General features: G+C 36.0%; 49 protein-coding genes and 2 rRNA genes (1 of these 51 running past the window's edge). 25 read left to right on the top strand and 26 right to left on the bottom strand.

Features of this window, described 5'->3' with window-relative positions; translation table 11 throughout:
• The 5 genes from CLU97_RS22870 to CLU97_RS22850 all read left to right on the top strand — a co-directional run.
• Positions 1-441, top strand: partial view of a sensor histidine kinase gene (locus CLU97_RS22870; protein ID WP_228437921.1) — the 3' portion only. Its footprint begins 291 nt before the window's first position; only the last 441 of its 732 coding nucleotides appear in the window; its start codon lies off the left edge, out of view; it ends in the stop codon at positions 439-441.
• Positions 438-1,079 carry a response regulator transcription factor gene (locus CLU97_RS22865; RefSeq protein ID WP_121490161.1) on the top strand — a complete coding sequence of 214 codons (642 nt, stop codon included), beginning with the start codon at positions 438-440 and terminating at the stop codon, positions 1,077-1,079. The genes CLU97_RS22870 and CLU97_RS22865 overlap by 4 nt, the downstream gene beginning before the upstream one ends.
• Positions 1,080-1,324: 245 nt before the next feature.
• Positions 1,325-2,338 carry a zinc metalloprotease gene (locus CLU97_RS22860; protein WP_121490160.1) on the top strand — a complete coding sequence of 338 codons (1,014 nt, stop codon included), beginning with the start codon at positions 1,325-1,327 and terminating at the stop codon, positions 2,336-2,338.
• A 351-nt stretch (positions 2,339-2,689) separates the two neighbouring features.
• The gene (locus CLU97_RS22855) at positions 2,690-3,703 is read left to right on the top strand and encodes a zinc metalloprotease (RefSeq protein WP_121490159.1); all 1,014 of its coding nucleotides are present in this window, start codon (positions 2,690-2,692) and stop codon (positions 3,701-3,703) included.
• Between the two features lie 109 nt (positions 3,704-3,812).
• Positions 3,813-5,225, top strand: coding sequence for a phosphatase PAP2 family protein (locus tag CLU97_RS22850; RefSeq protein ID WP_121490158.1), 1,413 nt, complete (start codon positions 3,813-3,815; stop codon positions 5,223-5,225).
• 37 nt (positions 5,226-5,262) lie between these two features.
• Here the strand turns inward: CLU97_RS22850 and CLU97_RS22845 are convergent, their stop codons facing one another.
• Both CLU97_RS22845 and CLU97_RS22840 read right to left on the bottom strand, forming a co-directional pair.
• Positions 5,263-7,128, bottom strand: coding sequence for a M1 family metallopeptidase (locus CLU97_RS22845; RefSeq protein ID WP_121490157.1), 1,866 nt, complete (start codon positions 7,126-7,128; stop codon positions 5,263-5,265).
• 106 nt (positions 7,129-7,234) lie between these two features.
• Entirely contained in the window at positions 7,235-9,604 is a 2,370-nt protein-coding gene (locus CLU97_RS22840) for an outer membrane beta-barrel family protein (protein WP_121490219.1), read from the bottom strand.
• Positions 9,605-9,837: 233 nt separating this feature from the next.
• Between CLU97_RS22840 and CLU97_RS22835 the strand changes: the two genes are divergently transcribed.
• On the top strand, positions 9,838-11,160 hold the full coding sequence (locus CLU97_RS22835; protein WP_121490156.1) for a sensor histidine kinase: 1,323 nt from the start codon (positions 9,838-9,840) through the stop codon (positions 11,158-11,160).
• Positions 11,150-11,836 (top strand): response regulator transcription factor, encoded by a 687-nt coding sequence (locus CLU97_RS22830; protein ID WP_121490155.1) that lies wholly within the window; start codon positions 11,150-11,152, stop codon positions 11,834-11,836. Before CLU97_RS22835 ends, CLU97_RS22830 begins: the two co-directional genes overlap by 11 nt.
• Positions 11,837-11,840: 4 nt before the next feature.
• Here the strand turns inward: CLU97_RS22830 and CLU97_RS22825 are convergent, their stop codons facing one another.
• The 9 genes from CLU97_RS22825 to CLU97_RS22785 form a co-directional block, all read right to left on the bottom strand.
• Complete coding sequence (locus CLU97_RS22825) at positions 11,841-12,668, bottom strand: endonuclease/exonuclease/phosphatase family protein (protein ID WP_183084667.1); 828 nt, start codon at positions 12,666-12,668, stop codon at positions 11,841-11,843.
• A 66-nt stretch (positions 12,669-12,734) separates the two neighbouring features.
• The gene (locus CLU97_RS22820) at positions 12,735-12,938 is read right to left on the bottom strand and encodes a hypothetical protein (protein ID WP_121490154.1); all 204 of its coding nucleotides are present in this window, start codon (positions 12,936-12,938) and stop codon (positions 12,735-12,737) included.
• Positions 12,935-14,197 carry a S8 family peptidase gene (locus CLU97_RS22815; protein ID WP_121490153.1) on the bottom strand — a complete coding sequence of 421 codons (1,263 nt, stop codon included), beginning with the start codon at positions 14,195-14,197 and terminating at the stop codon, positions 12,935-12,937. Before CLU97_RS22815 ends, CLU97_RS22820 begins: the two co-directional genes overlap by 4 nt.
• 11 nt (positions 14,198-14,208) lie before the next feature.
• On the bottom strand, positions 14,209-14,787 hold the full coding sequence (locus CLU97_RS22810) for a hypothetical protein (RefSeq protein WP_121490152.1): 579 nt from the start codon (positions 14,785-14,787) through the stop codon (positions 14,209-14,211).
• Positions 14,787-15,485, bottom strand: coding sequence for a hypothetical protein (locus CLU97_RS22805; protein WP_121490151.1), 699 nt, complete (start codon positions 15,483-15,485; stop codon positions 14,787-14,789). The genes CLU97_RS22810 and CLU97_RS22805 overlap by 1 nt, the downstream gene beginning before the upstream one ends.
• Positions 15,486-15,501: 16 nt before the next feature.
• Positions 15,502-16,389, bottom strand: coding sequence for a DUF2589 domain-containing protein (locus CLU97_RS22800; protein ID WP_121490150.1), 888 nt, complete (start codon positions 16,387-16,389; stop codon positions 15,502-15,504).
• Positions 16,390-16,748: 359 nt separating this feature from the next.
• Complete coding sequence (locus CLU97_RS22795) at positions 16,749-18,689, bottom strand: M1 family metallopeptidase (RefSeq protein ID WP_121490149.1); 1,941 nt, start codon at positions 18,687-18,689, stop codon at positions 16,749-16,751.
• 81 nt (positions 18,690-18,770) lie between these two features.
• Positions 18,771-19,652 (bottom strand): SDR family oxidoreductase, encoded by an 882-nt coding sequence (locus CLU97_RS22790; RefSeq protein WP_121490148.1) that lies wholly within the window; start codon positions 19,650-19,652, stop codon positions 18,771-18,773.
• Positions 19,653-19,829: 177 nt separating this feature from the next.
• Positions 19,830-20,240 (bottom strand): DUF1573 domain-containing protein, encoded by a 411-nt coding sequence (locus tag CLU97_RS22785; protein WP_121490147.1) that lies wholly within the window; start codon positions 20,238-20,240, stop codon positions 19,830-19,832.
• A gap of 148 nt (positions 20,241-20,388) precedes the next feature.
• Here CLU97_RS22785 and CLU97_RS22780 point away from each other — a divergent pair, with 148 nt between their 5' ends.
• The 3 genes from CLU97_RS22780 (at position 20,389) to CLU97_RS22770 (ending at position 24,712) form a co-directional block, all read left to right on the top strand.
• Positions 20,389-21,642, top strand: a complete 1,254-nt coding sequence (locus CLU97_RS22780) for a sensor histidine kinase (protein WP_121490146.1) — start codon at positions 20,389-20,391, stop codon at positions 21,640-21,642.
• 12 nt (positions 21,643-21,654) lie between these two features.
• On the top strand, positions 21,655-22,338 hold the full coding sequence (locus CLU97_RS22775; RefSeq protein WP_121490145.1) for a response regulator transcription factor: 684 nt from the start codon (positions 21,655-21,657) through the stop codon (positions 22,336-22,338).
• A gap of 76 nt (positions 22,339-22,414) precedes the next feature.
• Positions 22,415-24,712: a GH92 family glycosyl hydrolase gene (locus CLU97_RS22770; RefSeq protein ID WP_121490144.1), complete on the top strand. Its 2,298-nt coding sequence runs from the start codon at positions 22,415-22,417 to the stop codon at positions 24,710-24,712.
• Between the two features lie 92 nt (positions 24,713-24,804).
• On the opposite strand, the gene CLU97_RS22765 is transcribed toward CLU97_RS22770, so the two are convergent.
• From CLU97_RS22765 to CLU97_RS22755, 3 genes are all read right to left on the bottom strand, one after another.
• Positions 24,805-26,022 carry an IS4 family transposase gene (locus CLU97_RS22765; RefSeq protein ID WP_121486166.1) on the bottom strand — a complete coding sequence of 406 codons (1,218 nt, stop codon included), beginning with the start codon at positions 26,020-26,022 and terminating at the stop codon, positions 24,805-24,807.
• Positions 26,023-26,188: 166 nt separating this feature from the next.
• Positions 26,189-27,244, bottom strand: coding sequence for a tetratricopeptide repeat protein (locus CLU97_RS22760; RefSeq protein WP_147436539.1), 1,056 nt, complete (start codon positions 27,242-27,244; stop codon positions 26,189-26,191).
• Positions 27,245-27,558: 314 nt separating this feature from the next.
• Positions 27,559-28,896, bottom strand: coding sequence for a dihydroorotase (locus CLU97_RS22755; RefSeq protein WP_121490142.1), 1,338 nt, complete (start codon positions 28,894-28,896; stop codon positions 27,559-27,561).
• A 100-nt stretch (positions 28,897-28,996) separates the two neighbouring features.
• On the opposite strand from CLU97_RS22755, the gene CLU97_RS22750 reads away from it, so the two are divergent.
• The 8 genes from CLU97_RS22750 (at position 28,997) to ribA (ending at position 36,052) form a co-directional block, all read left to right on the top strand.
• Positions 28,997-30,424 (top strand): oligosaccharide flippase family protein, encoded by a 1,428-nt coding sequence (locus CLU97_RS22750; protein WP_121490141.1) that lies wholly within the window; start codon positions 28,997-28,999, stop codon positions 30,422-30,424.
• A 150-nt stretch (positions 30,425-30,574) separates the two neighbouring features.
• On the top strand, positions 30,575-31,591 hold the full coding sequence (locus CLU97_RS22745; protein ID WP_121490140.1) for a sugar phosphate nucleotidyltransferase: 1,017 nt from the start codon (positions 30,575-30,577) through the stop codon (positions 31,589-31,591).
• 106 nt (positions 31,592-31,697) lie between these two features.
• On the top strand, positions 31,698-32,549 hold the full coding sequence (locus CLU97_RS22740) for a DUF4292 domain-containing protein (protein WP_121490139.1): 852 nt from the start codon (positions 31,698-31,700) through the stop codon (positions 32,547-32,549).
• Complete coding sequence (locus tag CLU97_RS22735; protein WP_121490138.1) at positions 32,546-34,108, top strand: M23 family metallopeptidase; 1,563 nt, start codon at positions 32,546-32,548, stop codon at positions 34,106-34,108. Before CLU97_RS22740 ends, CLU97_RS22735 begins: the two co-directional genes overlap by 4 nt.
• Positions 34,109-34,139: 31 nt before the next feature.
• Positions 34,140-34,352, top strand: a complete 213-nt coding sequence (gene tatA, locus CLU97_RS22730) for a twin-arginine translocase TatA/TatE family subunit (RefSeq protein WP_121490137.1) — start codon at positions 34,140-34,142, stop codon at positions 34,350-34,352.
• Between the two features lie 15 nt (positions 34,353-34,367).
• Positions 34,368-34,982 (top strand): DUF4254 domain-containing protein, encoded by a 615-nt coding sequence (locus CLU97_RS22725; RefSeq protein WP_121490136.1) that lies wholly within the window; start codon positions 34,368-34,370, stop codon positions 34,980-34,982.
• On the top strand, positions 34,979-35,437 hold the full coding sequence (locus CLU97_RS22720; RefSeq protein ID WP_121490135.1) for a hypothetical protein: 459 nt from the start codon (positions 34,979-34,981) through the stop codon (positions 35,435-35,437). Before CLU97_RS22725 ends, CLU97_RS22720 begins: the two co-directional genes overlap by 4 nt.
• An 18-nt stretch (positions 35,438-35,455) precedes the next feature.
• A complete protein-coding gene (ribA, locus tag CLU97_RS22715; RefSeq protein WP_105704305.1) occupies positions 35,456-36,052 on the top strand; it encodes a GTP cyclohydrolase II in 597 nt (198 codons plus the stop codon).
• 240 nt (positions 36,053-36,292) lie between these two features.
• Here the strand turns inward: ribA and CLU97_RS22710 are convergent, their stop codons facing one another.
• Complete coding sequence (locus CLU97_RS22710; protein ID WP_121490134.1) at positions 36,293-36,844, bottom strand: hypothetical protein; 552 nt, start codon at positions 36,842-36,844, stop codon at positions 36,293-36,295.
• Between the two features lie 116 nt (positions 36,845-36,960).
• Between CLU97_RS22710 and CLU97_RS22705 the strand changes: the two genes are divergently transcribed.
• From CLU97_RS22705 to CLU97_RS22695, 3 genes are read left to right on the top strand one after another with little or no spacing between them, the layout of a single operon-like run.
• The gene (locus tag CLU97_RS22705) at positions 36,961-38,664 is read left to right on the top strand and encodes a glycoside hydrolase family 3 protein (protein ID WP_121490133.1); all 1,704 of its coding nucleotides are present in this window, start codon (positions 36,961-36,963) and stop codon (positions 38,662-38,664) included.
• Between the two features lie 27 nt (positions 38,665-38,691).
• Complete coding sequence (gene bshA / locus CLU97_RS22700) at positions 38,692-39,840, top strand: N-acetyl-alpha-D-glucosaminyl L-malate synthase BshA (RefSeq protein ID WP_121490132.1); 1,149 nt, start codon at positions 38,692-38,694, stop codon at positions 39,838-39,840.
• A 28-nt stretch (positions 39,841-39,868) separates the two neighbouring features.
• The gene (locus CLU97_RS22695) at positions 39,869-40,510 is read left to right on the top strand and encodes a DUF2851 family protein (RefSeq protein WP_228437915.1); all 642 of its coding nucleotides are present in this window, start codon (positions 39,869-39,871) and stop codon (positions 40,508-40,510) included.
• Here CLU97_RS22695 and CLU97_RS22690 read toward each other — a convergent pair.
• A complete protein-coding gene (locus CLU97_RS22690; RefSeq protein WP_121489610.1) occupies positions 40,497-41,393 on the bottom strand; it encodes an IS982 family transposase in 897 nt (298 codons plus the stop codon). The genes CLU97_RS22695 and CLU97_RS22690 overlap by 14 nt on opposite strands.
• Before the next feature lie 83 nt (positions 41,394-41,476).
• Here CLU97_RS22690 and CLU97_RS22685 point away from each other — a divergent pair, with 83 nt between their 5' ends.
• The 3 genes from CLU97_RS22685 (at position 41,477) to CLU97_RS22675 (ending at position 42,977) form a co-directional block, all read left to right on the top strand.
• Positions 41,477-42,145: a DUF2851 family protein gene (locus CLU97_RS22685; protein ID WP_228437920.1), complete on the top strand. Its 669-nt coding sequence runs from the start codon at positions 41,477-41,479 to the stop codon at positions 42,143-42,145.
• A 94-nt stretch (positions 42,146-42,239) separates the two neighbouring features.
• On the top strand, positions 42,240-42,461 hold the full coding sequence (locus CLU97_RS22680; protein ID WP_121490131.1) for a PspC family transcriptional regulator: 222 nt from the start codon (positions 42,240-42,242) through the stop codon (positions 42,459-42,461).
• 3 nt (positions 42,462-42,464) lie between these two features.
• A complete protein-coding gene (locus tag CLU97_RS22675; RefSeq protein WP_121490130.1) occupies positions 42,465-42,977 on the top strand; it encodes a GNAT family N-acetyltransferase in 513 nt (170 codons plus the stop codon).
• Positions 42,978-43,026: 49 nt separating this feature from the next.
• Here CLU97_RS22675 and CLU97_RS22670 read toward each other — a convergent pair whose 3' ends face one another.
• The 3 genes from CLU97_RS22670 to CLU97_RS22660 form a co-directional block, all read right to left on the bottom strand.
• Positions 43,027-43,761 carry an SIMPL domain-containing protein gene (locus tag CLU97_RS22670; RefSeq protein ID WP_121490129.1) on the bottom strand — a complete coding sequence of 245 codons (735 nt, stop codon included), beginning with the start codon at positions 43,759-43,761 and terminating at the stop codon, positions 43,027-43,029.
• Positions 43,762-43,866: 105 nt separating this feature from the next.
• A complete protein-coding gene (locus CLU97_RS22665) occupies positions 43,867-44,619 on the bottom strand; it encodes a carboxypeptidase-like regulatory domain-containing protein (protein ID WP_121490128.1) in 753 nt (250 codons plus the stop codon).
• Positions 44,620-44,761: 142 nt separating this feature from the next.
• Entirely contained in the window at positions 44,762-45,508 is a 747-nt protein-coding gene (locus CLU97_RS22660; protein WP_121490127.1) for a hypothetical protein, read from the bottom strand.
• A gap of 182 nt (positions 45,509-45,690) precedes the next feature.
• Here CLU97_RS22660 and CLU97_RS22655 point away from each other — a divergent pair, with 182 nt between their 5' ends.
• Positions 45,691-48,831: a UvrD-helicase domain-containing protein gene (locus CLU97_RS22655; RefSeq protein ID WP_121490126.1), complete on the top strand. Its 3,141-nt coding sequence runs from the start codon at positions 45,691-45,693 to the stop codon at positions 48,829-48,831.
• Positions 48,832-49,371: 540 nt separating this feature from the next.
• Here CLU97_RS22655 and CLU97_RS22650 read toward each other — a convergent pair.
• From CLU97_RS22650 to CLU97_RS22620, 7 genes are all read right to left on the bottom strand, one after another.
• Positions 49,372-49,881, bottom strand: coding sequence for a ferritin (locus tag CLU97_RS22650; RefSeq protein WP_121490125.1), 510 nt, complete (start codon positions 49,879-49,881; stop codon positions 49,372-49,374).
• A gap of 127 nt (positions 49,882-50,008) precedes the next feature.
• Entirely contained in the window at positions 50,009-50,461 is a 453-nt protein-coding gene (locus CLU97_RS22645) for a hypothetical protein (RefSeq protein WP_121490124.1), read from the bottom strand.
• A 201-nt stretch (positions 50,462-50,662) separates the two neighbouring features.
• Positions 50,663-51,676 carry a hypothetical protein gene (locus tag CLU97_RS22640; RefSeq protein ID WP_121490123.1) on the bottom strand — a complete coding sequence of 338 codons (1,014 nt, stop codon included), beginning with the start codon at positions 51,674-51,676 and terminating at the stop codon, positions 50,663-50,665.
• A gap of 139 nt (positions 51,677-51,815) precedes the next feature.
• The gene (locus tag CLU97_RS22635; RefSeq protein WP_121490122.1) at positions 51,816-54,467 is read right to left on the bottom strand and encodes a 4-alpha-glucanotransferase; all 2,652 of its coding nucleotides are present in this window, start codon (positions 54,465-54,467) and stop codon (positions 51,816-51,818) included.
• A gap of 126 nt (positions 54,468-54,593) precedes the next feature.
• Positions 54,594-55,757, bottom strand: coding sequence for a T9SS type A sorting domain-containing protein (locus CLU97_RS22630; RefSeq protein ID WP_121490121.1), 1,164 nt, complete (start codon positions 55,755-55,757; stop codon positions 54,594-54,596).
• Positions 55,758-56,122: 365 nt separating this feature from the next.
• Positions 56,123-56,230 (bottom strand): 5S ribosomal RNA (rrf, locus tag CLU97_RS22625).
• Between the two features lie 172 nt (positions 56,231-56,402).
• Positions 56,403-57,671 (bottom strand): 23S ribosomal RNA (locus tag CLU97_RS22620); the annotation flags it as partial.

The following is a 57,671-nucleotide window of genomic DNA, read 5'->3' as shown; positions in this document are numbered from 1 at the left end:
GATCTCAGGAGTCTGTCTAAAACATTAACGGATGACAATATCAATCAAAAGGAAATTGTAACATTAATACAGGAGGAGGCAGACAATACCAATTCCTTTAAAAAGTGTAATGTTAATTTTAAACATAATTTCAAGCAGCTGGATTTAGGATTTGTTCATAAAAATATGCTGCTCAGAATCACACAGGAGTTCATTCAGAACAGCATAAAACATTCCCACTGCAAAAACATCTTCATCAGCCTGAACACTTCTGAAGACATCCTTTGGGAGCTTGATATTCGTGATGATGGAATTGGGTTTGATACTTCACAGATCAAATCCAACGGAATAGGCCTCACCAATATGAAAAACAGAGCCGAAATCATAGGCGCAAGCTTTCTTATGGAAAGCCATGAAAATGCAGGAACCCACCTCAATATTATCTTAAAAAAACAGTCATGAAAAAATCTATTGTAATTGTTGATGACCATATCCTTATTGCCAAGGCACTGGAAGGCATTATTGGTAATTTTAACGAATTTGAAGTAATCTATGTATGCGAGAATGGTAAAGATCTCATCCAAAAACTTGAGGAAGGTAATACAGTTCCCGATATTATTCTTTTAGATATCAGTATGCCCATTATGGACGGTTTTGAAACCGCAGCATGGCTCTCAAAAAACCATCCGGACATTAAGATCATGGCTCTAAGCATGCAGGGAGACGACAACAGCGTAATTAAAATGATTAAAAGCGGAGCAAAGGGCTACCTCCTGAAAAACACCCATCCTAGAGATCTGGAAACAGCACTTACCAGACTGAACAGTGATGGTTTCTTTTATCCGGACTGGGCTTCAAAAATTATTTTTTCTAACCTTAACAAGGAAACAGAATCTGAAATTGCAGTAAGAATTTCCGACAGGGAAAAAGAATTCCTGAAATATACAGTTACAGAACTCAGCTATAAAGAAATAGCAGACAGAATGTGCTGCAGCCCAAGAACTGTAGAAAGCTACCGTGATCAGCTTTGTGAAAAACTGGATTTAAAGACCCGGGTTGGGCTGGCAGTTTTTGCTATTAAAAATGGTTTCGCAAATTAAACCAAATGAAAATAAAATTCATTTAAAAATAAATTCAAACAAAATACATTCGTTAAAAAGAATCTAATAACAAAACACATCATTATATTTTTAACAATTGATTAAAATTTAAAACAAATCTAAAAATATTAAATTAAAATCAATCAAAAGCCAAAACCTATAGTAATTCCGTAATTAATTACGGAATTATTTGCATATTAATTTAAAATAATATAATTTCACATCCTCAACCAAATTACAACAATATGAAAAAACTATTATTCGGAGCTCTTATGCTCGGGTCACTTACGGCATGTAACAATGACAACATTTCTAACCAAAATGAAGCACAGACCCAACCGGAAACGTCTTCACTTGCCTCCAAAAGAATTTGTCCATCAGAAGAAATGAGAAAGGAAGCATTACAAAAAGATCCTTCACTCAGACAAAAAATAGAACAGATAGAAGCTAATGCTAAACAATTCTCCAAAAATCTTGCTTTAGGAAAAGTTCTTGCAGACGGAACTGTAGAAATTCCGGTAGTTGTAAATGTAATCTACAAAACAACAGCACAGAATGTATCTGATGCCAGAATTGCAGAACAGATTGCTGTATTGAATGCCGACTACGGAGGTACCAACAGTGATGCTTCTCTTATCCCTACAGAATTCCAGGGAGTAAAAGCTGGTGATGTAAAAATAAAATTCAAACTGATAAATACCTTTAGAAAATCCACAACCAAAACATCATGGAGCAAAACGGACCGAACGAATAATACCATGAAAAAAGCTTCTACAGGTGGTATTGATGCTACTAATCCTACCAATTATTTCAATATTTGGGTAGTGGGAAGTATGCCGGATCCTCAGGGAAGTATTCTTGGATACGCCACTTTCCCGGAAGATGCAGGAACCTGGAAAGACGGTGTTGTAATTGCGGCTCCTTATTTTGGAAAAACAGGGGCTTCATCTCCATTTAATCTGGGAAGGACTGCCACTCATGAGGTGGGTCACTATTTGGGACTTAGGCATATCTGGGGAGACGCCAATTGCGGGGATGATTTAATAGCAGATACTCCTACACAGACAACAGCTAATACAGGAACTCCATCTTATCCGCTTTACAACACATGTTATGGAGTGAAACGATCTGTAATGTTTATGAATTATATGGATTATTCTGATGACAGCTCACTTTATATGTTCACAGCAGGGCAAAAAACAAAAATGCAATCTGTAACAGCTTCTTCCGGGGCAAGATCCGGATTAAGAGTTTTATAAAAAACATTTTTTTTAATAGTAAAACCTATCTCAGCATTTGAGATAGGTTTCTTTTATTAATGGGGATTACAATTGAGTTGATAAAAAAATAACAATCCATTGTTTAACGTAAAAATATTCTATAAATATTTAAAAATAATAAATAATTTACATTAAAAAATACACTTAGTCGTGAAATAAAAAATCAAAAATTCAAAATTAATTAAAATTCAATACATTCTAAATAACTTTAAATTAAAAACAGATAAAAACAGAAAAACATATTAATTTGGTAAATATTTAAGGAATTATTTGCACATTAAATTCAAATAATATAATTTCACATCCTCAACCAAATTATATTATAACGATATGAAAAAATTCCTATTTGGAGCCCTGATTCTGGGCTTTATGTCGGCATGTAACAACGACAGTTTAACCAATCAAAATGAAACTCCTCAGGACCAGGAACCTACCATCGCAAGTGCTCTTAAAAGAAGCTGCCCTTCTGAAGAACTGAGAGCTGAAATGCTACAGAAAAACCCTGCACTCCGCCTTAAAGCTGAAGAAATTGAAGCCCGTACTCAAAACTTTGTTAATGACCTGAAAGTAGGAAAAGTTCTGGCAGACGGAACTGTTGAAATTCCAGTTGTTTTTAATGTAATCTACAACACTTCTGCTCAAAATGTTTCTGATGCAAGAATTGCAGAACAAATTGCTGTACTGAATGCTGATTATGGCGCTACAAATTCTGACATCAATAAAATTCCTTCCGCATTTCAACCTGTAGCTGCAGGTGATGTAAAAATCCGCTTCAAACTGGTAGCTACTAACCGTAAGCAGAATTCAAAAACAGGTTGGAAATCTAACCTGGAGGAAATGAAAAAAGCAAGCACAGGAGGTATTGACGCTACTGATGTAAATAAAAATATGAATATCTGGGTTGTGAACTCAATCCTTGATCAAAACGGACAGGCAGGAACTTTAGGATACGCTTATTACCCTGAAAATGCCGGGCAATGGTATGATGGTCTTGTAATCGGATATCAATATATCGGGAAAACGGGGGCTTCTGCACCATTCAACTTAGGAAGAACGGTAACTCACGAAGTGGGACATTACCTGAATCTTCCGCACCTTTGGGGTTCTTCCGATGCAGGATGCCAAACAGATTACTCTAATGACACTCCTGTTTCTCCTGGCCCTAACTACGGAAATCCTACCTATCCTCTCAACAGAGTTTGTGGTGGTGTAAGCCGTTCTCAAATGTTCATGAACTATATGGATTATGTAGATGACAAATCTATGGTGATGTTCTCTGCCAATCAGAAAACAAGAATGCAGGCTGTAGTAGCCGCAGCCGGACCAAGAGCAGGATTAAGATAATCAATAGCCTCATTCCGAATATTATAAAAATATTAAAATAGTCTATCTCAATTTTTGGGATAGATTTTTTTAATATTTTTACACGACTTAATTTCGCACCACTACTACGATGAAAAAAATAGCACTAGCATCAGGAATACTATTGCACTTATACTGTATTAAAGCACAGGATACAATCCAGGCTAAAACACAGGATACGATACCAGCCAGGAATCTCAAAGAAGATATCGCACTTATCAATTCTTCCGGCTGTGTATTCAACTCTAAAACTCCTTTTTTCAAAAAACAATGGGTAAAAAAATCAATAGCTCCTGCTATTCTTTTTACCGCCGCTGCTGCAACATGGGGAGAAAAAGAGAATATCCGTGAGGTAAGAAACCGATATCTTCCCAACTTCAAAGTAAAATATGATGATTATCTTCAGTATGCTCCTGCCGCTGCCGTTTATGGATTAAAGCTGGCTGGTGTAAAGGGCAGAAACAATCTCGGGAGAGCTACTTTATCTTACGGAACAAGTTTAGCGATCATGGCTATTTTAGTGAATTCCATTAAGTATACAGCAAAAGTAGAACGTCCGGATGGATCTAAAAATAATTCTTTCCCATCAGGACACGCAGCCATGGCTTTCACCAATGCCAGTTTTCTGCACAAAGAATATGGGATGGTAAACCCGGCCTACAGCATTGCAGGATATGGCTCAGCCACCCTTACGGGACTTGGACGGAATTTAAATAACAGGCACTGGGTTCCGGACATACTTGCTGGAGCAGGGATTGGGATTATTTCCACAGAGCTCGGCTATTTTTTTATTGATAAAATTTATAAGAACAAAGGGGATAATTTAAGCCTCTTATCCAGAATACAGGGCAATGATTATCCGTCTTTTCTTGCTCTAAAAATGGGAACCGCATTAGGTACCACCAACTTCCTGAAAGAATCTGAGCTGGATGACAAAAAGCAAATCGGTTTTGAAGGAGGATTGGAAGGCGCTTATTTTTTCTCGAAAAAATGGGGCGTGGGTGCAGATGTATCCTTCAGCAGCTTTCCTATTAAATCTCAAAGAATAATCTTTGATGACGATCAGGATTTTGGTGATCATGAAATTAAAACACAATCCCTGGGATTTCTTTCTGCGGGAATCGGGCCTTATTTTTCCCATGAATTTTCTGATAAATGGCAGCTTATGCTAAAGGTAACGGGAGGTTATGCCGCAACCGCCAGTGGAAAAGTCTTTGTAAAAGGAAGCGATATAGATGCTCCTAACCACGAACTTCAGATTGCCAGATACAAACCGAAACCAGCTTTCCGATGGAATACGGGAGCTTCTATGACTTACAAATTCAATCCGGGATTAGGTCTTACTTTCTATACGGATTATAATCAGATCAATTCTACCATCCGCTATTATTTCAGTGATGACATTAAAGACGGTGATGAACTGGACCAGGAACTTAACAATATGATTGCTAAGGAAAAAATCAGTTATATTACTTTAGGCTTAAGATTAACCGCCTATTTTTAAAAATACAAAAGCCTTCAGAATCTGAAGGCTTTTACTTTTATAAGTTTTTACGGTTATCATCCGGGGTATAATCCATAAAGATATCTCCATCCAACTGTACAGATTTTACTTTCTTCTTGATAGGAATCACAAGATCGGTCAGTTTCTGATCTTTTTCCCAAATTGAAGGTGAGAAATGCAGTTTCTCTGTAGTTCCGTCTTCATAAGCCAATATAGCATCAAACGGGATGGCAAATCCTCCCACATTGGCAACGTTTACGGTAAGCATATCATTCATCTGGGATGCTCCGGTTACCTTTAAATCAATATAATTATTGGTATAAAACCAATTCTGGAAGAACCAGTTCAGATTTTTTTCTGATCCTGCATTCATCGAGTTGAAATAATCCCATGGAACCGGATGCTTTCCATTCCAGTTGTCCATATAATGATGTAATGCTTTTTTGAATAATTCATCTCCCAAATAATCTTTCAGAGCCAGATAAGATAAAGATGCTTTTACATAAGAATTGTTTCCGTATCCGGCACCGCTCACCTGTGTACTCATGGTAATCACCGGCTGATCCTGTTCTGTAGACGGGTCATTGATCCATCTTTTAACACGGAAGTTTTTATAAAATTCTTTAGCGGCGGCTTCTCCGTTTTCATCAATTCCTATAAGATATTCCAGCGTGGTTGCCCAGCCTTCATCCATGAATGCATATCTCGTTTCATTGATTCCCATGTAAAAAGGGAAATAGGTATGGGCAATTTCATGATCTGCAGTTAATCTTGCATCTTTAAGATCATCGGGAATACTGGTATCATTAATCATCATTGGGTATTCCATATCTGCATATCCCTGAATAGCAGTCATTACATTATAAGGATATTCTACTCCCGGCCAGTTTTTTGAGAACCAATCCAGGTTATAACGCATCCAGTCTACATAATGCTCAAAGTCTTTGGCCCCGTTTTTATATCCGGCCTGCACGCTTGCTCTTTTTGTTTTTAACTGAACACTTGCCGCATCCCAAACATAATGGTTACTCATTGCAAAACAGAAATCTGTGATGTGGCTGGCTTTAAACTTCCAGACGTTCCATTTGTTCTGCAGGGTCACTTTTCCGGACTTCATTTCCTGCTCGGTAGCAATATGCATTACTTTATCGCTTTTTAATGAAGCTTTATATCTTTTTAAATATTCTGGTTGTAGTACAGCTTCCGGATTCAGGAAATCTCCGGTAGCCCAGACTACGTAATTTTTGGGTGCAGAAATCGCAAAGCTGTAATCATTGAAGTCATTGTAGAATTCCTGTCTGTCTGAGTGCTGAAGCATATCCCAACCGTTATAATCATCATACACGGAAATTCTTGGAAAAGAGTATGCCACGTAGAATGTTTCCGGATCAATCTGACCCTCTCTTCCACTCTGTACAGATAATGGGTACTCCCACTCTATTTTAACCTCAGCTTTTGATTTGGATTTTAAAGCTGTTTTCAGTTTTACTTTTTCAACCGTACTCCAGTCGTCACTGTTGATCTCATATTTTTCACCGTTTACGATGAAAGATTTAATCTTAAGTCCTGATGACAGAAAATCTTTAGAGACAAAACCAGATCTTGCCGATTGTGGTTTATGAAGATTATTCACAAATCGTATGGCCAGTTCATCAAGGTTATCCGGGCTGTTGTTGTTATAAACAATGGTTTCTTTTCCGGAAACTATTTTGGTACCGGCATCTACTTTCACATCCACATTATATACTCCTTTGTTCTGCCAGTAGTTTTTGCCTGGCGCTCCTGAGCTGTCGCGTGTTCCTTTTTCATAAGCCTTTTTGATATTCCTCGGCATATACAGTTCCTGTGCAGATAATTGCAGTAAGGAAACCACCATCAGCATTCCGGAAAAAAATTTCTTCATAGCGATCTTTTTAGAGATAAGTATCAAAATTAACGAAAATGTGACACCAAAAGATCATTTATTTTGTGATAATATTTTATTGTGATTGATTTTATATCATATTGTTCTAGAGTCTATCCTGTTCCGCAGTTTTTTTAATGGTTTTTGCGTTTTTCACAGCCTGATTTCCGAAATTGAATTTCAATGAAAATGAAACTCCCTGCGTATCTGTGTAATCAAGGAAATAATTATCCTGATTCGCATATTTCGTACTCACTTTCTGACCAGTAGATCTGAAAATATCGCTGAAAACAAGACTGGCTTCCAGCTTTTTATTTAAGAATTTCCTGTTCATTACAAAATAGGCTGACCAGAGAGAAGAAATCCTGAATGTTCCCTGTATTCCCGGAGAATAGTAACGGTGGCCCATTTCCATTTTCCAGTCGCTGTTTTTATCAAGAGTAAAGCTTGTGGAAATATTGGAAACCCAGTTCCAGACCTGATTTTTATACAGCATTCCGTCTGTTCCTTTGAAATAATTTTCATTATGCTCAAGATTTTCAGATAAGATCACATTCCACCAAGGCTTGACCTGAAAGTTTTTGTATAAGCTTAATCCGAAAGCTTCTCCTTTTTCAATATTGGTAAAATAATAGATCAAGCTATTGGTACTTGGTTCCTGATAGGAGATTTCCATGGAAGGATAAATTTCTTTTCTGTAATACAAATCCAGATTCCAGTCTTTCCAGGAATAGGTAAGATTAAGATTGTGGGTAATGGTTGCTTTTAATTTCGGATCTCCCTGGTAATAGGAAAACAGGTTATAATAAGATTTAGCAGGGTTCAGCCATGAATAAGACGGCCTGCTGATCCTTTTCCCGTAGGAAAAGCCGAATTCCTGCTTATTTTCTGTGGTATACTGTGCATAGAAAGTCGGGAAAAATTTCCAGTAATTACTTTTATTCAATTCATAAGGTTCGGAAACTATTCCTTCAAGATTTGTCATTTCTGCACGGAGACCTCCTTTGAAATTCCATTTCCCGATATTGTAGGCTAATGAAGAATACAAGGCAAAATTGTGTTCTTTATAATCAAAAATACTGCTTTTTTCCGGCCGGTATTGTAATATTCCGTTCTCATTGTCTGAGAAATCAAGTGTACTGTTTGTTTTTACAAAACTATACTTCGTTCCGGATTCCAGTTCCAGTTTATCCCCTTTCCACTGATAATCGAATTGGGTAGAATATAATTGAACATCAGCTTTATTCTGAGTAAGGAAATTATCTTCTTTTGGAGGCTGGCCAGCAAAATTCAGATAGGTAATCACATTCTGATATTTATTGGAATTATTTCCTGTAAAGTAATTAACCCAGGAAAGGTTGCTTTTCTTATTAAGCTTACGGTCTATCTGAAAGCTCACAGAGTTGTTGATAGAACGCGAACGGTGATCATTGATGGTAGTATAATTGGATTCTGCAATATCTTGTTGATTATAGATCAGCGTAGGAACATTGTAAATTCCGAAGGATTTTGGAGAGAAAAACCCTGAATAGTTGAGGCTTAAGTTGGTCAAGCTGTCCAGCTCATATTCCACATTAAAATTCAGGGTATTTTGGTTATTGTTTTTATCCTTCCTGTTCATTGTACTTACCCATCGGGTTTGGCTTTCCGGATAGTTTACATAGTCTGTACCTTCCCGGTAGTACGTTCCGAGCCCTCTATAATAGCTTCCCATAAAGGAAAGTTTATCTTTTTTATAATATTGGGAAAGACCGAAAACGCCTTTCGCATATTGTGTCTGTACATATTTTGAAGAGAGAATTCCGCGGTAGCCTTCAATTTTATTCTTTTTCAGAACGATATTCAGCACTGCGCTTCCTGAGGCTTCATATTTTGCAGGCGGATTGGTAATCACTTCTACTGATTTCACCTCATCTCCTTGCGTATTTTCAAGAAGATTTTTAAGCTCATCTCCTGTCAGCATTACTTTTTTATCATTAATCGTCACCAGAATTCCGGTGCTTCCCTTTACACTCAATACACTATTATTTACAGTGACACTTGGTGTATTCTTTAGGATCTCCCAGGCATTGAGTGATGAAATATTACTGTTTTCAACATTAAATTCCAGGCGGTCAACTTTTCTTTTCACCAAAGGTTTACGTTTGGTCATTACCACTGCTTCTATTTCCTGAACTTCTTTTTTAAGAATGATATTGAGAGGTTCAGATTCATTCAAATTCAATTTTTTCTCAAATAAAGAATATCCCTGATTTTTAATAACCAGCTTTAAATTTTGCTCTGCAATATCTTCCAGCACAAATTTTCCGTTATCATCTGTTTTTATTTCTTTGATGAATTCATTCTGAGCATTATACACTTCCAGCTTTATGGATGAAAGTTTTTGATTTTCTTTGTTCATCACTGTTCCTCCGTATTTTTGTTTCTGGGCAAAAATGAAGACGGGAAAACACAAAAGAAAAAGAATTTTATACATGGTTATTTTTTTGATCATCCTAATGTTCTATGGGTACAAAATTCTATATTGACTGACAAAAATAGGGTTAACAGAAGGTTAATGATGGGTTAATGTCTCTTTTAATAACAAAATATTCAGATTCAGGCAGGCGGAGAAAGCTTTATTTTTGGAGATACAAGACTACAGTTAATGGAAGGTTAATAATGAAATAATCATTTCCGGAAAATGGTTAAAGCTTTATCTTTGTTTCAATGATAGCCAAGAGTAAAATTCTGATTTCGGTTTTTGCCGCTCTGTTCCTACTTTTACTGGGAATTCAGGTGTATTTTATGTACAAAACCTATCAGGTAAAAGAAAGGGACATCTACAGATCCGTGAATGACGGGCTTACCAACTACACTGATAATCTGGAAGACATTCAGGAGGCCAAAGAAAGGAATGATGACTCTCTTCAGGAAATCATTATACGGTATCATAATAAAGAGATCAGCAAAAAGGATTTTATTCATTATTTCATAGAAAACAGAAAATCTGCCAGACAAAGGCTTATTCATTATATTGACAGCCGTTATCAGAAAGATGGTTATGAAATTTCGGCAAGAATACGATATCTTTCTATTGTTCATCTTCCGGACAGTGCAAAAGTAATCACTGAACCCATTGTCATTTTCGAGACACCAGATGTCATTAAAAATCCCCGCATTGCCAGCAATGGAAGCTGGGAAACCTCAACCACCAAAAGAGATGATACTGAGAAGGGGCAAGTTGAAAAAAAGAATACTTTTCTTGTAAAAACCCAGACCGATTTTGAGATTAAAAATATAAAAAGTATTGTCTTCAGAGAGCTTACTTTGTTGATTATTTGCTGTGTGATTCTTCTTTCGGGAGTTCTTCTGCTTTATATTTTCACGATTAGGAATCTGATCCGTCAGCAGAAACAGGTGGAAGTTCTCCACACTATTGTGGATAACATTTCCCACGAGTTTAAAACTCCTATTGCCACATTAAAAATAGCTTCCAAAGCATTAAAAAAAGAATGGAATCCGGAAACACTTCCTTTGATTGACAGACAGATTTCCCGGCTTGAAAGTCTGATGTTTCAGCTTCATAAGGATGAAATGCCGGATGAAATGACTGCTGTGCAGCCTCAAGACTGGAATTTTTTCATTCATGATCTTTCAGTCACTTATCCAAATATTGCTTTTAACCTTGAAAATACAGTTTCACAAAAGCTTCCTTTTGATAAAAACCTGATGGAAACAGTCATGAAAAACCTCTGTGAAAACAGTGTGAAATATGGAGCATCTGTTGTTACCATAAATCTTCAAAACAGTTCCCAACAATTGGATATCGAAGTTTCTGACAACGGTCAGGGCATGGAATCCAAAGAACTCAATACCATTTTTGAAAAATTCTACAGAATACAGAATAACAATATCCACAACAGTAAAGGGCTTGGGCTTGGGCTTTATTTTGTGAAAAAGATCATTACAAATTATGGCGGGAAAATAGAGGTTTCCAGCCAGCTCAATGCAGGCAGTACTTTTAACATATCAATTCCTTATGAAAACTAAAATCCTTCTGGCAGAAGATGATCCGGATTTCGGAATGATTCTTAAGCAGTATCTTGAATTGGAAGATTTTGAAGTCAGCTGGTTTCAGAATCCGGAAGATGTTGTACCATTGCTTCAGACTGATTTTCATTTTCAGATAGGAATTCTGGATGTGATGATGCCCAATATAGATGGTTTTTCACTGGCGAAAATGATCATTAAGGAAAGAAAGGATTTCCCATTGTTATTTTTAACAGCCAAAAATCAAAAAATAGACCGCCTCACCGGACTGAAAATAGGTGCAGACGATTATATTGCCAAACCCAGCGATCCTGAAGAACTTGTTTTACGAATTAAAAATATTCTGAAGAGAACGCTTCCTGCCGTTCCGGAAACTCAAATAAAAATCGGAGAGTTTTCACTGGACACGGCCAAACTTCTGTTGTCGCATCCTAACGGAAACAACCGGCTGACCATCCGGGAACAGGAACTGTTGCTGTATCTTCTGAAGCATAATCACACAATCATTACGAGGGATAATATTCTGGACAATCTTTGGGAAACCAATGATTATTTTACCGGAAGAAGTCTGGATGTGTTTATCAGCAGGCTCCGTAAGTATTTCAACAGTGATCCTCAAATAAAAATCCAATCCCTGAGAGGAATTGGATTTGAAGTCGATTTTCCAACCAACTGATTTTTTATAGCGAAAGATTCACAATTACCGGGAAATGGTCTGACGGATACAGAAGATTTTCTCTTCTGTCATTGATGTGTCTGTGAGATCTGATCTTAAAACCTTGTGTAAAAATATAGTCAATTCTGTCTTTAGGAACTTCATTTACGTTGAAGCCTGTGAAAGTTCCTACCGGACCATAATGTTTTGTTTCTGAGTGGTAGAAAGTGTCTTTCATGTTTTGGGAAAGAATTTTAATCGGTTCAGAATCATCTGTCAGGTTAAAATCACCGCTCAAAGCTACCGGAAGATTTTTTGGATTCAGTTCTTTAATTTTTTTCAGGATCAGTTCAGAAGATTTTACTCTGGCTACATTTCCTACATGATCAAAGTGAAGATTCATCGCAAGGAATTCCTTTTTTGATTTCTTATCTTTAAATACAGCGTAAGTACAAATTCTGTTCAATGCAGCATCCCAGCCTTTTGAAGGTTTTTCCGGAGTTTCAGACAGCCAGAATGTTCCAGATTTTACGGTTTCAAGTTTGTTTGTATCATAAAAAATAGCAGAAAATTCGCCCTTTTCTTTTCCGTCATCTCTTCCTACTCCTATATAATCATAATTTTTTAATCCTGCTTTAATATCTTTCATCTGTTCCGGAAGCGCTTCCTGTACTCCGAAATAATCCGGATGATAATAGGTCAGTAAATCTGCAACATCCTGCTTTCTTTTTGGCCAGGCATTGTCTTTATCCGACTCTACATTCAGTCTGATATTAAAACTCATTACGGTAAGGTCCTGTGAAAATCCTAATGCAAAGAGCATCAGAAACACCATTGAAAATCTGAAATTCATATCTTATTTTATCAGTAAGAGACAAAAATAAAACTTCTCCGTGACAGAAAAGCTTTATTGATGTGATTATATTGTTAAATTATCTTTTTCTTCTTCTATAGATATAAAATACTCCGGAAATTCGGATTCCGAAATGGAAATGTTACTTTCAAGCTTTACAACGCCTATGGTTTTGTAATGGGAAGCCAGTTTTATGCCTTTACTTTTAAGAAATGCCTCCAGCTTTTTAATGTTTATATCTTTTTTTAAAACTCCGAGATAAGTGATCATATGTATACTTGTATTAAACCGTTTCCTATATCTCTGTATTTTATGCCTTCAATAGGCCTTGCTCTGTTTTCAATAAGTTCCCAGATCTCTTTTGCCGATTTATTGGGAAACTGTTCCATATACAAAGCTGCAAGTCCTGAAACATGTGGCGCTGCCATGCTTGTACCACTCATGCTGTAATATAAATTATTTTTGTTCTTTGCATTTTTAGGATAGGAGCTGATAATATCTACTCCGGGAGCACAGACATTGATATTTCCTCCGGTAGACGGATTGATTCCTGCGTTTGAGAATCTGGCAATTTTCATCTGGGCATCAATAGCCCCGATTGCCATAATAGATTTTGAATTGGCCGGCATGGAAACCGGCTGCGGAATCTGTGGTCTGCTGCTGTCGTTACCAGCTGCCGCTATAATTAGACAGTTATTCTCCAACGCTCTTTCTCCGATCGTTTCAAAGAGAACGGAAGGCTGATCATCCAGTTTTACAGGAGAAGCCAGTGAAAGAGACAGTATTCTGAATTTTTTCGTAATGGCCCAGTCTATGGCATCAATCACACTGCTGGTAGTACCTCTTCCGTTGTCTGCGAGTACTTTTGCTATTTTCAGATTGCAGTCCCGGGCTATTCCGTAACGTCTTCCGGTATCACTTCTGATATTTCCTGTAGCAATTCCGGCACAATGCGTACCATGTCCGTTGGGATCCCTGTTCCAGTCCTGACCGTCTATGAAAGATTTTCCTTCAATTTCCTCAGAAGAAAAATCGGGATGGGAAGTTTCAAGTCCCGTATCCAGAATGCAGACATCAATCCCTTTTCCTGTATAATTGGTATTTTCCAGACCAATAGCTTTTAATCCCCATTCCATTTCAATAAATGATTGTTGAGGTAAAGGTTTGGTGGTTATGTATTTTTCAAGTTCTGAGATTTTTTCTGCGAGTCCGGCCGACTGTTTTTTAAGTTCACTGATCAGCTGTAATTCGTCTGCAGGAAAAAATTCTCTTTCTTTTTCATAATAAATAATAGAATTTGATTCATTTTTCACAGCACTTTTCAACTGGTCTTCATCCATATTTTCTACCACAAGAACTCCCAGATTTTTGTAAAGTACCCCGTTGTCCTGATCAATGATTTCATAAGAACGGTTTTCTTTGGACAGCAATTCTGAAGAAGTAATATTCACTTCCAGTTCTTTCTCTATTTTTTTGAGCGAATTTTTCTGCTGATCCTGCAGCAGAACAATGTATCTTCCGGTTTCCATAATGATCTTTTTTAAATTAATTTCAGAAATACTTTTTCCAGCACAAGGAAAATATCTTCCGGAATAATGGATAGTCTTAGTTTTTTGTTAATTCCGGATATGGCTGCATTCTGCTCTACGAGAGCATTCCAAAAGTTTTCAATTTTAGGAACGGAATTCATTTCTTTCAGTTTATCATCATCCAAAATTCCGTTTTGGTATAATGAGACAATGACTCCTGAGATAAGTTCTTCCGCATCATCGAGCTTTTTATTTTCCTTAGCATAAATTTCCATCAGAATTCCATACATATTTTCTATCCCATTGAAAGAAAAACCTCCCAGCAGCTCCCGTCTTCCAGAGATTATTTTTTCCATTTTTATTGGATTAAAACCTCTTTTCACAGTAGCAATCATATTCATCACTTTTAAAACTTCAGATTCTTGGCTGGTGTTTCCTTTTGTATGGAAATATTCCAGAACTTCGTTGAGAAAAGCATCAAACCGGGCATCAAAATCAAATGATTTCGACAGATATAAAGCCTGAACTTCATTGAAATGTTCCAGAAGCTCTTTAATTTTCTGTACCGTAAAGTGAATAAGTTCCTGCATTACTCAAAAGTTATCTGTTCTATCTCGTTGCCGTCTTTATCTTTGTAAGACACAATCCTGATTCCTTCTTCCTCCATTTCTACATGAAGGTTGATGAATAATTTGTCTTTATCTTCCGCTGCGCTGGTATTGGGATCTATGTAAATATTATTCAGCTTGGCATTCACCAGTGTATATTTATTCAGTAAAACCTTTGAAAAAATGTCTTTCAGCTCATCGGTTTCTTCTTCGGTGGTTCCGTCCTGAGGTCTGAATATTCCTGAATTAAGAAGCTGAACTTTTGTTCTGAGATCCAGCTTAAGAACTTCATTGGCAGGAAGCTTCCCGAATTTCTGATCATTTTTTTCCAGTTTGCTGAATAAGGTTTTAAACTCTTCAGTCTGGATCTGTTTTATACTAATTTGAGGAATATTCATCCTTTTTTCTTTATTTACCAAAAGGATTCTCTCATTCAATTCTGTTACAAACTGATTCTGATCCAATTTAAAATTATATTTAGAGGCAGAATCTATATCTGTAATTTTGATCGGAATATCCATCTTTACGCTGGGCAGGGCATATCTCGGCACCTTAAAATATTTAAGGTATTCATGACGGGCGTATTCTTTGGCTATAAGAACCGCATTTTCGTCTGCTTTTTTACGAGCCTGAATTATCTCGTTGTTGAGATAATCCAGGTAATCTGATAGTTTTATCATCTTTCGTAAAATGTTTTTATTGTGAAAGAAGTCCAAGAACTTTTTCTAATCCGGCAGGCATTTCGTCGTTGGTTGCACGTACTTTTACCCCAAGAGAATATTCTTTTTCCACTTTAATTCCTGTGCTGGAAGTTCTTTTGTAAGACACATCCACTTTGAATTTCACAGGTCCCCATCCTCCGGATACTCCGGCATTGATTCCAAATTCGTCACTTACATCTTTGGTATATGTTGAGTTAAGCTTAACGTTAAAATCAACTTCACAGGTTTCAATTCTAAAGCTTGGAACGTTTAACAATGCAATGAAAGGAACGGAAAGTTCTACCGGATCCGGAATTGTTTTAGGATTACTGTTACTTACTGGCTGATCCGGGTCAAAATCCGGGTTCGGAATATTTTTAGTGTATTTAAATTCTGCCATTCTCAGTTTTTTCGCGCTATTCGGGTTGTTAGGATCCGTAAGCTCGAAACCTACTTCATTGATGAAATTAACGGTAGCGATAGAGGCATTAGACTGTGCTTTTACACAGGCATCCAAAGGTCCGCCAATAATGGTAGCGAAATCAATACTTCCCAATTCTGCTGCAAAATCTGCACTGGCAGCGTCTGAAGTTTTGAAAATCTCTTCATCAGCAGCCATTTTACCGGCAATCAGTTTCATGATTTCTGAAGAAGCTCCGGAAAATGATTTTTCCCATTTCGCATCATAATTCTTTTTGAAATCTTCTACAATGTTCTGTAGTTCTTTATTGGTCAATGTGCTTAATTCTGAAATTTCGATTCCTGATACTTTTTCATACACTGCCGGAGTAAGCACTTTTTCTACTCCTGACAAGAGGTCGATTAACTCATTTTTTGTTTTCTTGGCGTGGCTTGCTTCAAGCACTGATTTTAATGTTTCCATGTTGTTTTGTTTTTTGATTAATATGATAAGACAAAATTATATTGCCAACCGTCAAAACATTGAAGGGAAACAACTCTACTTACCCCGGAAAAACACCCTAAAATAAAAAGCCTGAACTTACGATGGTAAGCTCAGGCTTTTGTGATGTATATTGCAGATGTTTATTTTATATAAACGCAAAGATGATATGAATTCTTCTTATTTTAAAGTAAGCGAACGCAACAAGTTGCTGATGAAGCTATATGGCTATGCGTTCGCTTAGAAAGAATCAATTTCATTGCTTCCATCCTTTGCTCTCTTAAAAATATTACGGTATACAAATGAAAGCTTTGCGTTAAATTTAAATAGATCCAACATTTTTATGACGGTTTACGGCTATTGTTTTCCAGATTGATATCAGGAACAACAGAATTCGGATCCAGTTTCACCTCATCGATTTCCTTGTTAGAATCTACCTTGAAAGTCCATTCTGTATTTCTTTTCCAAACTTCTACAGGGATATTCACCGTTTGTGCCGTTCCATCTTTGAATTTCAGCTGAACGGTTGTAGGCATTGGCAGCTGGCCAATATTTTCAACGGTAATCTGAACTCCGTTTTTAAAGTTTCCGTTGACGTATTGCACGTTCTTAACAGCCTGATCAATTTTCCATTTGTTAAAGAACCATCCTCTCCAGAACCAATTCAGTTCTTCACCGGAAACATTTTCCATCGTGTGGAAGAAATCCCATGGTGTAGGATGTTTGAAAGCCCATCGGTCAATATATGTTCTGAAAGCTTTGTCGAATTTTTCAGGTCCAAGGATTGTTTCTCTTAAAACATCAAGTCCAGTTCCCGGCTTATAGTAAGCCAAAGCTCCAATACTTCTTTCTTTCATATTATCAGGTCCTACCATTACAGGCTCCAGACTGTCAGTCAAGAGATAAGGTCCTGATCTTGCCAGATTTGGTTTACGATAATATTCTCCTTTATTGAAAGCTTCCGTTGAAAGTCCGTTAATGAATGTGTTAAATCCTTCATCCATCCATGCAAATAGCCTTTCATTAGATCCTACAATCATTGGGAACCAGTTGTGTCCAAATTCGTGATCTGTAACACCCCACAGGTCTTCTCCTTTGGAATCCATATGACAGAATACAATCCCCGGATATTCCATTCCGCCTTCATTTCCTGCTACATTGGTTGCCGCCGGATACGTATATTCATACCACTTTTTAGAATAATGCTCTATAGCAGCTTTGGTATATTCTGTAGACCTTCCCCATGCTTTTTCACCTGCACTTTCTGCCGGATAAGCTGAAATAGCCAAGGATTTCTTTCCACTAGGAAGATTAATTTTTGCTGCATCCAAAATAAACCCGGCTGATGATGCCCACGCAAAATCTCTGGCCTGTGTAATTTTAAACTTCCATGTTTTTGTACCGGAAGCTTTATTTTTACCGATTTCAGATTCAGGACGGATCATTACTGTCTTATCGCTGTTTCTTGCCTCATTCCATCGGTTGATTTCCTCTTTACTGTACACTTCTTTTTCATTCAGAAGTTCTCCGGATGCCACTACATAATGATTGGAAGGAACGGTAATATTGGCTGTAATATTTCCATACTCTAAATAGAATTCAGAAGCTCCAAGGTAAGGAAGCGTATTCCAACCCAAAACATCATCATATACACACATTCTTGGATACCATTGTGCCATGGTAAATATCTTACCGTTTTTCGTATCCTGAATTCCCATTCTGTCTGAACCATATTCCGGAGAGATAAATGAGTATTCAATTTCTATTTTGGCAACGCCTCCATTGGCTTTCAGTTCTTTTGGAAGATCAATCTGCATTCTTGTATCGGTAATGGTATATTTTACCTCTTTTTTTCCGTCAAGCCTTACTGATTTAATTTTATATCCTCCATTAAATTCTTCACCATGCGCTCCATTTCTGCTTCCGGAAAGCGGAACTACCCCATTTCCTCTGGAATCTTTTGCAAAAAGGTTTTGATCCAGCTGCAGCCAAAGAAAGCCTAATTTATCCGGACTGTTGTTGGTATAAGTAATTTCTGCCGTTCCTGTAATCTCTTTTTTATCTTCATTCAGGCTGACATTCAAATGATAATCTGCCGAATTCTGCCAATAAGCATGCCCCGGCTGCCCGCTTGCAGAACGGGTTGCCGTACCTGTCTGCGGATAGAAAAACGGCTTAAATGCTTCTACATAATCATACTTTGGGGTTTCCTGAGCGTATACAGATCCTGAAAGCAGCAGCACAGCAACGGTGGAAACAAGGGTTGGAAATTTACAATTCATTTGAAATAATATTTACTACATAAGTAAAAAAAACTCCCGGATTTGTTACACGTCCGGGAGTTTTTTTAATATAAGTTTAATTTAATTTGACTTTTTTGCTTTAATCATTGCTTCTAAGGCATCCCACATTTCTTTAGGAATGGCTTCAAGCATGTTAAATTCTCCGGCTCCCTGAAGCCATTCTCCTCCATCAATTGTTACTACTTCACCATTCATATACGCGGAATAATCGGAAACCAGATAAGCAGCAAGGTTGGCAAGCTCCTGATGTTCTCCTACCCTTCTCAACGGAACTTTTTTCTTCATATCAAATTTTTCCTGAAGATCTCCCGGAAGAAGTCTGTCCCAAGCTCCCTTGGTTGGGAAAGGTCCCGGAGCAATAGCATTGAAACGGATTCCGTATTTTGCCCATTCTACCGCTAAAGATCTGGTCATTGCCAAAACTCCGGCTTTTGCACAGGCAGATGGTACTACATAGGCAGAACCTGTCCATGCGTATGTTGTTACAATATTTAATACTGTTCCTTGAGTTTTAGAATCTATCCAGTGTTTTCCTACTGAAAGGGTACAGTTTTTTGTTCCTTTTAAAACAATATCAAGAATAGAATCAAAAGCGGAATGAGTCAGTTTTTCTGTTGGAGAAATAAAGTTTCCGGCAGCATTATTCAGTAAGATATCAATCTTTCCAAATTCTTTCAATGTAGATTCTTTCATTGCTTCCACCTCATCCCAACTTCTAACATCACAAGCTACACAAAGTACCTTACCTCCTGTTTCATCTTCCAGCTCCTTAGCCGTTGCCTGTAGTTTCTCCAGATTTCTGGAAGTAATCACTACTTTGGCGCCCAGTTCAAGAAAGTATTTCGTCATCGCTTTTCCAAGACCGCTTCCGCCTCCTGTTACAATTGCTACTTTATCTTTTAGTGCACCTTCGCGCAGCATAGGTTGTGTATATAGACTCATAAATTATTTTTTCTTAAAAATAATAAATATTGAAATGCAATCCCTTAAAATAGATTGATAAATAATGCTACAAATAATTATTCCTACTATTATCTGTCATTCAATTATATTCTTAAAAAGAAAAACAGCCTGATAATTACTTACCAGGCTATTTTTATCTTTTTAAAAAGTAATATATTAAGAAGCTACTACTCCTTTGAATGAAAGTGTTTTAGGAGTTTTGCTGTCACTTGTAGTAACGTTTACCGTTTTCATGAAAGGACCTACTGCTGCTGCATTATAGCTGGCTTCTACAAATCCTTTTTTCCCCGGCTGGATAGGCGTTTTTGTATAATCTGCTGTAGTACATCCACAAGAAGGTGCTACATTCTGAATAATGATTGGTTTTGAACTTGTATTGGTGAATTCAAATCTGATCAGTTTCGGTTTTCCCTGAGGAATGTTTCCTACATCAATAGATTCTGTTTTCCATTTAATAGCATCAGCAACCATTTTTACAATGGATGGAGCGTCTGCAGTAATTACATTAGCATAAAAAGGAGAGAATGCCAATACGGCCAAAAGAGCTGTAATTTTTAGTTTTTTCATGAGTATAAATTTTAATATTATTATATTTCGATATAACAAATGTAAAACAGACAGTGATTACAACTTGTTAACCGCTGTCAAACATTTGTTAACGAGTTGTTAATAATAAAAGATAAATAGATATTTTTGGATAATATTGTTTCAGGAAATGAAAATAAAAAGACTCAATATTATAATAACCCTGGGATTTGTTGCTATTATCGGAATTTTAATAGCCCAACTGATGTGGACCCGCCAGGCTTATAATCTTGAAGATAAAAAATTTAATCAGAAGGTCAATATTGCCTTAATGGAAGTTGCCGAAAAACTTTCCGGAGGAAAAACATCGTATACCGAAAACCCGGTACAGAATATTGCCAACGACTATTATGTAGTTAATATCAATAATGAATTTCATCCCGTAGTTCTGGAATATTATCTGAAAACAGAATTCACCCGATTTCAGATCAATACAGATTATGTGTATGCGCTATACAACTGCCACAGTGATAAAATGGTGTATGGAAAATATATGACTTCCCACCAGGAAAGTCCCGGTAATAAAGTGATCAATTTTCCGAAACATAAAAATCTGATCTATTACTTTTCCATCCGTTTTCCTGATAAAACCACTTATCTGATCAGTTCATTAAGATTCTGGTATCTTTTGACATTTGCTCTTATCATCATCCTTTTGGTATATGTATATTCAATTTATACCATCATTCAGCAGAAGAAATTTTCGGAGCTGCAAAGGGATTTTATCAACAATATGACCCACGAGTTTAAAACGCCTTTATCATCAATACTTCTGGCTTCTGAAGCTCTCAACAAACAAGAAATGGTACAGGAAAACTCCAAACTCCAAACCTATACTTCCATCATCATCAACCAAAGCCATAAGCTCAATAATCATATTGAGAAAATTCTGAATATTGCTAAGAATGATGCTGCCGGATTGTCATTAAAACCTCAAAAGATTTTGCTTCTTCCTTTTATTCAGGAGATCGCAGACAGTATACAGCAAAAGAGTAAAGACCTCAGCATCGAAATTGATATTGAAAACAGCACTTCAGTGATGGCTGATGAATTTCACTTTACCAACATCATTTACAACCTTTTGGATAACTCTATCAAGTATTGTGAAACAAAACCTGTGATTAAAATTTCTGCTCATAAAGATTCAAAAGGCTTATATTTAAAGTTTAAAGACAACGGAATGGGAATTCCCGCTAAAAATATTCCTCATATTTTTGAAAAATTTTACCGGGTACATACCAAAAGAAGTGAAGAGGTGAATGGTTTCGGACTGGGATTATTTTATGTAAAAAAAGTAGTTCAGCAGCATCACTGGAAAATTTCTGTGGAGAATAATGAAGACAAAGGAATTACGACCACACTCTTCTTTCCGTTTTCAAACTAATCATGTGTAAGTATGGAGAAATCTAAAATTTTATATGCCGAAGATGACAAAACAATAGCTTTTCTGGTGGAAGACAGTCTGGAAAGTTATTATGATATCAGCTGTTATTCTGATGGTGAATCTGCATTGGAAGCATTTAACACTCATGATTTTGATATCTGTCTGTTGGATATTATGATGCCCGGCATGAATGGATTTGAGGTGGCCGAACGGATTCGCAGTAAAAATTCTGAAATTCCGATTATTTTCATCTCTGCAAAGGCTTTAAAAGAAGACCGGATCAAAGGCCTTAAAATAGGTGCTGATGATTATCTGGTAAAGCCATTCAGTATTGAAGAATTGATGCTGAAAATTGAAGTTTTTCTGAAACGTACGAAGAAAACAGATACATCTCCGCTCAAATATAAAGTGGGGAAATATGATTTTTATCCTAAAAACTACACCCTTCAAGGAATAGAAAACAATATTACTCTTACCCAAAGAGAATCTGACCTTCTTTTATTTTTTATTCGTCACAAGAACCTGGTGGTTAAAAGACAGGATATTCTAAAAGCGATCTGGGGTGATGATGACTATTTTATGGGACGAAGCCTTGATGTATTCATTTCAAGATTGCGAAAGGTACTGGCCGAAGAACAGAATGTTTTAATAGAAAACCTTCACGGAATAGGTTTCCGCTTTTCCGAAAAAGAATAAATAGTATTCAAACTTATCTAAACACAACAGCAAATGATGATTTTAATTAATTTTAAACTTTGAAAATTTCCTATTAATGAAAAATCACAGACCTACTGTTTTTCTATTTCTTTTATTGGTAACTACACAATTTAAGGCTCAAAAATTTGAAAAATTAATCCAATATGTCAACCCTCTGATCGGAACGGAAAAGATGGGACATACTTATCCAGGAGCAACGGTTCCTTTTGGCGCTGTGCAGCTAAGCCCTGAAACAGACTCCATTTCTTATGAACTTAATGGAAAATACAATGGTGAGGTTTATAAATACTGCGCCGGCTACCGCTATGAAGACAAAACAATTGTAGGCTTCAGTTCTACCCATTTCAGTGGAACAGGACATTCTGATCTTGGTGATTTTCTGGTGATGCCTACCGTAGGAAAACTTCAGTTGAATCCCGGAACAGCTTCACATCCTGAAAGTGGTTACAGAAGCAGATTTTCACATCAAAATGAAACGGCAGAAGCCGGATATTATAAAGTAAAACTGGATGATCACAATATTATGGCTGAGCTGACAGCAACACCAAGGGTAGGAATTCACCGCTATACTTTTCCAAAGTCTGACCAGGCTCATATTATTCTGGATTTGATGGCTGGCATTTACAATTATGATGGAAAAAATATATGGACCTATGTACGGGTAGAAAACGGAAATACTATTACAGGCTATCGTCAGACCAACGGCTGGGCAAGAACTAGAACAGTTTACTTTGCGATGAAGTTTTCGAAACCTTTTAAATCTTATGGTCAGAAAAACTATGATGAGAAGCAGGTTTACAAAGGATTTTGGAGAAAATTTGACCAAAATCAGAATTTCCCAGAAATCGCAGGTAAGAATCTGAAAATGTATTTTGATTTTGATACCAATGAAAATGAATCCATCGAAGTTAAACTGGCTATTTCTCCTGTAAGCCAGACCAATGCTCTGGAAAACCTGGAAAAAGAAGCCGGAAATATAAATTTTGATCAGGCAAAAACTCAGGCTCAAAACAATTGGAATAAGGAATTAAATAAAATTGTCATCAAAGGTTCCGATACAGAAAAAACCAACTTCTATACAGCAATGTATCATACCTTCATTAATCCTACCACTTATATGGATGTGAACGGAGAATATAAAGGCTTGGATCAAAATGTTCATAAGGCTGATGGATTCACCAATTATACTACCTTTTCTCTATGGGATACCTACCGTACTCTTCATCCTTTCTTTAATATCATCCAGCCTAAACGAAATGGTGACATGGTAAAATCTATGATGGCTCATTATAATCAGTTTTCTATGAAAATGCTTCCTATCTGGTCACATTACGCCAATGATAACTGGTGTATGAGCGGCTATCACAGTGTAAGTGTAGTGGCTGATGCTATCATTAAAGGAAATTATGATGGAGATCCTGAAGAAGCCTTAAAAGCCTGTATAGAAACTGCTAACAAAAGAAATTATGAAGGTATCGGACAATATATTGACCTGGGATACATTCCGGCTGAGAAAAACGGAACTTCAGTTTCCAATACGCTGGAATATGCCTATGACGACTGGGCTATTGCTCAACTGGCAAAACATTTAAACAAAACAGAAATCTACAATCAGTTTATCAAACGATCTGAAAACTGGAAAAATAACTTTGATAAAACCATCGGGTTTATGCGTCCGCGTCTGGCAGATGGAAGCTTTAAAAAAGATTTTGATGTGCTCAGTACTCATGGGCAAGGTTTTATTGAAGGAAACTCATGGAACTACAGCTTCTTTGTGCCACAAAATCCTGATGAGCTGATTACTTTGATGGGCGGAAAGAAGAAATTCGCTTCAAAACTTGATGAGCTGTTCACTATGCATTTACCAGATGAATTCTTTGCAGATACCGAAGATATTACACGTGAAGGAATTATTGGTGGTTATGTTCACGGAAACGAACCTGCTCACCATGTTGCTTATTTCTATAATTGGGCAGGACAGCCATGGAAAGCACAGGCACAGATCCGCCGTATTTTAGAAATGCAATATAAAGCTACTCCTGATGGACTGGGAGGAAATGATGATGCCGGACAAATGAGTGCCTGGTATATTTTAAGTTCATTAGGGTTTTACCCCGTGGCACCGGGATCGGAAGATTATTCGATCGGAAGCCCTGCGGTTGATAACGCTGTATTAAATCTGGAAAACGGAAAAACTTTTGAAATTGAAGCCATTAATCAAAGTCCGAAAAATGTGTATGTTCAGAAAGTTCTTCTGAATGGAAAAGAGATTAAGAATTTTATTTTAAAGCATTCTGAGATTATGAATGGCGGAAAGCTTACTTTTTATATGGGAAATAAAGCTAAGAAATAAAAAGTGACTAAATCCAATGAAAGGTTTAAAATAAAGAAAGCGGGCTTTGGCCTAGTCATGGTCGGAAGAAATTTCCGACCATTTTTTATGTTTTAAGTTTTGAAGACTTTTGCAGGATCCCCCCCCGCAAATATTATTAAAATTGCGGTAATCATATCCCGAAGTTCCATAGCGATGCGTCTTTTAGCTGTTTTATATCCTAAATTGTTTACTTTTTTGTAAATCAAGAGCAGCATAGAAGCAATCATTGTCATGTAGAGCATTACTTCAATTCCGTTTTTATTGAGCGAAACAAGATGGCTTAAATTCAACTCTTGTTTCATAAATCTGAAGAATACCTCAATATCCCACCTTTTACGGTAATAATCCGATATTTCTTTGGCAGAAAGTTCAAATTCGTTGGTTATGAACCAAAGTTCTTTAGCTGTTTTTTCATTTTTGATAACGATCAACCGAAAATATGTTTCTACTTTTTCTTCACGATGATGAATATTTCCCCGTTTGTTTTGGATGGGTTTTCCGGTGTAAAGCTTCACTTTGCTGTCTTTAATAACTCCCCAATCATCCCATTTTATTGGGGTTTCTGTTTTAATAAAAGATTCAATCTCTTCATATTTCCTGTTTTCTTTGGAACGGATAATAAATTTCAGAAGCTTTTCTTCAAAATCTTTCATCGTCCTTGTAGACTGGATCCCTCTGTCTATGATATAAATATTATCATGATGATCTTCTTTTTTCACCTGGTTCAGAACAGCCTGGGCAAGAGCATTATCTTCTGTTGAGTATTTTTGCCCCGTAAAAACATCTACCGCTGATGGCAAAATTCCGTCAAATGAAAAACTGAATTTCACTAATTTTTTTCCACTTTTCTGATCAATTCCTTCTTTAAGCTTGTTACATGTATCAGCTACAATGGTACTGTCAACTCTGATTAAGTTGTATTTTTCGATTTCTGTCTTGGAATAAAGTTCCGAAAATCTTTCGTACATCTGTTCGTAGATTTCTAGGAAATAATTGGAATCAATTTTTGAAAGCCTCTCAGAAATTGAACTCCTTCGAATCTTTTCCTCTTCCCCTAAACCAAATAAGGCTTTGAATCCACTGCTATTAAAAGTATCTTCGAGTGTTCTTTGACTTAATTTTTCATTATCAAATATGCAATACAAAAGCAGGTAGAATATTTTTCTTCCATGCAAAACTTTACTATAATAATCCACTTTTGTACTTGCGGAAAGGTGACTTAAAAGTGCTTCGGGAATAAATTCTAAAACATCTTTAAGTGATATTTTGTGATCTTTAAAAACTGACATAAACAATTGATTATCAGCAATAAAGATACAAAAAATGAAACAATAAAACAAATTAAATAGTTGATAATCAATTAATTACAATAATAATATTGAATATCTAAAAACAAAAAGTCGGAAGAAAAAATCTTCCGACCATGACTAGGCTTTGGCCCGCTCTTATTGATTATTATTTTCCTGAACATTTTTCATTGTATAATTTAATTCCTTCTGTTTGCTCCAGATCTTTTAATTTTTTCAGGGCTGTACATGCAACATCTGTTTTGTTTTGCGCTATTGAAATTGAGGCTACATTATACAATGCTTCCGTATTTGTATTATCATCTTCATGAGCTTTATTGAAAAAGTATATTGCATTATCAAACTTTTGTCTGTTAGTTGCCTCTATTCCCCTATTAAAATTTTCTATAGAAGCTCTCTTATCTTTTATATTCACTACAATTCCTTTACTTTCATGATAAGGAGTCAAGTTATAAAAAGCTAGGCTACCAGATCCATCTTCCATTTCACTTTTTACACGATAAGGGATAATAATTTTGTAAAAGTTCTCATAACCTGTTATATCCCATAATTTATAATCCTTTTGTAGAGTTGCCTTGAATAAATCGATACTTCTCTGGTTATCTTTATTCTGTTTCTTATTATCTGTTTTTACTTCAATTTCTTTCATTTTGGGGAAAATTCTGATTTCTCCGTCCACAACAAAATTGTGTGCATACTTTTTCTGAGAGTACATTTCCATCATTTCAGTAATTATTCCTTTGGTCAATGTTGGAGTAATGTTTCTGGAAGTAATTATAATGGAATCACCTGTTGACTCATTTGTAAATTTTTTCAAAAGAATAGATGTTTTAACAAACTTCATCTTTCTTATTTTGTCAGGAAAACTTACTCCATCGACTTTCTGTATTACGATTAACGAATCTGATGTTAGTGTTTGAATTTCATAAGCAGACTTATCTGATAGTTTCATCAAGTTCTTTTCAAATTTAAAATCCTTACATTTTGTTCTTTCTATAGCCCACGGATCAATACATTCGCATATGTTATCTCCTTTAATCTTCCATACTAAAAATCGATATGACTCTGATGACAAATCTCGGCTTCCATCTAACATAACAGATTTCACTTTTGTCCATGATGAATTTGAAAGTAGTTGTGTGTTTATTTGTGAGCTAAACTCTAAAGAAACTGAGAGAAATAAGATTAAAAAGAACTTATACATTGATTATTATTTTCGCACAAAACTAGTTAAATAATAGTTTATTAAAAACAATACCATCTATGAATAAAGGAAAGCTTACACTTTACATAGAGGGTTCAACGAAAAGACAAAATATTTTCGCTGATTAAATGAATTTGATTAAAAATTGGAACTGAAAATCTGAATAATCTCATAAGCATTCAATTGTTAAAAATAAGTTTTAGCTAAAGTCAATGGAAGATCTAAAATAAAGAGAGCGGGCTTTAGCCCGCTCCTATTGAATTATCACAATAATCTCAAGCTAATTCAAGATCATATGCTGCGATTTTGTCTTATTAATCTCTTGGTTCAAAAAGCAATCTCTCACCAAATTTCTCTTCTGCAATTTTCCCATTGTCATACACAAGGTGTCCATTAACAAAAGTATGAGTAACTTTGGAATGGAAATTCATTCCTTCCAATGGGCTCCATCCACATTTGTATAGTAAATTGTCTTTAGAAACCGTCCAGTCTTCATTAAGATCCACTAAAACCAAATCTGCTTTATATCCTTCTCTCACATATCCTCTTTTTTCAACTTTGAAAAGAATTGCCGGATTATGGCACATCTTTTCAACGATTTTTTCAAGGGATATTTTACCGTTTTTATAGTTTTCAAGCATTACTACCAAAGAATGTTGTACCAAAGGTGCTCCTGAAGGGCATTTTGTATACACATTATTCTTTTCCTCTGCGGTATGTGGCGCATGGTCTGTAGCAATCACATCAATTCTGTCATCCAGCAGTGCTTCCCAAAGAGCATCTTTATCTTTTTGAGTTTTTACAGCAGGGTTCCATTTAATAAGATTTCCTCTCGTTTCATAATCTTCATTGGTAAAAGTAAGGTGGTGAACACATACCTCAGCAGTGATCATTTTATTTTGTAAAGGAATGTCATTTCTGAAAAGTTCCATTTCTTTTGCGGTGGAAAGATGGAAAACATGAAGTCTTGCTCCTGTTTTTTTCGCAAGTTCAATCGCTTTAGACGAAGATTTATAACACGCTTCTTCGCTTCTGATCAAATGATGGAATTTTACAGGAATGTCATCCCCATATTCATCCCTATATTTTTGAGTATTGGCTTTGATGGTCGCTTCATCTTCACAGTGAACCGCAATAAGCATTTTGGTATTACTGAAAATATTTTCAAGTGTTTCCGGATTGTCCACCAGCATATTTCCTGTAGATGAACCTAAGAATAATTTGATTCCCGGAACATTTCTCGGATTTGTTTTTAAAACCTCCTCCAGATTATCATTGGTTCCTCCCATCATAAAACCATAGTTGGCATAAGCTTTTTGAGATGCTATCTCATATTTGTCTGCCAGCAGTTCTTGGGTAACAGCATTGGGAACCGTATTAGGCTGATCTATAAAACTGGTAATTCCCCCAGCGATAGCAGCTTTTGATTCACTTTCAATATCTCCTTTATGAGTAAGTCCCGGGTCACGGAAGTGTACCTGATCATCAATCACTCCCGGTAGAAGATACTTTCCAGAACCGTCAATAACCCGATCTGCATCTTCAGAAATACCTACAGCTATTTTAGAGATTAAATCATTTTCTATAAGAATATCACTCTCAACAACTTTTCCTTCGTTGACAATATTTACATTTTTTATAAGAACTTTCATTTCAATTTATTTCCCCACAAAATTAAGATTTTAAGTTTTAATTCACTCCAAAATCACCAAACGAATACTTAAAGTTTTACATTTGTAAAAAATTTCGACTTTGTACAAAAAACTATTAGGGCAGACAATCATCTATGGAGCGGGAGCTATAGCACCCAGAATTATTTTATTCATCCTGAATCCACTTTTGATCTATAAGATCCCCAATGAAGGTTTTGCAATTTTCACACAGCTTTATGCGTGGATTTCATTTGTGAATATCATTCTTTCTTTTGGTTTTGAAACGGCATATTTCCGTTTTTCAGCAGAAGATGGAAATGAGAAAAGAACCTTCAATACATCATTCTGGTTCCTGTTTTCTACATCCACGGTTTTTCTTGCCTTGTGTTATTTGCTCAATCAGCCTATTGCAGATTATTTAGGATATCATGATAATCCGGAATATATCAGGTGGTTTGCTTTAATTGCCTTTTTTGATAATTTACTGGTCATCCCTTTTGCGTGGCTGCGTTTCCATAATAAACCTATCAAATATTCTGCAGTAAGAGTGGTTCAGGCTATATTTCAAGCCGTTTTTACAGCAGCTTTATTCTTCTGGATTCCGGAAAGTATCTCAAGAAGTATTGGTTTGGATCAGAATGTAGATTATCCGTTCTTCAGTAATCTGGCAGGAAGTGCTCTAGGAGTTTTATTATTACTTCCTATTATATTAAAAGTAAGATTTCAGTTCGTAACATCACTGTTTTCACGTATGATCAAATATTCTTTCCCTCTTATGCTGGCGGGTCTTGCTTTTATGGTGAATGAAAATTTTGATAAATCAATTCAGAGAAATTATATTTCGGATGAGCAGGCAGGAGCTTATGGTGGCTGCTATAAACTGGCTGTACTGATGACTTTATTTGTAACGGCTTACAGAATGGGTATTGAACCTTTCTTCTTTAAACAGATGGATAAAGGAGATGCCAAGAAAACCTACGCCAAAGTTGCAGAATACTTTGCTTTCTTCGCTTGCGCTGTGGCTTTAGGAATCATAGCCAATATTTCATGGCTGAAAGCCGTCTTTATTCCGAACAAATCTTATTGGATTGCTATAGACATCATCCCGATCATTGTTATTGCCAATCTTTGTTTCGGAATTTATTATAACTTTTCTACCTGGTACAAAGTAACAGACAGAACAGGTGTGGGAACTATCATTTCATGGCTTGGAGCAGGGATCAATATTGGCCTTAACCTTTTGGCGTTAAGCTATTACAAAAGTATGATTGGTTCTGCTTGGGCTACATTCGGAGCTTATATTATCATGATGATTGTTTCTTATCTGCTAGGACAAAAGTATTATCCAATTCCTTACAGAATGAAGAAAATGTCTTTCTTCCTGATCCTTCTGGGAGTCTTCAGCTTCATTATAGTAAAATATCTAGACTATAATATTATAACAAGTAATTTACTATTTTTGGCCTTTACCGGAATTTTGATTTATTCTGAAAAAGATTTGATTGTATCGAGAATCAGAAAGAGCTAAACTTTGGTCTTTATTTTGATAATAAACAAGCCTGTTATCAATGTAAACAAATATTTAAAAAGATATAAATCATAAACCAACAAAGGTTTTAATTATTATCTTTAACCTTAATATAAAAAACAACTAATAAAAACATCTTTTATATAATTTATGAAAATTATTGTTCCTATGGCTGGACGTGGTTCCAGATTACGTCCTCATACATTAACAGTTCCAAAACCTCTTATTCCTATTGCAGGAAAACCTATCGTACAGAGATTGGTGGAAGATATTGCTAAAGTTGCAGGAGAAAACATTGAAGAAGTAGCTTTTATCATTGGAGATTTTGGTCCTGAGATTGAAAAATCTCTTATTCAGATTGCTGAAAAGCTGGGAGCAAAAGGAAGTATATATTACCAGAATGATCCTCTTGGGACCGCCCATGCCATCAAATGTGCTGAGCAGTCTATGCAGGGAGATGTTGTGATTGCATTTGCAGATACTCTTTTCCGTGCAGATTTCCAACTGGATAAAAATTCAGATGGCGTAATCTGGGTGAAAAGTGTAGAAGATCCGTCTGCTTTCGGAGTGGTAAAATTAGATAACTATGGTTTCATCACAGATTTTGTGGAAAAGCCTAAAACTTTTGTTTCAGATCTTGCCATCATTGGGATTTATTACTTCAACAGTGCTGAAAAGCTGATGGAAGAGATCAACTATATCATGGATAATGATATTAAAAACGGTGGCGAATACCAGTTGACAACTGCCCTTGAAAACCTTAGGTCTAAAGGAGCAAAATTCACCCTTGGAAAAGTAAATGACTGGATGGACTGTGGTAACAAAAATGCTACCGTAGAAACCAACAGCAAAATCCTTGAATATGAAAGAGAGGAAATGAAAAACTTCCCTGCTTCAGCAGTAATTGAAAACTCTTTAATCATTCAGCCTTGCTTTATTGGTGAAAATGTGAAAATTTCCAATTCAAAAGTAGGGCCTGGGGTTTCGTTAGGGAACAATACCACTGTAGTGAATTCCAATATTGAAAATTCTCTGATTCAGGAGAACACAAAAATCAATCATGGAAACCTTTCCAACTCTATGATCGGAAACTCTGCACAATATTTTGGAGTTGCCAGAGAAATTTCTTTAGGAGACTACTCTGTTTTGGATTTTCTTTCTAAATAAGAATAGAAATTATTTAACTTAAACAAGATATCATCAAACCACACAAAAGATTTTGTGTGGTTTGGCGTTAATATTGCACCGTATTTTTTAATTTAAAGATAAATACATGAAAAACTGGATCCCGCTTCTTTTATTGCTTCTTGCCTTATCATCCTGTAAAACCCGTACCAAAGCTCAAAATGATACAGATCATACACGGGACAGCATTGCGGTGACAAAAGATCAGGATAACGGAAATCCAAAAGATGCGAATGAACCAGTAAAAGATAAACTTACCTTTTACGAGCATGTATTGGTTCCGCCAAAATTTGATCAAATTAAGATCGACAGTAAAATCAGGGTAGAAACAGGAAGCTATGTACCTACATTGGATGCTACGGTTTATATTGAAAACGATACAAAGGTTTGGATGAATCTAAGAGCTTTATTCATCAACGCGGCCAGAGGTATTGCTACTCCTGAAGGAATAAAAGGACAGGATAAGATCAATAAAACCTATATAGACTCAGATTTTGATTATCTTAATAATTTATTGAATGTCAACTTCATCGACTATAAATCTTTGGAGAAAATCTTATTGGGAAGAACGTTTGTAAAAATCAACGACAGACAATTTACCCTCACTCAAAATGCACAAGGTTTCAAAATGGTTTCTAATACCAACCAAAAAATTGTGACAGATGAGAAAAACAGAGAGTATAAAATTGCTCTTCAATACGACACCAATTACGATCTGTTAAACGTTAACTTAAAAGATATTTTATCTTCAGATGAGCTTGATGTTTCTTACAGTGACTGGAATGAATACGAAGGAATCCGCCTTCCAAAAAATGTTAAAATAATTATAAAAGGTTCAAAATCTAGTCAAATTCTAATGGAAAATACGAAATTTGACTTTTCGAGGATGGAAACACCTTATTCTGTACCATCCAGTTATAAGAAAATTGAGATTAAATGATTAGAAAATTTAGCTTTTTAATAGGTGTTTTGATGTTCGGACTGCACCAGGGACAGCAGACCAAAGAACAACTGCAGAAGCAGAATGCCGAACTTAAAAAACAAATTGCACAAATAAATACCGATCTAGCCAAAACAAGAAGTGAATCTAAGCTTTCCGTAGCTTACCTTTCCAATGTGAACCAAAAATTGGTTTTAAGAGAGAAGGTGTATAACAATACGCAGAAAGAAAAAAGATTCATTGAAGATGACATCTATTTACGTCAGCTGGAAATCAACCGTCAGAATAAAGAACTGGCTGTTTTGAGAAAAAACTATGCTGAGGTTTTGGTAAATGCTTATAAAAATAAAGGAGTACAGAACAAAGTAACTTTTATTCTTTCTGCCAAAAACTTGGGAGAAGCTATCCGTAGAGTACAATATCTGAAACAGTACTCAGATTATCAGGATAAAAAAGCCGCTGAAATTACTGATGCTGCCAATTTGATCAAGAAGACAATTGCACAAAAACAAAACTCTGTAAAAGCGAAAGCAAACCTTCTGGTAAATCAACAGAAGGATCTAGCCACTATTAATGCTGAAAGAGCTCAAAAAGAGCAGTTGGTAGCCGACTTTAAGAAAAACGAATCCAAACTGACCGCTGAACTTAAACAAAAACAGGTTCAGTCTAAAGCATTAGAGGGACAGATCAGAGCTATTATTGCTGAAGAAATCAGAATTGCCAAAGCAGAGGAAGAAGCAAGAAGAAAAGCCGAAGCAGAAAAAATTCGTTTAGCGAAACTGGCTGCTGAAAGAGAAAAAGCAAGAATTGAAGCTGAAGCTAAGGCAAGAGCAGAAGCCCTTGAAAGAGAAAGAAGAATTGCAGAAGCAGAAGCGAAGAAAGCAGCAGAACTGGCAGCAAAAAGAGCCGAGGAAGAAAGAAAACGCAGTGAAGATGCTGCTAAAGCAGAAGCTAACGCTAAAGATGAAGCAAGAAGAGTAGCTGCTAAAAAAGCCTCAGACGAAGCCAATGCAAGAGCTAAAGACGCTGCAGATAAATTAACAGCAGCAAGAGCCGCAGAAGCAGCCCTTACCAAGAGAAAAGAAGAAGATAAAAAAGCAGCTGAAACTAAAGCTATGACAAGCTACGGAGTTTCTACCGCTACCGGAAACAGTTTTGCAGATAACAGAGGAAGACTTGGTTATCCTGCAGACAGAGCCGGACAGATCACTCACCGTTTCGGAAGACAGCAGCACCCGGTTTTCAAAAATATATCTGAAGACAATACCGGTATTAAAATTTCCGTACCTTCAGGAACGCGTGCCAAATCTGTATTCCCGGGAACTGTATCTTCTGTTGTAGCCAGCAGTGACGGTACAAAAACCGTTATCATTAAACACGGAGGATACTTTACCATCTATTCCAACTTATCTAATGCAAATGTTTCCAAAGGACAGCAGGTTTCATCAGGAACTCCAATAGGTACAATTGCTCAGGATTTTGACGGCGCTTATACGCTTGATTTCCAAGTATGGAATGGAAGTACACCAGTTGATCCACTAGGTTGGATTTCATATTAAAAAAAGTGTACCTTTGTAAAAATTTTAAGAGATGAATACACTAACTATACTTGCCTTATCTTGGCAGCATATCCTTATCGTAGCAATACTTTTAGTATTACTTTTTGGAGGAAAGAAAATTCCGGAATTAATGAGAGGAGTTGGTTCAGGAATCAAAGAATTTAAAGATGCGGTAAAAGAAGAAGATAAGCCAGGTGCTGAAAAAAAATCTTCTGATAACAATAATAATTCTTCAAGCAACTAAAATTCCTTAGAATTAATGAAATTTACTGAGACTGCATGGAAAGTCTTCAATCAAGCTATTGAAGACTATCACGTGTCTGATGACGTTAACACTCTAATTAGTAACCCGTTCGAAAAAGATAGTTTGGAACGGATTTTGTATGCAAAGAACTGGATTGATACCGTTCAATGGCATCTGGAAGATATAATTAGAGATGAAAATATTGATCCGGCTGAAGCTCTTCAACTCAAGAGAACAATAGACGCCTCCAATCAGAAAAGAACTGATCTGGTAGAATATATTGATGGCTGGTTCCTTAATAAGTTTGAAAATATAACTCCTAAACCTGAAGCAAAAATAAATACGGAAACTCCCGCTTGGGCAGTAGACAGGCTATCAATTCTTGCATTAAAGGTTTATCATATGTCGTTAGAGGCTAATAGAGAATCTGCTTCTGAAGAACACAGAAACAACTGCCAGGCTAAACTGGATGTTCTGCTTACTCAGAAAGAGGATCTGTCAACTTCTATAGATCAGTTGCTAGCTGATATTGAAAACGGTAACGTTAAGATGAAAGTATACAAACAAATGAAAATGTATAACGATGAAAGTCTTAACCCAATCCTTTATCAAAAAGGGCAACAGAAATGAAACGACTAATTTTTCTTGGAGTACTTATCATATTAACATCTTCCTGCGCAACGGAAAAGCTTAACCTTTCTCCGTTGTCAAATAATTTTTATAGTGATACTAAAGGTTCTGATTCCGATAGAGGCTCAAAGAAGAATTTTAATATCAATATTAAAGAGAATGTAAATGCTTCTGAAATCTCAAACATGATCTCTACTTTCCCCAAGTTTAAAAACAACGGGTTAAATGATGAGATTACCAGCTTGAAATACAGCCTTCAGAATTATTTATATGCTATTGATGCCAACAACTCTACAGGAAAGAGCAGAGCCCTTAAAAGCTTTGAAAAATCTTACAAAAAAATTCAAAAGCTAAGGCAGAATCTTGACAGAGATGACGATGAAGTTCTCAACAGATATCTGGTTCGTTTAAAGACCAATATTTCTGTTATTGAAGATGCTTTGCCAGGAAGTTAAAACCAATTTGAACAATCAATGATTAAAATTCAGGCGGAAGCCAATGTTCCTACAGAGCACGGTACTTTCCGAATGATAGCTTTCTCCGAAAACGTTAACGACTGGATGCCTCACATGGCCATTGTTGCAGAAAATACAGATTTCTCAAAACCAGTGAATGTTCGTTTCCACTCAGAATGTATTACCGGAGAAGTTTTCCATTCAAAAAAATGCGAATGCGGCCAGCAATTAGATGCTGCAATGAAATATATCCATGAAAACGGTGGAATTATCATCTACCTTCGTCAGGAAGGAAGAAACATCGGGATCATCAACAAGCTGAAGGCTTATTCCCTACAGGAAAAAGGGCTGGACACTGTACAGGCCAATCTTGAACTGGGACTTCCCGCAGATGACAGAAACTTTGGCGTAGCCATTGAAATTCTTAATCTGCTGGATGTAAAAGATATCAACCTTCTGACCAATAATCCTGAAAAGGTAAAATATGTTGTAGACAGCAATATTCACCTTAATTCTAGAGTACCACTACAGATTCCTGCGAACGAAATAAGCAAAGGATATCTGCAAACCAAAAAAGACTTCTTTGGACATCTTCTGGATGACAATGATAACTAGATAAAATAAAAAGCTTCAGAAATTCTGAAGCTTTTTATTTTTAAGAAGATAGCTGATTATATAAAGATCGTTTGAGATTCGAGGGCTATCAGGCTATACTATAGGGTTTATATCGATTTTAATGGCACTATTTTACCTTAATCATTATTCTTTTTAATACACTTCAGATACAAATCAAAAGCCCCAGAAGATATTCTCCCGGGACTTTTTTAATTATAAAAAACTGAAAAGATATTCTAATTATTTAGTCTTAATTTTAGACTCGTCTATATTGTAATATTTAATTACGCTCTTGTAATCATTGTAATCTACCGCATTACCTTTAGCAGCTACTTTAGCACCACCAGTTCCTGTTCCGTTTGCAGGAAGAATAAGGACTCTGAATTTTTTATTCTGATAATAAGATGGATTAGCTGTCAAACTAAATGTATTTGTAGAATTAATATTAATAGTAGCTGCATATTTACTGAATTCATAAATATAATCTACAGCATCATTATTTGCATTACCTACATAGTAAGTATAAGGAAGAAGTTTCCATACAGGAGAATCTCCATCAGTTCCAATCTGCATATAAATAAGTACCATATCAGATTGTATTAATGGCTTATTAAAATCATCACTCCATCTGTAAAGATTATCATTAACTCTTGTAAAAGTTGGAGATATATCAAATGATTGGTTTATAGTATCATAATCTGTTCCTTGTACCACAGTATCATCACTATTATCACAGCTATAAGCAGTAAAACCTACAGCACCAAGGAATAAAAAGAGAAGTATTTTTTTCATTTCTTATTAAAGTTTAGTTATTATTTATAATGCATATTCAAATCATATACCAAAAATCTCAAAAACTTTGTTTTCCTCATTTTTTTAATCGTATTTTTGTTCTTATTCAAAAAGTCATGAAGAAATTATTATATACTTCACTCTTTATTACCGCATTGATAAGTCCTAAGGTGAAAGCCCAGTACCAGCCCAAAAATGCCTCTAAGGAAGATGTAAAAAAGGCTCAGCAATGGGTAGATAAAACATACAAAAACCTTTCTCAGGATGAAAAATTAGGACAGCTTTTTATTGTGGCACTTTATACCAATAAAGGGGAAGAGTATATCAGCCAGGTAAGAAATATTGTTACCGCAGATAAAATTGGCGGTCTGATTTTAATGCAGGATGATGCAGGAAGAGAAATAAATCTGGTGAATGAATTTCAGCAAAAGTCTAAAATCCCTTTAATGATCGGGATGGATGCAGAATGGGGATTATACCAGAGAATTGCTACAGCACACAAATTTCCGTGGGCAATGACATTAGGCGCTATTCAGGATAAAAATCTTGTATATCAAATGGCAGCAAAAATTGCTGATGACTGCCACAGAATGGGGATCAACTGGGATTTCGCTCCTGTAGTGGATGTAAATACCAATCCTAATAATCCTATCATCGGAAACAGAAGTTTTGGCTCCGAAGTGAATAACGTAATCAGCTCTGCCCTGTCCTACTCTAACGGTCTTCAGGATAACAATATCTTAGCAGCAATCAAACATTTTCCCGGACACGGAGATACCAGCACAGACTCTCACCTTGACCTTCCTGTAGTTTCTCACTCGATAGACAGGCTTAATACAGTGGAACTGGCACCATTTAAAGCATTGATGAATAAAGGAATCGGCGGTGTAATGGTTGCTCACTTATATGTTCCAAGTTTAGAATCAGGAAAAGGAATTCCCGCTTCTGTTTCTAAAAACATCATTACAGGATTATTAAAAGATAAGCTGGGCTATAAAGGTTTAATCATCACCGATGCTCTGAACATGGGCGCTGTAGCCAATAAATACAAGCCGGGCGAATTGGATGCGATGGCTTTTAAAGCAGGAAATGACATAATGCTTTTCTCTCAGGGTGTTTCTGAAGGAAAAAAACTGATTCAGAAAGCCATTGATAAAGGAGAAATATCCCAATCCAGAGTAGAGGAAAGCGTGAAAAAAATTCTTTTGACCAAATATTTCCTCGGACTGACTCAGTATACACCAAAAAATCCTGAAAATATCAATGCTGACCTGAATAACAATTCTCATACCCAATTGGTACAGAATCTTTATTCTAATGCTTTGACTTTATTAAAAGACGAAAAGAAATTACTTCCTCTTACAGGAAAGCAGGTTTATTACGTTCCTCTTGAAGAAGCTCCTTATCAGACTTTTGCCAACAGATTAGGTAATCATGTAATCATTAAAAAGTCGGAAGAAATTAATACTATTCCGGCGGGTTCTACAGTAATTGTAGGGTTCCATAAGGATAACTCAACCGCTTATAAAACTTACAAAATATCGGCAGAATCCAAGAAAACACTGTCAGACCTTACGAAAAATCAAAATATAATACTGAATATATTCGGAAGTGCTTATGCATTGAAAGATATTGATATTTCAAAAGTCTCAACAGTTCTTGTTTCTTATGAAAACAATGATGATTCTATGAATGCTACTGCAGATGCTTTGAACGGAAAAACAAAAATATGGGGTAAACTTCCTGTGCTGGTGAATGATCAGCTGAAACCGGGAATGGGGATAGAGCTTAATGCAACTGCCTCAGCCAAAACCAATTAATACAACATCAAAAACAACAATAATCTAATGAAAATAGGCATACTTTGCTATCCCACATATGGAGGAAGCGGAATTGTAGCAACAGAATTGGGAATGTCTCTTGCCAATAAAGGATATGAAGTACATTTCATCAGTTCTGCACTTCCCGCAAGATTAGACATCACCAACCCGAATATTTTCTTCCACAGGGTAAATGTTCAGACCTATCCTCTTTTCCAGTATCAGCCTTATGATATTGCATTGAGTTCCATGATCTACAGGGTTGTGAATCTTTATAAACTGGATCTTCTTCATGCCCATTATGCCATTCCTTACGCATATGCAGCTTTTACGGCAAAGCAGATGCTTCAGGAAGACAATAATGATATTCCTTTGGTTACAACATTGCACGGAACAGACATTACCCTTGTAGGCCAGCACCCAAGTTATAAGCATGCTGTAGAATTCTCAATCAATCAGTCGGATGCGATTACTTCGGTTTCTGAAAGTCTGAAAAAAGATACCCTGCAGTTTTTCAATATCAAAAAAGAAATTCAGGTGATTACCAATTTTATTGACAATTCTGAATTTGACGACTGCTCAGAGTGCCAGAGAACACAGTTTGCCAATCCTGATGAAAAGATCCTGATCCACGTATCTAACCTTCGTCCTGTAAAACGTGTAGACGAGGTTCTTCAAATCTTCAAGAATGTGGAGAAAAAAGTAAAATCCAAACTGATCATCATTGGTGAAGGTCCGGATATGGAAAAAGTAAATCAGTTTTTGGAAGAAAACCCCGATCTTATTTCCAAAATTCGTCTTTTAGGAAAGGTGAATGATCTCTATAAAATCTTACAGCTTTCTGATGTATTTCTTCTTCCTTCCGAGCAGGAAAGTTTCGGTTTGGCAGCATTAGAAGCGATGGCAGCTTATACGCCGGTCATCAGTTCCAATGCAGGAGGAATTCCTGAGGTGAACATTCAGGGAGAAACCGGATATCTTGCTGAAATCGGAAATGTAGAAGCCATGAGCAACTACACTATCAAACTGTTAAGCAATGATGAACTTTTAGCCAAAATGAAACAAAATGCGAAAGATCAGGCTATAAAATTCGATTTGAAAAACATTCTTCCTATCTATGAGAAAATGTATAGAACAACCATAGAAAATTTTAATAAGGAGCTGACGAAAGTATAATATTTCTATTATATTTATCGTCATACTTATGACGGAAAAACTACTTCAATATCTTTGGAACTATAAGGTTTTCAAACATTTTAACTTCAAGGATATTGAAGGGAATTCCGTTGAGATCATCCATTTCGGAAAATGGAATACCAATGCCGGTCCGGATTTTTCGGATGCTAAAATCAAAATCAACGGCTTACTTCTCGCAGGAAATATTGAACTGCACATCCGCTCTTCAGACTGGATTTTCCACAATCATTCCCAAGATCCCAATTACCAGAATATCATACTTCATGTTGTGTATCAGCATGACACAGATCTTCATGATCTTACCGGAAAAAATATTCCCACTTTGGAACTGAAAGATTATCTGGATGAAAATATCATTCAGAAATATGAAAAGCTTGTTCATCAGGAAGAATTTATCGCCTGCGAAACTCTATTCGAAACAGAAAAAATCCCGGTCAATTTCCATGAGGAGAATATTTTCAAAAAACTGGATGAGAAATCTATGGAGCTTGAGCAGAGTTTAATCCGGTATAAAAATAATTTTGAAGCCGTTTTATTTCACAGTTTTGCTTATTCTTTTGGATTAAAAGTTAATGCCCATATTTTTCGGCAAATTGCAGAAAGCGTGGATTACAGCATTATTAACCTGAGTTCGATTAAAAAAACATAGCTAATTGATTGGTTTTTAATGTTTCATATTTTAGAGATGGCTTTTTGGGTAAAAAATTATAGGCAATTATTCCTGTTACAAGATTGGTCATAAAGTTTACAACCGAGCGATGTCTGGAGTGCTCTACTTGGCAAATATTTTTCAACTCATCATTCACTGTCTCAATGATAGAGCGCTTTCTAAGTAAAATTTTATCGTTCATCTCCATCAAACTGTTCTTCATATTATTGCGAATACTGGTGATTAATTGAATTCCATCTACAAATAATAATTGGGTCAATTTTTCGCTGATATAACCTTTATCTCCGAGCAACTTCCCAAAAATAGACTGTAAAAAAGATTCATTTTTCAACGGTTCTCTATCATCAACATTTGCCTGTGTTACACAAAAACTTAAAAGTTCACCTTTGTCATTGATGATGATATGAAGTTTGAAACCATGAAACCAACCCATGGTAGATTTTCCTGTGGTAGCAATATCTTTGAACACTTTGTTCCGTTTTATCCTTTTATTTTTACAAACTCTTATTGGTGTGCTGTCTACAAAAGATATTCCTGTGCAAGTTCCTAAACAACAGGTTTTTGCAAATAGCGTCATAGGCATCAATGCAGACTGCATTAATTCTACAAAGCGATTATAGGAAACAGTTTGGGGGAAATCTTGTGTCATATGTTTTTGCACATAATAAATATAAAAATGTTTAAAAGTCCTAAAACCACTCAGATGAAAAAGCAGCGTAATTGTGATGACTTCAGAAGTGCTCATTCTGGGTTTCTTTTTTGGTTTGTTTCCAAGGAGGAAAGGTTCTGAAAATTTTTCAAAATCTTCACAAAACTCATCAACAATACAAAAAATATCCGTAATTTTATCAAAACAAATCATAAGGCAAATTTTAGTTAAATCATTATCTATCATCAACTTAAAGATACTAATTTTTGCCTTTTATTGCAAGTTTTTTATTCTAAATTTACAATCGAACTCAGGTTATTAATAAAATCCGCCAGAATCCTCTTCAGCTTGAAGCTTTACTTTTCGGAATTTCAGGATGGCTTGAGGATCCGAAGGATGAAACTATGAAAATATGGAAAAGAGAATTTGAATTTATTAAAGCCAAGTTTTCAATTTCAGATCTTATATTCCGTCCTAAATTTTTAAGGTTAAGACCACCTAATTTCCCAACAATACGCCTATCTCAACTTGCAGATCTTTACAAACATCAGAATTTATTTTCAAAAATTATGGAAGCAGAAAATGCAGATCAGCTTTATCATATTTTTCGTTCTATAAAAGCCTCTGAATATTGGGATTCTCATTTCAATTTCGGGAATATTTCCAAAGTACAGCCAAAGATATTAAGCAAAGATTTTATTGATCTTCTTATTTTAAATACTGTGCTTCCTTTAAAGTATGCTTATCACAGATATCATCGCGAAGAAATTGCAGATGAAATTATCGAGCTGTACAAATCTATTGCTGCTGAGAAAAACACAATCATTACAGGTTGGAAAAAACTGGGATTAGATATCACTAATGCATTGGAAAGCCAAAGCCTGATCTATCATCATAAAACCAATTGCGAAACAAAAAACTGCCTGGCATGCGGAATCGGATTTAAGCTTTTAAAACAAGAATAACTCTATTTTACAGATAAAAATAGGCAAAAAACGGTATCAAAAAAATTCCTTAACTTGCAGTATTAGATTTAATCTTTTAAATAACAATCTGTAAATGCTGAGTAATATCCGTCATAAAATGGAAAGACAATGGTTTGGTGTACTGACAAGAATGGGTGCCAAGCTGGGAATTCCGGTATCTAAATTGAGAGTTTTCTTCATCTACTCCACTTTTGCTACAGCTGGCTTTTTCTTTTTGATCTACTTGGGATTGGCATTTACACTTTGGATTAAAGATATTTTCATCACCAGAAGACCCAGTGTCTTTGATTTATAAATTATGGAATTTTTACCGATTACTTCTGCAGAAGATCATAGAGTTCAGGAAATCTATACATCTTACACCACTACTTTTCCTGTAGACGAACAAAGAGATAAAAAACAGTTTGAGGGTTTATTTTCCAATCCCTATGTGAAATTTATGTCTGTTATTCATGATTCGGAAGCTATTGGATATCTTATTCTATGGGAGCTTAGCTCTTTTGTTTTTGTAGAACATTTTGAAGTGTTTGAAGCGTTCAGAAGTAAGAAACTGGGTTCACATATTATGAATCATTTATCAGAAACTTATCCGAATATTATCTTAGAAATTGAACCCGCAGAACAGAGTGAAGACGCTTCAAGGCGGTATTCTTTTTATCAGAGAAATAATTTTAGTTTGATAGACACCACACACGTACAGCCAAGCTATGGTGAAGGAAAAAAATCCTTGAATTTATGGCTGCTTGCCAACTACACTCCAGAGAATGTAGAGGAAGCAAAAAAAGAGATTCACAATATTATTTATCGTTAAATATAACGCCGGAAATTACTTTCCGGCGTTCTTCTTTTATTTCTTTTGATTAATTTACTTCATATTCCAGTTTGATAGTGATACTGGCTTCTTTTTCTTTGGAAGAGGTATTGAAAGTTCCTCCGTAAGAATAATCTTCATTAGAATTGGGTGCTGTAATCTGAATGACTCCCATAGTTGCCTTTTTCAGATTTCCCAATTTGCTTCCGGAGTTTTCTGCAATTTTTTCGGCACGTTCTTTAGCATCTTTTGTAGCACTGGCAATCATTTCCTGTTTTACAGTGGCCAGTTTAGTATAAAAATAAGCCGGCGAAGAAGAAGTAAATTCAATTCCCCGATTGATAATTTCTGTAATATTTCTGGAAAGGTTTTCTATTTTTCCTACTTCTTTACTTTCAATAGAAACCTTTTGGGTAAGATTATAACCCGAAAATTCTCCCTGTACATAATTTCCATTCGAGTCATTGTAGCTCCTGAACTGTTTCTGAATATCTACGGAAGAAAACACAATTTCTTTCTGTTGTATCCCTTTTGAAAGCAAATAGTCATTGATCACTTTTCTGTCTGTTGCCAGCTCATCATAAGCTGATTTCAGATCAACATTATTTTTGGAAAAACTTCCTGACCAGGTGATCAGATCTGAAGTAAACTGTTTGGTACCTAGTCCGGTTATAGAAATTGTATTTTCAGATTTATTTCTATTTTTGATGGCATTTCCTAAAAACCCGAGGCCGATCACAAAACCCAGCGCAGCAATAGCTACTGAAAAAATGTTTTTATTCATAAAATTTGTGAGTTGAATTGTTGTTACAATAAAATTTGTATCAATTTCTATTCCAATATTTTAAGATTTTTTTAACATTTCAAATAAAAAATTCAATCCGGAAATTTACTTTTGATTTTGTTTCAGTCTTTCAATAAAAAGAGGTGCCGTTTCCTCCAGTCTAAGCATTACACCGGAAAGGTTTTTTGCTTTTACGTATGTCCGAACCTGAGGTTTTGCTAAAAATGAGAACTGGATAAATTCTGAAACTCTGTCTCCAGGAATTCCCGCCCTCACAAAATATTCATCATCTATCCGATCCCGAATCCAGGCAATATGTTCCTGGAGATCATCATATTTATATTGTCTTTTCTGCCTTCTGGCTTTGCCGCTGATCAGATCATATACTCCCTGAACGTTCAGGTTTCCTAAGAGAATGGGCAAAAGAACACTTTTCACTTCTGCCGGTTTTTCCCGCATTTTTCCCACAGGTTGCGGAAGTCCCACCGCATCTCTTACCTGTTCTCCTTTATCTGCTTTGGCTACAATCCGGGAATCAGTTTCAAGATCGCCAGTAAGCTTTTTTACGATCTTTACTTCACCTACATCTTTCGGAATCTGATGAAGAGTAATAAACAGCGGTGAATTGATACCATTCGTAAGAACCTTTCTGGAGGTTCTGTTAAAACCTTCTTGTACAAATCTCAGCTCATCATTCGGATTGGCCTCTATGGAAAATATTCCCTGGGAATCAGAATATACTTTTTTGTCGGTAGACATGTTAATAACGATTACCTTACTTAAATCTTCACCCGTTTCATCAACGATTCGCCCCGTCACAGTCTGTTGGGAGAACATAAAAGCACTGCACAGCAACATGAGAAAAAGAACTATTTTTCCTCGCCATTGTGCCTTTGTATTTTTTATGAAATAATTCAATTTTTATAAAAGTTATTCTTCAGTCTCCTAATTCCGTTTAAAACTCATATTCTGTTGCATCCATCTGAAAATCTTTTCTTACTTATCTCTGAGTTTGTGGAGCACGATAAGATGAAATTCTTGTCAGAACAAAACCTTGAAACCTGTTCAGATCAGCATCACTGCAGAAACCATATTTCAAAATCTTTTTTCTTTCAAAGCCACCTGCAAAAACATAATAAATGAAATGATCTATCAGTGGTTTTTCTATCTTGAGGTTGGTAAAATAGTCATCACCAAGGCTGGCTCTGATGTACTTCATCAAATCTACATCATCCCATTTGTTTTTCACTTTTCCAATAAAGAATCCCTGACCTTTTGGCTGTACGAATTCTCCCGGTTTTGCCGCCAATATTCTCGGATCTGATTTCTGAGCAATATACTGATCGATATCTTTGATCAATTTTTCCACCTTTTTAGGTTTATTATAAAGCTTTGAATCTATTTTCAGGTTTCCGGTAAGTCCCTGTTTCACTTCCACTTCCGGAATCAGAATGGTTTGGCGTACAAGGCTTATATTCATGGGAGACTGTGTATTTTCCGGAGAAACTTTTCTTACCAGACGCTCATATCCTGCTTTCACAAACCGTAATTCATCGCCCTGTTTTCCGGAAATCATGAAATGTCCGTCCCCGTTTGAGACCACTATTTCATCAGTCCGGATGTTGATAACATTTACATCCTGCATTTCAGTACCATTTTCAGAAACAATCTTTCCGAAAATATAATTTTGGGCATGGGTATGGATAAATAGAATAAAGGATAAAAAAAAGAATAGTTTAAGTTTCACAGGCTATTTTTTATAAAGCAAAGCTAAAATTATTTTTAATTTATACCATAAGTTTAACCACAGTTAACGTGTTTTAATATTTCTTTTTAATTTTTGCCTCCAAAACTGTTAAATCGGTTGATCAAATTGTTAAAGTTTCTTTTAAATTTTAGCTAACTTGCAGTCTCAATTCTCTCTCAACAATGCAAAATTCTTACACAGTCATCAATGCTTCTGCCGGATCCGGGAAAACCTACGCTCTGGTACAAAGGCTTCTGATGATCTGTCTCCGTTATCCTAATCAACAGCAATCGATCAGGAATATTCTCGCTCTGACTTTTACTAATAAGGCAGCGAACGAGATGAAGGAAAGAATTTTATCCTGGCTGGGAAATTTCTCAGCGAAAGAATATGCAGAAAATACTGATTTGAAAAATATTCAGAAAGCATTTGAGGAACAAGGCTTAAAGATTACGATTGATGAGCTTCATCATCGTTCAAAAAAACTATTGGATTATGTTCTCCACAATTATTCCACACTGAATATCGGTACGATTGACCGTTTCAATTCAAGGCTGGTAAGAAGCTTTTCTTATGAATTGGGACTGGCGAAAAATTTCAATCTTGAAATTGAAGCAGAGCCGTTTCTGATAGAAGCGGTTGATAAAATGCTGGATCAGATTGGTGAGAATGAAAATATTTCTAATTCTTTCATGGATTATGTAGACTACAGTCTTGAAAATAATGAAAGAATCAATCTTAATAAAAACCTTTATGATTCTGCAAAAGAATTTGTGAAGGATATTCATTATGAACATTTGAAAAGCAATAAAAGTTTTGATGATGCTAATTATGAAAATATAAAGAATACACTTCGTAAAGAGATTGTTCTTAACAAAAAACAATCTGCGGAGCTAGCTGCCAGTTCTATTGAGTTATTCAAATCAAGAAATATTGATATTGAAGATTTTGCCCAGGGTAAAAACGGAATCGGAGGTTTCTTTACAAAGGTCATAGACTTTTATCAACAGAAAAGAGCCGGATTTCCTTTTCCTACCACCCAGGAAGAATCTGTTATCAATAATTACAGAAAAGGAGCATCTTCAAAATCGAAACATAAAGAACCTGAGATTTTTGAAATACTGGATCAGCTTCTCGGCAACAGAATGAAACTTATTCTTCTGTTCATTGAGACTCAAAAGAAAGAAAAAGTTTTGTCCGCTCTTCTTCCTTTGAAGGTGAATAAAGATATTCAGGATGAGCTTCAAAAGATTGAGGAGGAAAATGATCTTGTTCTTCTTTCCAAATTTAATATTCTGATTAATGAAAATCTTAAAAATGAGCCTTCTGCTTTTATTTATGAGAAAGTAGGTTCCCAGTTTCAGCATTATTTCTTTGATGAGTTTCAGGATACATCAGAGCTTCAGTGGCAGAATTTTGTTCCGCTAAGAGATCATAGTGTTTCTACGGAGTATACTTCATTTACATTGGTAGGCGATCCTAAGCAGAGTATTTACAGATTCCGTGGTGGGGAAAGTAAACTGATGCTGGATATTATCAACAAAAAAGAGTTTTCACCAAAAGAAGCAGATCTTCTGGTATTAAAAGATAACTGGAGAAGTGCCATAAACATTGTTCAGTTTAATAATGAATTGTATCGTTTTCATTCCGAGGAACTGCTGGAAGAGCATAAAAATATTTTTGGGGCAGATGCTGAACAAAACCCAAAATCCAAAATGGATGGACGTGTAAAGGTAAATCTGATAGAAAATCTTACCAATGAAGAGTTTTACCAGGATACTTCGGAAAGAATGCGAAAAGATATACAGGAATGTCTGGATAATGGTTTTAAGTTTTCTGATATTACCATCCTTTGCCGTGGGAATTTTGATATTTTCAGTTATTCTCAAAAACTGGGAGGTTTAAAAGTAAATTACCGTGGTGAGGAAACCAATATTAAAACTATTTCTGATAAAGGTCTTACGCTGGAACTTTCCAACACTTTAAAAGCTGTTATTGAATATCTGCGCTGGGAGCTCAATCCTAAGAACAAACATTGTCTGATCATGATGATGTATCACCTGAATACTTTAGGGAAAATTCAAATGTCGGATTTTACTTTATATATGAAAGAAATTCTGGATATTGAAGGCCATGAAGAGATTCTTCAGTTTATTCAGGAGAAATATTCATTACAGCTTAAGCAGGATAATTTCCCGAGATTCAATCTTTATAATTTCATTGAATATTACATCAACGAATTTTCTGTTGAAAATAAAGAGACAGACTTTTTACTGAACTTTCTGGAAATGCTTTTCAATTTTACCCAAAATGCAGGTGCCAGTACAAAAGAGTTTTTGAAATATTGGGATGAAGAGGCTTCTTCGTACACCATTCAGGCTTCGGAAAATATTGATGCGATTCAAATCATGACCATTCACAAATCTAAGGGGCTGGAATTCCCAATTGTTTTTATTCCTATGATGAATAAAAACCGTGACAGTGAGTTTACCAACTGGTTTGATACGAATGAGAATGATGCCCTGAAATCAGTCAACATCAATCAATTTAGCAAAAACCTGGAAGCGTATGATGATGAAATTTTGTTTTTCAATACTAAAAACTCTTATAAAAATCTGATTGACAGATTATGTCTGCAGTATGTAGCCACCACAAGACCTGTTGAACAGCTGTTTTTTTATCTTCAAAAAGCGAATAAGACTTCTAATAATCTTGAGCTATTGGAGTTTCTTGAAGACAAAAATCCGGAAAAGGCTGATGAATTTGATGTCTATGAAGTAAATCCTGAAATGCTGAAGAAATATTCGAAGGATAAAAGTTCATCTTTTAAAACCAAGAATATTGAGGATCTTAAAAATGTGAACGAAAAAAGTACTTCTATCAAGATTGCAACGCCTTCAAAAAACTATCAGGTAAGAAATGAAAAGGTAAGAATTGGTCTTTTTGTACACGAACTTTTATCCAAAATCAATACTGAAAAAGATATCAGTAAAGTATTGGAAGGGTATGCTCTGGAAGGACAGATTACTTTGGAGGAGAAAAACGAAATTCAAATTACATTGCAGGAGATCGTTAGAACTTACGCTGAATTTTTTGATGAAAAATGGGAAGTGATCAATGAGAAAGACATTATGATCTCTGAAAATGGGGAAAGTCATATATTCAGGCCAGACCGTATTTTAAAAGGTGATGAAGGTTATATGATTATTGATTTCAAAACAGGTGAACAAAAAACCAAGGATGAAGCACAGGTAGAAGGCTACAAAAATATCCTTGAACGTCTGGGGAAAAAAGTTCTCAAAACCCAGATCATCTATCTATAAAATTCTCAAAAACAACGTTATCAAAAAGTTAACATAATATTTTTCGTGAAATTCTTTTGAAATAGAAAAGGTTTTATTATTTTTATTCTGGGAGAACAGTATGTCATGTATCATTGATCTTGAGTACCGCCAACCATGAGAATATATTCAATTTCCTTTGTAATAAGCATGATTATCATGTCAGTCTCCACCGTGGTGACTTATAATATTATTGATAGCTTAGATCCCCCTATTACAGAGGATGGACACCGATACATGCCTATTGGAAACATTCTTAAATCTTTACTCGTAAGTTTTGTATTGGGTGCGTTTGTTTTTATCATCGCAGTTAAAATACAGAGGAAAAAATGATCCTTATTAAATTATAAATTTTGGCTAAAGCCAGGGTGGATTTCAAAAACTTTATTAAAAACGGGCTTCCTTCTGTCAGGCTCAAGATCATATTCCATTTCTATTGAATACATATGGAGCAGAATTATAGTAAAAATAAAAACCACTATTCAGCAGAATAGCGGTTTTATATTTTGAAAATTTACAATCTTAAGCGGTTGTATCAGGAGTGAATACTCTCTGAGAAAGTTCCTGGTCAAAAAGGTACAATGCAGATGGGTTATCGCATACCATTTTGATTTTCGTTACATACTGGGAAGCACTAGCCTCTTCTTCTACCTGCTCGTTGATAAACCATTGCATGAATGATGTTGTTGCAAAATCTCCCTCTTCGTTAGCATTCTTTACAATATTGAAAATACTTTTAGTTACGATTTTCTCATGGGCCAATGCTTTTTCAAAAATATCCGTTGCGCTTTCGAACTCATGTGGAGGTTTTGGAATTTCTCCGATGATAATTTCTCCCCCTACATCGTTCAGATAATCAAACATTTTATCTGCGTGCATCAATTCTTCTTTGCTTTGTACTCTGAAATAGTTGGCAATCCCGTCAAGATCTTTTCCGGAGAACCATGCAGACATTGAAAGATAATATTGAGCAGCGTATTGTTCGTGGGCAATTTGTTCGTTAACTAATTTCGCAATTTTTTCGCTTACCATAAGTATTAAATTTATAGTCAAAAATAGGGAATAAAAGCCCGAAATCAAAAGTTTTAAAGAAATTTAATACAAAAAGGATGGAAAAACATCCATCCTTTACACATTAAAAAACTAAAATTGAAGGTGCTTAATTTACTTCAGCAGTTCCTGTATTCATAGGCTTTTTCATCATTCTTCTTTCTTTCATACCCGCTTTCATTTTATCTGCTTTTGCCTGTCTGTCAGCCTGCCATTTATCATATTGTTCAGGACTTAGGATTTTTTTCATATCTGCATCCATTTGTGCTCTTTTGGCTTGCATCTCCTGCATCTTAGCTTGTCTGTCTCCTTTATTTTTTTCAAACTCAGCTTTCATTTCTTCTTTTCTTTTGTCGTGAAGAGCTTTTATTTGGGCTACCTGCGACTGGTTAAGATTAAGGTCTTTCTGCATCTGATCTAAGCGATCCTGTTGCTTCTGCTGCATTTTCTGCTTCATTTCAACAGCTCTTGCCTGTCTGTCCTGTTGAGTTGTATTGGTTTGTTGTGCCATTGCAAAACTTCCCATTCCGATAAATGCTATTGCTAAAACTAATTTTTTCATCTTTTTAAATTTTAATTAACTGTTATTTTCTAATTTGTTTTCTTGTTGTTACATCTTTTTGATTATGAATTAAAACAGAAGTTAAATTAACAAATTCATAAATAATGTTAAATTTTAATAAAAATAAATCATAAAAAGACACAAAAAAGGGCAGATTATAAAAACCTACCCTTCACACCACTTAAATATAATATATGAAAATTAATTCCTTGCTAAACTGCCTCTAAAACCACCGCCATTACCACGGCTTTCATATCTTGAGCCAGCACTTTCAGATCTTTGTCTGAAACCACCTCCATTACTATTTCTAAAGCCTTCGTTAGCTTCTCTTCTAGGAGCTTCTCTTCTCACTTCGCTGTTTCCTCTGAAACCGCCTCCGTTACTGTTTCTGAATCCTCCATTATTGTCTGCATTTACTCTGGTTCCTCCATTATCAGAACTTGTACGGAATCCTCCACCATTACTATTTCTGAAGCCTCCATTACTGGTAGTACTTCCACTATTCACTCCGTTGCTGTTTCTGAAACCTCCATTGTTGTTATCACGGAAACTGCCAGATCTGTCTGTAGTTCTTGTATTTCTGAATCCATTACCAGCGCCGTTATCTCTTCTTACAATATTAAGGGTAGGGTTATCCATTCTACGGAATCTTGATCTGTCTACTCTATAAACATTGATATTGATATTTCTATATCTTGGCATTACAGCATATCTCGGTGCATAGTACGTTCTTCTGTAATTCTGGAAATATACAATTGGGCTGGAACCTCTGTAATAGTTATTTTGGAAAACAACAAATACTCTTGGTCCTAAAATTCTTTGCATTGCATAAAACCTGTCGTAGTACCATCTGTCCGGATTATATCTGTAAAAATTATTCCATGATGTAAAGCTTGCATACAGATTATTTAATGTCATAATCTGATCTATCTGCCATCTGTTTAATCTATTCTGTACGAAAAACCCATTCCAGTCTATATTAATAATACTGTTCCTGTAATCGTTATAATAGCTTTGATAATAAGCTTGAGGATAATAATCCTGAGGATAATTGTAATAATAATCATCAGGGAAATAGTTTCTATCATCTTCATCGCTGTAATTGCCTCCATCATTCTGATAATAACCATCATCACCCCAACCATTATTCGGATACTGCTGAGCAGACGTCAAAACGCCCAACCCAAAAGCTAATCCTAAAAATATTTTTTTCATCTCTATAGTCGTTAATTGGTTAATATATAGTAGAATATCTTAATTCTATCTTTTGGATACAAATAAAAAAAAGAAGTTAAATCCTAAGATCAAACTTCTTTTAAATTATTTTTAAACAACTGATAATCAGATGTTAAATTTACAATCTCCCACTATCTTTTACCCAAAAAGCAATTTTTTCGTTGAAAGATTTTTGCATTTTCAGATCTTCCAGGTTAATGTGCATTCTATAGCGCCAATAATGTGGGAAAACTGCCGGATTATTGATTCTTTCATTATCCATTTTCTTATTGGCAAGCTTTAAATCTGTTGCCAAAAACTCCTGTATAGGGAAAATTGCCAGCATAGATTCATTATATAAATGCTGCTTCATAATAATCTCTGCAAGATGAGGGTTAAGATCTGCTGGAGCTTTTCCGTATTGTATCAACTGCTGGTTGAAATATTTTTGTGTAAGGGCAGGATCTTCTTTCCACCATTGTCTAAGTGTAGAGCTGTCATGGGAAGAAGCGGTTACTACATTCATATAACTCGCATTCTTAGGATTATAGAATGGAATATTCTCAGAAGGCATACGCTGTACTTTCAGTGCAATAATGGCTAATTCGTCCATTACAACCGGTACACATGCAGGCACCATTCCCAAATCTTCTCCACAAATCAGCATTTTGGTAGCATTCAGGATAACCGGAAGCTTTTCCATAGCTTTCTCATACCACATATGATCCTGTCTTCTGAAGAAATAATCGTGATACAATTCATAAATATTTCTCTGTTCAGATTCCGAAAGATATTTATAAGATTCTGTATTGTATACATTGAATCTTGGATGGTACACCGTTTTTCCGTTTCTTTCTTCAGTTAAAAACAAAACATTGGCACATAGGGCAACCAATTTTTCTTCAAGGGAACCATAAGGTTTCTTCTTAAAGAAATTAACCAGTTTTCTTTGCGTATCAAATTCTTCTTTGAAAGCATAAGTCCCATTATCATTACGGTTCATAAACTCAAGAGCTTTTCCGCCATCTTCACCAAAATAATCCCATAAGATCTGGTTATTGATAAAAGGTTTACAGTATCTGTCAAAATTAAACGGAATCTGCCATGCCTTAAATTCATCCGCTACAATGGGAACGGCCGGATAAAAGTATCCTAAAATTCCTTGTACGGCGGAAATCGGCATTCTCCATATTCTGAAGAAACCTAGAATATGATCTATTCTCATGGCATCAAAGTACTGCTCCAATGCTTTGAACCTGTTTTTCCACCATCTGTAATCGTCTGCTTTCATAGCTTCCCAATTGTACGTTGGGAACTCCCAGTTTTGTCCGAGTTCTGTAAACTGATCAGGAGGTGCTCCGGCTTGGAAATCCATTCCAAATAATTCCGGTTCTGTCCATGCTTCCACAGAATATCTGTAGATACCAATCGGAAGATCACCCTTCAACGAAATTCCCAGTTTATGGGTATAATCTACTGCTTCTTTTAGTTGCAGATGCAATTGGTATTGTACCCATGCATGAAGCATTGAGGTATCATAATCTTTGTTTTTTGTTGTAAAAAACTGTGAGATCTTTCCTGCAATATATTTTTTATGGGTTTTCCAATCGTTGAAATTGGGCGTTTTATATTTATCCCTCAATACACAGAACGCAGAATATGGAACAAGCCAGTATTCATTATCCTTGATGAATTTTTTGAAGTTTTTATCTTTATAAATTTTATCTTTTTCAGCATTAAAAACTGCAGTAAGATATTTCCATTTGCCTGCAATCATCTTTTCATAATCAATCAGATCCAGAGCATTTAAGTTCTCTTTGTCAATCAGATATTCATCAACTAATTCTTTCGGTAAAGAATAATCAAGCTTTTCTAAAGAGATGTATTGTGGGTGCAGTGCATAAACAGATACCGCTGCGTAAGGATAAGAATCTGTCCAGGAATAATTCGCTGTGGTGTCATTGATCGGAAGAATCTGAATAATCCCAAGGTTAGTTTCTTTCGTCCAGTCTGCCAGTTTTTTAATATCTGTAAATTCTCCTACTCCAAATCCATCTTCACTTCTCAAAGAGAATACAGGAACCGCTACCCCGGCATCATGGTACATCTGATATCCTTTAAATTTAAAATAATGATTGGAGACAATCTGTAAAACATCCGGTAATTGATTCGCTACCGTAAATCTGTTTTCTCCAGTTTCTACATCAATTACTTTGTTTTCTTTGGTATCAAAAAGACAGTACTTGAACTGAATAAATTCATTCTCCGGTATCTCTACAGAAACTTCCCACATTCCAAAATCTGTCTGATGCAGATGAATCACTCTTTCATAATTCCAGCTTCCTAAAGATGCTGTATTTCCAAAAAGTACAACGCTCCAGTCCGGATTATAAATAGGTGCTTCTATCCTGAATAAGTGAGTATGTTTTTTTAAAACTGTTACTTTTCCTGGAACAAAATCATGCAGTTTATTGTAAAGTATTTTGTTGTTTAAATAGTTTTCGGGAAAATTTTTGTTATTCCATTCGTCAAAAATGACAAACTCCTTATAGTTATGCGGAAAACTGAGATGATGCGGAACAAATTCTTCTCGTAATATATTTTTTTTCTCATCTACAACTCTGTATTGGTAAGAAATAGATTTTGAAAAATTATCTACTTCACATTTCCATAAACCATTCTCACCATAAAACATAGTATGGATATGTACTGCAGCGCCTTCTTCGCCAATTACAAGCTGCAAATTCTCTCCAGCCTTTACAACATATCCTACATTAAAGTATAGTTTCATCTATATTTTTTTATAAAAGTACATTTTAATATCGAAAAATAAAACTTATTGAATATCAAATAATCATTAAAAGACCTTTTCAAAAATGTTTGAAAAGGTCTCTATATTTTGAATTATAATTCTTACTTATTTTGTTACAAGAATCTTTTTATTAAATATTGCTTTGCCCGCTTCATTAGTGATATTTACAATATAAGCTCCACTCACCAATCCTTTAAGATATACTCTTTCATCTGAGGAGTTATCTTTTACAGCGAGGTTCTGAGTCATTACATTTTTACCGGACATATCAAAAACATTCAGCTGAATGTTCCCTTTTACATTTTTATCAACATGAACATTGATATAATGCTCATCTACTTTTGTTGGGTAAATATCCATGTTAGCCAGGCTATTAGAGGCAGTAGCTTTATCATTCACAAAATACTTACTTGCCAGGTCATAGATATGCAATCCCTGTTCTCCTGGAAGCTGTTTGGCATGTAAAGTTGTAAGATCTGCTTCATATAAAGCACCTCCTTTTGCACTTGCAATAACTACTTTGCCTTGAGCATTTACGGCAGATCCGTTTACAGAATAGTTATCCGGAATTCCCGTAATTTTACCCACAAATTTAGCCTTTAAATCTTTAGTTAAAACTTTGAAAACATTTCCTGAAGCAGAAAAAACATAAAAATTATTATCAGCATCAGCAATCATGTCGCCACCAAATCCTGTTTCCATAGCTGTAAATGAATTTTTACCATTGGAAGAGTCATCTTTGATGATTCCAAGATCATTTATCAAATATTGACCATCTTTTTTACTAATTTCCAAAAACTGTGTTCCGGAATTATTTATTGCATAAATATTACCATTATATCCTGTTGCCATTCTTGTAATATGGGAATTAATATCACAAGATGTAACTCTTGCTACATTATTCTCTACCAGCGTAATCACCTTAGTCTGAGGATTCAAAATATAAACATTGGACGAAAACATAGGCATATATACCAGATTGTTATTCATAGAATCATAAGCGAGTGCTGCCAAAGTAATGGACTGAGAATTATTGTAAGAATTTTTATCTTCAGCTACAATACCTTTTCTACTCTGTGAAAATACCTTTGCTGATGAATCAGCTGTAAAAATTTTCTCTCCTGAAGTTCCATTGACAGCATTAATTGTACGGAAATCATTAAAAGTAATGCTTTGAGTATCTTTTCCTGCAATGGCAAAGAAATCCTGCTGTGCCTGTGCATTCGCACCTAATAACAGTAAAAATAGAGGGAATAAATGTTTTTTCATACTATTTATTTTTAGATTCGTAATTTTTTGATATGACTAAGTTACACAATTTTAGAATTGGTAAAACAAAAAAATCTCTAGTATTTGAATAAATCTTGGCTGTGAGGGATAATAGTGGGAATAATTCGGAGTTCGGGATATATTGGTTCGTGTTATAGAGTTACGGTATTCAGATTAAGAAAAGCTTTGTTTAGACTTCCAGGGATTGACTAATGCTGTGGGATAAAACGTGTAATGATGGTAAAGTAAAGGCTGTAAAGACCACTACTCATGTATCTGTTGGAGTTGGGTTGGAATAGTTGTGATATGTATAAAACAAAAAAACCTTTATCGCAATGATAAAGGTTTTTTAAAAATAAAATAAAAACTGGCGGCGGCCTACTCTCCCGCGTTAGCAGTACCATCGGCGCTGGTGGGCTTAACTTCTGTGTTCGGAATGGGAACAGGTGAGCCCCACCGCTAAAACCACCCTAAAGAAGGTATATAAGGTTCAGTTGGAAGATCCTAGGGAAGAGGTAATAGCTGTTTCAACTGCTACCTGATACCTTGTATCTGTCATCTGATACCTGTTTTAATCGATAAAAACTTTCACAAAGACAAAACCTTCAATGCACATAAAGCACCTGGTTTATATTAGTAACCATAGACTATAAATCTACGGGTAATTAGTACTACTTGGCTATGACATTACTGTCTTTACACCTATAGCCTATCAACGTCGTCATCTACAACGACCCTTAAAAGATGTCTCATCTTGAGGCGAGTTTCGCACTTATATGCTTTCAGTGCTTATCTCTTCCAAACGTAGCTACTCAGCGGTGCACCTGGCGGTACAACTGATACACCAGAGGTTTGTTCAATTCGGTCCTCTCGTACTAGAATCAAGCCCTCTCAAACATCTAACGCCCGCAATAGATAGAGACCGAACTGTCTCACGACGTTCTGAACCCAGCTCGCGTGCCACTTTAATGGGCGAACAGCCCAACCCTTGGGACCTTCTCCAGCCCCAGGATGTGACGAGCCGACATCGAGGTGCCGAACCTCCCCGTCGATGTGAGCTCTTGGGGGAGACTAGCCTGTTATCCCCGGAGTACCTTTTATCCTATGAGCGATGGCCCTTCCATACGGAACCACCGGATCACTATGTCCTGCTTTCGCACCTGATCGACTTGTTGGTCTCACAGTCAAGCACCCTTATGCCATTACACTCTACGCACGGTTACCAAGCGTGCTGAGGGTACCTTTGAAAGCCTCCGTTACTCTTTTGGAGGCGACCACCCCAGTCAAACTACCCACCACGCAATGTCCTTCTTAAAGAAGTTAGGCTCCAAGTAAGTAAAGGGTGGTATTTCAACGTTGGCTCCACAAACACTAGCGTGCCTGCTTCAAAGCCTCCCACCTATCCTACACATTACTTACTCAAAGTCAATACGAAGTTATAGTAAAGGTTCACAGGGTCTTTTCGTCCCATTGCGGTAATCGGCATCTTCACCGATACTACAATTTCACCGAGCTCGTGGCTGAGACAGTGCCCAGATCGTTACACCATTCGTGCAGGTCGGAACTTACCCGACAAGGAATTTCGCTACCTTAGGACCGTTATAGTTACGGCCGCCGTTTACTGGGGCTTCAGTTAATGCCTTCGGTTTAACCCTAAGCACCTTCCTTAACCTTCCAGCACCGGGCAGGTGTCAGACCCTATACAGCATCTTTCGATTTAGCAGAGTCCTGTGTTTTTGATAAACAGTCGCCTGGGCCTCTTCACTGCGGCCACATTGCTGATGGCGTCTCTTCTTCCGAAGTTACGAGACTATTTTGCCTAGTTCCTTAGCCACGACTCACTCGAGCACCTTAGGATTCTCTCCTCGACCACCTGTGTCGGTTTTGGTACGGGTTGCTTCACTTCGGCTTTTC

The organism is Chryseobacterium sp. 7 (assembly GCF_003663845.1).
Taxonomy (GTDB): domain Bacteria; phylum Bacteroidota; class Bacteroidia; order Flavobacteriales; family Weeksellaceae; genus Chryseobacterium.
The sequence above is the reverse complement of the archived record's forward strand: the minus strand, read 5'-3'. Positions and strand labels throughout refer to the sequence as shown.

Bases quoted from the DNA above. Each gene is read 5' to 3' on its own strand.
- CLU97_RS22865 (WP_121490161.1), top strand. From the start codon at position 438: ATGAAAAAATCTATTGTAATTGTTGATGACCATATCCTTATTGCCAAG.
- CLU97_RS22860 (WP_121490160.1), top strand. From the start codon at position 1,325: ATGAAAAAACTATTATTCGGAGCTCTTATGCTCGGGTCACTTACGGCA.
- CLU97_RS22855 (WP_121490159.1), top strand. From the start codon at position 2,690: ATGAAAAAATTCCTATTTGGAGCCCTGATTCTGGGCTTTATGTCGGCA.
- CLU97_RS22850 (WP_121490158.1), top strand. From the start codon at position 3,813: ATGAAAAAAATAGCACTAGCATCAGGAATACTATTGCACTTATACTGT.
- CLU97_RS22845 (WP_121490157.1), bottom strand. From the start codon at position 7,128: ATGAAGAAATTTTTTTCCGGAATGCTGATGGTGGTTTCCTTACTGCAA.
- CLU97_RS22840 (WP_121490219.1), bottom strand. From the start codon at position 9,604: ATGTATAAAATTCTTTTTCTTTTGTGTTTTCCCGTCTTCATTTTTGCC.
- CLU97_RS22835 (WP_121490156.1), top strand. From the start codon at position 9,838: ATGATAGCCAAGAGTAAAATTCTGATTTCGGTTTTTGCCGCTCTGTTC.
- CLU97_RS22830 (WP_121490155.1), top strand. From the start codon at position 11,150: ATGAAAACTAAAATCCTTCTGGCAGAAGATGATCCGGATTTCGGAATG.
- CLU97_RS22825 (WP_183084667.1), bottom strand. From the start codon at position 12,668: ATGAATTTCAGATTTTCAATGGTGTTTCTGATGCTCTTTGCATTAGGA.
- CLU97_RS22820 (WP_121490154.1), bottom strand. From the start codon at position 12,938: ATGATCACTTATCTCGGAGTTTTAAAAAAAGATATAAACATTAAAAAG.
- CLU97_RS22815 (WP_121490153.1), bottom strand. From the start codon at position 14,197: ATGGAAACCGGAAGATACATTGTTCTGCTGCAGGATCAGCAGAAAAAT.
- CLU97_RS22810 (WP_121490152.1), bottom strand. From the start codon at position 14,787: ATGCAGGAACTTATTCACTTTACGGTACAGAAAATTAAAGAGCTTCTG.
- CLU97_RS22805 (WP_121490151.1), bottom strand. From the start codon at position 15,485: ATGATAAAACTATCAGATTACCTGGATTATCTCAACAACGAGATAATT.
- CLU97_RS22800 (WP_121490150.1), bottom strand. From the start codon at position 16,389: ATGGAAACATTAAAATCAGTGCTTGAAGCAAGCCACGCCAAGAAAACA.
- CLU97_RS22795 (WP_121490149.1), bottom strand. From the start codon at position 18,689: ATGAATTGTAAATTTCCAACCCTTGTTTCCACCGTTGCTGTGCTGCTG.
- CLU97_RS22790 (WP_121490148.1), bottom strand. From the start codon at position 19,652: ATGAGTCTATATACACAACCTATGCTGCGCGAAGGTGCACTAAAAGAT.
- CLU97_RS22785 (WP_121490147.1), bottom strand. From the start codon at position 20,240: ATGAAAAAACTAAAAATTACAGCTCTTTTGGCCGTATTGGCATTCTCT.
- CLU97_RS22780 (WP_121490146.1), top strand. From the start codon at position 20,389: ATGAAAATAAAAAGACTCAATATTATAATAACCCTGGGATTTGTTGCT.
- CLU97_RS22775 (WP_121490145.1), top strand. From the start codon at position 21,655: ATGGAGAAATCTAAAATTTTATATGCCGAAGATGACAAAACAATAGCT.
- CLU97_RS22770 (WP_121490144.1), top strand. From the start codon at position 22,415: ATGAAAAATCACAGACCTACTGTTTTTCTATTTCTTTTATTGGTAACT.
- CLU97_RS22765 (WP_121486166.1), bottom strand. From the start codon at position 26,022: ATGTCAGTTTTTAAAGATCACAAAATATCACTTAAAGATGTTTTAGAA.
- CLU97_RS22760 (WP_147436539.1), bottom strand. From the start codon at position 27,244: ATGTATAAGTTCTTTTTAATCTTATTTCTCTCAGTTTCTTTAGAGTTT.
- CLU97_RS22755 (WP_121490142.1), bottom strand. From the start codon at position 28,896: ATGAAAGTTCTTATAAAAAATGTAAATATTGTCAACGAAGGAAAAGTT.
- CLU97_RS22745 (WP_121490140.1), top strand. From the start codon at position 30,575: ATGAAAATTATTGTTCCTATGGCTGGACGTGGTTCCAGATTACGTCCT.
- CLU97_RS22740 (WP_121490139.1), top strand. From the start codon at position 31,698: ATGAAAAACTGGATCCCGCTTCTTTTATTGCTTCTTGCCTTATCATCC.
- CLU97_RS22735 (WP_121490138.1), top strand. From the start codon at position 32,546: ATGATTAGAAAATTTAGCTTTTTAATAGGTGTTTTGATGTTCGGACTG.
- tatA (WP_121490137.1), top strand. From the start codon at position 34,140: ATGAATACACTAACTATACTTGCCTTATCTTGGCAGCATATCCTTATC.
- CLU97_RS22725 (WP_121490136.1), top strand. From the start codon at position 34,368: ATGAAATTTACTGAGACTGCATGGAAAGTCTTCAATCAAGCTATTGAA.
- CLU97_RS22720 (WP_121490135.1), top strand. From the start codon at position 34,979: ATGAAACGACTAATTTTTCTTGGAGTACTTATCATATTAACATCTTCC.
- ribA (WP_105704305.1), top strand. From the start codon at position 35,456: ATGATTAAAATTCAGGCGGAAGCCAATGTTCCTACAGAGCACGGTACT.
- CLU97_RS22710 (WP_121490134.1), bottom strand. From the start codon at position 36,844: ATGAAAAAAATACTTCTCTTTTTATTCCTTGGTGCTGTAGGTTTTACT.
- CLU97_RS22705 (WP_121490133.1), top strand. From the start codon at position 36,961: ATGAAGAAATTATTATATACTTCACTCTTTATTACCGCATTGATAAGT.
- bshA (WP_121490132.1), top strand. From the start codon at position 38,692: ATGAAAATAGGCATACTTTGCTATCCCACATATGGAGGAAGCGGAATT.
- CLU97_RS22695 (WP_228437915.1), top strand. From the start codon at position 39,869: ATGACGGAAAAACTACTTCAATATCTTTGGAACTATAAGGTTTTCAAA.
- CLU97_RS22690 (WP_121489610.1), bottom strand. From the start codon at position 41,393: ATGATTTGTTTTGATAAAATTACGGATATTTTTTGTATTGTTGATGAG.
- CLU97_RS22680 (WP_121490131.1), top strand. From the start codon at position 42,240: ATGCTGAGTAATATCCGTCATAAAATGGAAAGACAATGGTTTGGTGTA.
- CLU97_RS22675 (WP_121490130.1), top strand. From the start codon at position 42,465: ATGGAATTTTTACCGATTACTTCTGCAGAAGATCATAGAGTTCAGGAA.
- CLU97_RS22670 (WP_121490129.1), bottom strand. From the start codon at position 43,761: ATGAATAAAAACATTTTTTCAGTAGCTATTGCTGCGCTGGGTTTTGTG.
- CLU97_RS22665 (WP_121490128.1), bottom strand. From the start codon at position 44,619: ATGTTGCTGTGCAGTGCTTTTATGTTCTCCCAACAGACTGTGACGGGG.
- CLU97_RS22655 (WP_121490126.1), top strand. From the start codon at position 45,691: ATGCAAAATTCTTACACAGTCATCAATGCTTCTGCCGGATCCGGGAAA.
- CLU97_RS22650 (WP_121490125.1), bottom strand. From the start codon at position 49,881: ATGGTAAGCGAAAAAATTGCGAAATTAGTTAACGAACAAATTGCCCAC.
- CLU97_RS22645 (WP_121490124.1), bottom strand. From the start codon at position 50,461: ATGAAAAAATTAGTTTTAGCAATAGCATTTATCGGAATGGGAAGTTTT.
- CLU97_RS22640 (WP_121490123.1), bottom strand. From the start codon at position 51,676: ATGAAAAAAATATTTTTAGGATTAGCTTTTGGGTTGGGCGTTTTGACG.
- CLU97_RS22635 (WP_121490122.1), bottom strand. From the start codon at position 54,467: ATGAAACTATACTTTAATGTAGGATATGTTGTAAAGGCTGGAGAGAAT.
- CLU97_RS22630 (WP_121490121.1), bottom strand. From the start codon at position 55,757: ATGAAAAAACATTTATTCCCTCTATTTTTACTGTTATTAGGTGCGAAT.